Here is a 57,671-nt window from a genome sequence, read left to right on the forward strand (position 1 = left end):
CTTTGTCCGCTATATTTAACCCGTAGCCCAAAACCGCATTGTTCAGCGCAATGGTAGATGTATTTGAAACAGCTCCCGGCATATTTCCTACGCAGTAGTTCACCACTCCGTCCCTGATAAAGACCGGATCATCATGATAGGTCACATGACTGGCCTCACTGCAGCCACCCTGGTCAATGGCCACGTCCACAATAACGGCACCCTTTTTCATATACTTCAGGTATTCCGCTTTGATCAGCTTTGGTGTCACAGCTCCCGGAATCAGTACTGCGCCGATTACCATATCCGCATCCCTTAGACAGGCCAGGATGTTCTGAGGTGTTGAATACACTGTATTGATCTTCCCCTGATAGATGTCCTCCAAATACTCCATTTTGTCTATATTAATATCCAGAACCGTCACATCCGCGCCCATGCCCACAGCAATTTTTACGGCACTTGTCCCAACAACTCCGGCTCCCAGGACCACCACCCGGGCCCTCGGTACGCCGGGGACACCTGCCATTAGGACACCCCTGCCACCATACGGTTTTTCCAGATATTTGGCACCCTCCTGCACACTCAGCCTCCCCGCAATCTGGCTCATGGGCTTTAAGCAGGGAAGCGCTCCGTTTCTGTCCTTAATTGTCTCAAAGGCTACTCCTATACATTTGATCTTAACAAGGGCATCTGTCAGCTCTTTGTCCGCTGCCAGATGCAGATAGGTATATAGAATCTGGCCCTCATGGATCAGGGGATATTCCGGTTTTAGTGGCTCCTTCACTTTTACAATCATTTCGCAAGAATCAAAAACCTCCTTGGCTGTGTCTAAAATGATACACCCTGCCTCTCTGTACAGCTCGTCCGTAAAGCCGGAACCTTCCCCTGCCCCTCTTTGCACGTAAACTTGGTGACCATGTTCCGCAAATGCCTTTGCAGAATCAGGAGTAAGTCCGACTCTGTACTCATGTGCCTTGATTTCCGTTACGGTTCCTATCTTCATAATGATCCTCCTCTGACAATTGTTTACAAAGCATACTACTTAAATGGAATCCAAATTCACTCCTGCATACCTTGCCCACTCTTGTTTACTCTTTTCCAACGCCGCTTCACTGGGTTTCTCTCCAAAAACATACTCTATGATCTCTCCTGCCTGCCCCAGCAGCATATTAATTCCATAAATAATTTTTAATCCGCAGGCATCTGCCTTTTTAATAATTCTAGTTCTGGGAGGATTCGTGATCACATCCAGTACAACCGCATGCCCGGGCAGATTCTCGATAAAATCCACATAGTCATAGTCTCTCCCTGACCCCTTGAACCCCATTGACGTACACTGTAGCATCAGATCCTTATCCCTTGCCGCGGCATCCAGGTTCTCCCTGGTCATTTCCATTGTATATATTTCCATTCCTGATGTGTTCTTTCTCAGAATGTCTGCCACAAAATCCGCTTTTTCCAGAGTTCGGTTTACAATGGTCAGCTCACGTACTCCCGCCAGAGCCAGCTCTCTGCCTATGACACCAGTAATGGCACCCGCACCCAGCATCAAAACTTTGGCTCCTTTCATCTTCACCTTATTTTTTTGGAGGGCAGCTAAGCATCCTTTTCCATCCATACCTGTCCCAAAGGTCTTTCCGTTTTGGATCTTCACAGTGTTAACAGACCGAAAAATTCTGGATGTCTCATCCACTTCATCCAGCAGGGGAATGATTTCGGATTTGTAGGGCATGGTTACCACAAGCATTTTCAGGTCCATCTGTTTGGCTGCTTCGAGATACTCCTTAAGTGTTCCCCTGGGCACCTCCACAGGCCATAGTATGCAGTTTAGATCTAAGTCCTCAAACAGCGGATTGTAAATATAAGGCGTAGACGGTGCCTCAATGGGACACCCGATATTAGGCACCAACCTGGTCTCTTTGTTTAACTTTAGATATTCAAAATTCATCTCTACCTCCTGAATAGTTGGCTGTATAGCTGTTCTTTCTTCATGTTGCCGTATAAAATGGAATGCTGCCGCACCCTGACTAGGCTGCGGCAGTCTCCTTTTTACAGGGCTGCTATCTCAGCAGCTGCCTTTAAAAATTTATCTACATCCTCCGTGGAATGGCAGTGCAGCGGAGATACCCGGATGATTCCGTCCAGGCCAAAGGGATGCAGGGAACGGACAGAATAGTAGTTTCCGTCATTTCTGTCATATACAATAACCCCTCTCTTCTGAAACTCGGCGACTGCATCCGTATAATTTATATTATCAAAGGTGAGTGCCATAATAAAATCTCTATTCTCAAAATCCTCTCTGTCAAAATGAACCTTGGCGTTGGGGATATGTCTCAAACCGGGGACTTCTTTTGTTCCCTCCAGGGTGTGATACATCAAAGCCCGTTCCTGCAACTCAATATGCATCATTCCCTCCTCCCAAAGTTTGCGCCGGTCTGTCTCATCAGTGAACTGGGAGCCCAGCCAGCACACGTAGTCCACAATTGCGGTGGCAGTTGCAAGCATAGCTGGCGCAGGGCCTCCGATTTCCCAGGGGTCTCCCAGGTTTCCGAAGATTCCGGGATGGTCCAGCCTGGCCAAACGATCGGATAGATAGGCTGCACCGAAGCCACGGCATCCGAATATTTTATAGGCAGCAAAATTTACGGCATCCAGCTCTACTTCCTGAACATCCACCAAGCCGTGTGGCATATGCTGTACGGCATCGCTCACAATGTACACGTCCTGTTTTTTCGCCCTGCATAGCTCCACGATCTTTTTCATATCCATCACAGCTCCAGTATGATTCGATGCATACATACAGGTAACTAAGGCCGTATCTTCATCCACCATAGCTGCGATTTCCTCCGGAATAATACTTCCGGTCTGTTTATCCGGCGCACATACACGCACTTCCATCCCGCGCTTGTTGGCATAATATCTGACAGAATCGTACACAGAGGGGTGCTCCAGTTCGGTGGTAACCACATTTTTTCCCTCTACATTTTCCAGGATGGTACGCACGATAGTAAACATCGCTTTTGAGGAAGAGGTCTCATTTAAAATCTGTGCGTATTTGGGGGCATTGAACATAATGCGCAAATCTGCAAATCCCCCTAGCGTCTTTTTTCTCAGAGCTTTCGCTCTTTTATGCTTACGGGAATCACAGTCTGGAAAGCTATCCAGCTCTTGATAAATCTCGTTTACTGCTTTCAGTCTCAAAGATCCGCCTGCGTTTTCAAAGAAAACACGTTCCCCTGCTTCCGGGTCTGTATCAACATTTAAAAACCTTGATTTTACCTCTTTTTGAAGCTCTTCTGGGAATAGTAATCCCTGTGGGTAATCTTTTTCTTTAATCATTTTCTTACCTTGCCTTTCCGATGCTCAACCGCTTCTATCTCTATTTTCATTATTCTTTTTAATCAAAAACTACCTTGCCCTCGTCCAGAATTATCTTTCCATCCACTTTGATGGTTGGATTCTTGAACATCATATCAATATGCAGGTTAATATCATTCCCTGACTCATTATTTCCCAGCGCCACGTGCACAGTTCCCATACATCCCTCATCTTCCAGCATTCTCCCGTTTAAGCTCGCATCCGGATTTAATCCGACGCCGATCTCACCGATCTGGTAAATTCTGCGGTCCCCGATCTCTTCCAATACCTCTTCTAAGACCTTAGCCTGTGGGCCTCCGGAAATCTTTGTGACAAAACTGTCCTTAATTTCTACCCGGATGGGTTCGGCATCTGTAATCAGCCCGATCCTGGGATGGGTGATGGAGCCGTCCACATACACCACACCATTGGCAGTGTAAGGCATGGCACCTGTGGCACATTCGATGTCTGGGGGTGAAGAAGTTTTTCCCGGTTCGAGTGTCATTCCATACTGTGGAAAAACCTTATGCCCTTTTATGCTGGCCCGGTAATTAGTCCCGATTGCTGAGGTTATTTCACAGATGTCACCGCCTTCAAACCCCTCTGCAATCTGGTCCACATATTTCATATTTGCAGGGAAATCTGTATAGAGTCCGCCAGACTCCAGCATAGCAAAATCATAGTCACAGCAGTTCAGATCCCTCGCCCCCGCCTCACACGCTTTCATTCTTGCCGTGCTGTGGGAAAGTGATAAGGTGGTGCATCTAAAAATAACATCTGCTGCCAGCATTGCCGCTGCCACAGTTGCAGTGGGTTCTTCTCCGTGCATCTCCCTGTGGTTCATAAGAATAAGAGAGCGTTTTGGAAATCTCTCTGCAGCATCCCACATGGCCATACCGATATCCAATCTGGTATCATCTGTAACAATTAAAATTTCTTCTTCAGGCTGGCAATTGGAGCAAACGGTTAATAGTGTTTCACACGCTTTGTAAATCTTTTTTTCTGCCATTTTTGTTCCTTCTTTCTTTTCTAATTGCATTGTTATTTGGTCTCTCTATTGTGAATATTTTACAAAAGATGCGGGCCGCCACTCCCTAACTTCTCGTTAAAATAAATTCACCAATCTCATTAATCCCGTGGTCTGAGGTCAGAATATGTACCTGGTCTTCTTCTGTGAACACTGCAATCTGGGCAATGCCCAATCCCTCCCGGATAACTTTTGAATCAAAGGTAAATCCTCCCCCTGTCCTATTAAGCCGGTGTATAGAAATCTCTTTTTTCCCTCCCCGGCTGCATCCGATTACGTAAAATCCCCCTAAAAGCTCTCCCATCCACACCACATGACCAAATTCCATAGGGTAGCTAAATACCTTCTCATATCCCATCCCGTCCATGCGGTAAACAGCAAGCTCATTTCCATGGAATGGCTGTATGACCGCCATCTCCTGTTTTCCGTCTCCGTCTATATCAGAGAGCCACATATCACTTGTTGGTATCGCCATCACCTTACGGATCATCCACGTCCCGTCCTCAATCTCCCTTAACTCAAAAACTCCCTCTTCAGCACCTACCAATATGCGCTCTTCTCCATTTGAATGATCAAGATACATTCCATGGTTTTTGTGAAGTCCAAGTAAAATGGGGTTTGCTGATACCACGCCTCCAGGTACTCGGGGGATACGTATTTCGTATACAGCTCCGGGACTGGACCAATCCTCCACAAATGACTTTTCTCCGCAAAGAGTAGCGGCAATGATTTTTCTGTTTTCCGGCTTTCCAACCAGAGCAATCCTGTGCACAAAGGGGAGGCTGCATACCACCTGAACTTTGCAGGCAACAGTGGCGTTGGGTGTTGGTATCATCTGCACATATACAATCTCCGCCTCCTCTGATCGAAATACCGGATAAAATTTTCGGATAGCTAAGAAAGCACCCTCCTGTTCCGGAATGGGTATAAAGCTCATAATTCCTCCGTCAATACCGTCCAATGGAAAAACTGCTTTAGTCTTACTGCTGATTAACACATACCCACCGCATTCTGCCTCCGATCCTGCCAGGTAATACATAATTCCGCTCAGGCGAATGGCTGCCACCGCATATCCTGCTTCCATCTTTGCCAGAGAAATTCGGTTCACTCTTAACATTTTGTCCACCTTCCTTAATAATGGATTCCCGCAAGATCAAAGGTTGCCATCATAAATTCCCGGCACATCTTTTCTTTTTCCCAGAGATCATCTCCCGGATGGGAGCGCACTTCAAGGGCACAGTAGGTATTTCTGATCCCCGGAGTAGTCTCATAGCCTGCGGCGTGCCTCACTACCTCTGCACCCACTTCCGGAGTCAAGAATCCCCAGGTCTTGAATTCCGGTGCACGCCCTACATCCATGTGCAGATCCCCAAAGCAGGGATGGCTCTCATCCGCAATACAATTGCACAGATGGAACTGAGCCAGATAGGGCTGGGCCAAATCTAAAGACGCAATCAGGTCGATTTTACCCAGCACTTCATGTGCGCTGTCCCAGTGAATATAGATGTTGGGGTTTACCTTCTGCAATCCTTTAAACCATTCAGCCACCTCTGGCATAGGACCAATCAACTGCTTCTTGTAGGCATACCGGTCCAGAGGCTCCAGAACCATGTGCATCCCCTCATTCTTACTGATTTCCTCATGAATTGTGGTAAGGGACTCGAAAAGCGCTTTTTTCTGCTCCTCCTTCTGCTCCTCCCCTAAATAATCTCCGGAAGGAATCCCATAATTAGCAGTTCCCATCTCCGGAAGCATCTTGGCCATTTCCACTGCATAATCTACAGATTTTTTACGCAACTCCGGATCAAGGCTGGAAAGATTTAGCTTGTTCCTTAACAGATAGGGTGTTGCCCAGGTTGTCAACTGGTAATTATTCTCCTCCACTACCTTTCGGATTCTGTCCCGGTACTCCCTCTGAAAAAACATTCCAAGCTCAATCCCCCTGTAAAACTCCTTTTCCGGTATCTGCTCCACAACCTCTGTCATTCTCCGTTCATCGTCCGTTATGGGCATAAACATTTCAAAAAGATGGGCAGACGGCAATATTTTCTGCATATTTATTCCTTTCTCAGCGATATCTGTGCTGTATATATTCATTCTGCGCTTTAGAGGACAGACGCATTTCCATGCCCCCCGTCCACATAAAGATCATTTCCTGTGATAAATGAAGCGGCATCTGAAGCAAGAAATACAGCCGCCATTCCAATTTCTTTCTCCGTACCAAAGCGCTTCAGGGGAGTCGCCTCCTCCATGACTTTCAGCCTATCTGGTGTATTGACATTGATCTTTCGTATCATATCTGTCATTATGTAGCCCGGATTAATGCTGTTTACCCGGATTCCATAGGGTGCCAGTTCCGCCATCAGACTGCGGGTAAGGGCTGCAATCCCGCCCTTGCACATGGTATAAGCTTGATTAGATGGCATCCCGATTCTGGCGCTCAGGGATGTAATATTAATGATAGCTCCAGCTCTCCTTACTGCCATGTGGGAGGCAACCGCCTGGGTCATCAGAAAAACAGCCTTTTCCTGAATGGCCACCACTTGGTCAAAATCTTCTTCTCTGTATGTTAGAAATGGGCCTTTCAAATTTATTCCTGCATTATTTACCAGTATATCAATAGGCGTCTCCCTCTCTATCTTCTCTACCATTTCTTTTATAGTGTTTGAATCCGTCAAATCTGCCGTATAATAGGAAGCTGCCTTTCCCAATCTGCTGGCTGCCTTTTGCAGTATTTCCTCCCTGCGTCCTGTCAGAATCACCTTAGCTCCAGACTCCACAAACTGCTCTGCAATTCCAAATCCAATTCCAGTGCCTCCCCCGGTGATTAGTCCTGTTTTCCCATCTAAGGATATCTCCTGTAACATAAGCCCTCCTGTCCTTATTTCAGATAGGCCTCAAATACGGCCTCATGACCCACCAGGTTCTTTCCCTCATCTTCAATAACAATCTGTCCGGTGCGCAGTACGTATACGCGGTCGCTGATTCTCAGTGCCTTGCTGGCATTTTGTTCTATGAGGAGCATTGTAACCCCTGTCTCCTTAATTATTTCAATAATACGGAACACCTGGTTAATCAACATCGGTGCAAGGCCCATAGACGGTTCGTCCAATACCAGAATATCCGGCTGAGCCATGAGTGCACGTCCCACTGCCAGCATCTGCTGCTCTCCGCCCGACAGGGTTCCTCCTGCCTGCCTTCTTCTCTCCTTAAGCCTTGGAAAATACGAAAACACCTGTTCCATAACCTCCAGTTCCTTCTGTTTGTCCTTTTTCCTGCAGAAAGCCCCCAGCTTTAAGTTCTCCTCCACTGTCATATTTGCAAATATATTTCTACCCTCCGGAACAATGGCAATCCTCTTTTTAAAAATTTCGTAGTAGGGCATTCCCACAACGTTTTCTCCTTCCAGGATAATCTCTCCCTCTTTGATATTAACCAATCCCAAAATAGAGTTCAGCAGTGTGGATTTTCCTGCTCCATTTGCCCCTACCAGGGAGACCAGTTCACCCTTTTCCACGTGCATGGAAACATTGCGAAGTGCCACTATGGGACCATACGTTGCTACTAAATTGTTAATTTCAAGTACGCTCATATCAATCCTCACTTCCCAGGTAGGCTGCAATGACCTCCTCATTTTTCTGAATCTCTTCCGGTGTACCATAGGCCATCAGGGAGCCGTAGTTTAATACAGCTACCTCGTCTGATATGGTCATGATGACATCCATGTCATGCTCCACAAGCATCACAGTCATATCAAAATCTTTCCGAATTCTGGTTATCAGATCTATTAATTCCTTTTTTTCTACCTTATTCATACCTGCCGCAGGTTCATCCAGAAGAAGTAGCTTAGGTTGGGATGCCAGCGCTCTGGCAATTTCCAGAAGCCTCTGGTGTCCATAGGGAAGGCTGCCTGCCAGCTCATCCTTCTGATCCAGCATTCCTATGTAGTCCAAAAGTTCCTTTGCTTTTTGTGTAATTTCTGCTTTTTCCCTGGCGCACTTCTGCGGCTGAAAGATGATACTCAGAACATCCGCGTGGGTTCTGCAATGGAATCCTGTCATTACGTTTTCAATAGCGGACATTTTTTTAAAAAGGCGGATATTCTGAAATGTCCTGGCGATCCCCTCTTTTACAATTTTATTCGGCCTCATCTTGTTGAGCACTTTCCCGTTGAAGGTAACGGTACCCTTTGTGGGTACGTAAACACCCGTAATGAGGTTAAAGGCTGTGGTCTTCCCTGCCCCGTTGGGGCCAATCAGAGCACAGATCTGGTTTTTATCAATGTGGAAACTCACGTTATCCACAGCCGTCAGTCCCCCAAACTGCTTCGTCAATCCGGATATTTCAAGTAAACTCATAACCGTCCACCTCCTTTGTGCGGTTCTGCCCCGCCTTTCATTTTTCCGGTTTTCTTTTTCAAATATACTTTAAAGCGGTCCAGATACCCCGCAATTCCCCCCGGGAAAAATATGATAACAATTATCAGCATAATTCCGTACAGTACCATTCGGAAATTGTCCAATCCTCTCAGGATCTCGGGCAACATGGTAAGCAAAAACGCTCCGATCACCGGGCCCTTAAAGGTTGCCATACCGCCTACAATCACACAACACAGGATAATCTGGGATTCCTCCCCGCGAAAGCTGTCCGGGCTTACATACCGGATAACATGCGCATACAGGCATCCTGCAATGGCGCAGTAAACAGCGCTGATCACAAAAGCTTTGATCTTATACCGGGCAATGTCAATACCGCAGAGCTCTGCCGCATTGTCGTCATCGCGTATCGCCAGCATGGCCCGCCCTACTCTGGATTTCATCAGTATGATTTGATAAACCATCAAAATAACCACAAAGAATAATATAAGGTAATAGCAGAGGTACAGGGAATCCAGCTTAAAAATCCCAAAATCCGGATATTGGATTCCGATAATCCCTGACGGCCCCTTAGTAAAATCCACCCAGTTAATTAAAATCAGCCTTACCACTTCCCCAAAACCGATGGTTAAAAGCACCAGATAGCTGCCCTTTACACGTAAGGAAGGAATTGCCAGCAGCACGCCTGCCACCCCTGTGACCACAACAGCACAGATCAATGTGACTGGAAACGGCATACCAAATCGGGTGTTTAAAATCGCTGCCGTATAAGCCCCTAAACCGAAGAAAGCCGCATGCCCAAGGGATAGGATTCCTGTAAAACCTGTGAGCAGATTCAGCCCCATTGCCAAAATAATGTACAGAAGAATGTTTGCCACGATCTGCATAATATAAGAACTGGGAGCAATTGCGGGCACAAACAACAGTGCAGTAATTAAAATAATCCATTTTATATTCTTTTTAATGATCTTCATCCTTACTCCCCCTCTAGAATTTCTGTTCTACACGTTTTGCCAAAAGCCCTGCGGGTTTGAAGCAAAGAATAATCAACATGATCGCAAAAGAAATGATATCCCGGTAGGAGGATGCGATCATACCGGAACCGATGCTCTCTACGATACCCAGAAGCAGACCGCCCACCAAGGCTGCCGGAATGCTCCCGAAACCTCCAATGATGGCTGCTGCAAATCCTTTCAATCCAATACTCACCCCCAGGTCCGGGCTTACATAGTACATAGGTGCCAGTAGAACACCGCTGGCACAGGCCAGCAGGGTGCTGATCCCAAAGGTAAGCATTCTCGTTTTATTGATATTAATGCCCAACATTTTTGCCGCCTTAGCGTCGGATGCCGCTGCCATCATTCCCTGGCCTATTTTGGTGAATTTGTAGAAGCACTGAAGTGCTGCCACGATTCCAAGGGAGATCAGAATGATCCCGATACTCTGAGGCAGAATACGGATTCCCCCTATTTTTATTGGCGTCACGCTAAAAATATCCGGAAATTTGTAGGGGTCCACACCCCATATAGTTCTCGCCCCGTTTCTCAGTATAATCTGCATACCTATGGTTGCAATCATCAGATTAACAAAGGAGTTGTAATTGAGTTTATTGTAAATGAATTTCTCAAGGCAGAGGCCGAATATAGTCATTACTATCAGCCCCACCACAATGGAAAGCAGCAGATTTCCTGTGGCATGATACATGGATAAAACCACAAATGTGGAAAACATGATGGTATCTGCATGTGCCACATTCAGCATTCCCATGGATTTATAAGTCATCGTAACTCCGATTGCGAGCAAAGCATATATGGCTCCCATCGTCAATCCATTAAATAAATATGTAATAAACATGGACTACCGCCTTTCTAAAACTATTTATGTTTTTCTCATTCATCTTTGGGATTATATAAGACCTGTTCGCCGTCCGCATTGTAGGTGACCAGCGTGCAGTCCTTTACAATATCTCCATTCTCATCAAAGCTCTGATTTCCGGTGACTCCGGTGTAAGAGGTATTTTTCAATTCGTCCCTCAGTTCCTCACTTGTGAAATCTGTGTGCCCAAGCCTTTCTACCGCTTCTTTAATAAGGTATATGGTGTCGTAGGTCTGAGCCGCCACCTGGGTAGGCGGTTCGTTGTTAAAATACTGGCGGAAGGCTGTCCCAAAGGGAGCTACCTTATCATTAAATTCAGCAGTCAGCTCAGTGAATCCGCTGGCAACCACCGCTCCTTCCACCCATTGGGCACCCAGTTCGGTAAAGCTAGGATTATTGAATCCATATCCTAAAAACGGTATCTCCACTTCGTTCTGCTTCATCTGCTTACAAATCTGAGATGCCGCTGCATAATACCCCCAGCATACAATGGCATCCGGTTTTGTAGAGTTCACCTTTGTCAAAATGGAAGTAAAGTCCGCATCATCCGCATTAAACTGCTCCTCTGCCACGATCTCCAGTCCATATTCCCCCACCAGCCCTTCGATCATCTTTGCTGCATTTACTCCAAAGTCTGTGGAGTCGTGTACTACGGCGATCTTTTTGCCTCCCATCTCCTGGCTGATTTCCTTCAGAATCGTCTTTGCCGCTGTTGCGTCCGAAATGGAGGTACGAAAAATCCATTCATTTCCCTGTTGGGTAATCGCTGGTGCCGATGACCCCGGTGTAATTTGCGGCACTTGTTCTTCTTCAGTAATAATCATATCCGCCAGGGTGCAGGAACTCTGCTGTGCCCCTACCAATACATCCACTCCGATATGGCTCACCAGCTTTCTTGTAACCGTAACGGATTTCGCCGGAGCACCTTCATCGTCTTCTACGTAAAGCTTAACCTGCATACCGTTAATCCCTCCGGCTGCATTGATTTCACTGGTTGCCAGCTCCGCTGCCTTCTGAAGATAAACACCGTCTCCCGCTGTACCGGACAGCGGACAAACAACTCCTATTTTCAGCTCTGTCCTGGCTTTCGGAGTCTTATCTCTCCCGCACCCGGTCATACTCAGAGCCAAAACGGATAAAACCGCCGCTGCTGTCAAAATACCGGTAATTCCTTTTCCTGCCTTCACTTCTCTTTCACCCTTTCTTCTCACTTCTTCTCATCCGGTTTCTACTACAGTTTATTTTCAAAAATAGAACGCGGTCTATTTGTTGTTTTATATGATATCACAGTTAATCATTGTTGTATATTGACAATTGCTCTAAATTTATTTCTTCTGTTTTGTGCATTTTTTATTAAGGAATCACTTTAACTGTCTTGCAATCCGCCTGCTGATCGTTACCTCCACAAAAAAAGAAGCTACCTATCAGACAGCCTCTTTCGATAAAAACTTATTTAATTATATATGTTTTTAAATACTTATTTAGGATTTCCTCCACTCTATCAGAAATATTAAACAATCCATTACTCAGACACCATTCAAATACAACACCGAACATCACAATCTCCAACTCATAGAAAAGCTCTAGTGCTGTTATTTCTTTTGTAAGCAGCCCTTCCTTCTGGGCTTTTTTTACAAAAGCAAATGTGGAAATGGAGATCGCTGCCAAACTGTCCGGACTTTCCTCAACAACCTTTTGGGCCTCCATGGCCGGCGCGGTTCTGCGATTCTTCAGTACCTGGTTATGCAGGGAAAAGTAGTCGCTGACAAACTGTACACCGCTCTCCGCAAGGCACCCCACATACCATTTATAGATATCAAAAATCCGCTCCAGACTGTTCATCTTTGAAAGCCGGTCCCTGTTTTTCTTCTTATATTTGTCATACTCATCCACTGTATAATAATTTAGAAGCTCATCTTTATTTTTAAAATAATGGTAAAAAGTTCCCTTTGACACCTCGGCCACAACACATATGTTATTGATTGTTGTATGTTCGTAGTCATATTTACTGATCAGCATTTTCATGGCATCTTTAATTTTCTCTTTTGTTTCACGCGACTTTTGTTCTCTCCTTGATTCTATGATTAATTCATTCATATAGCGCCTCCCGATAATATTATACTCTTATTTGTACCGCGTTCTATTTTTAAGTTATCATATTTTCTATAATAATTCAATGTTTATTTTCATTTCCCCAACTATTTGTACCTTAGTATTTAGAAATTAGCTGCTGGGAACGAATCCCCTTCCATTCCCTATACATCTGATACATATCCGCCTGTGAACTACCGTAGTTTACTCCTGAAACAGCGGCATGATACTGTCAGCAAAAATGCTTCAAACATTTCCATCACTGTCTAATGAAGTTCGGGTGAGCAATTTTTTGTAAGAAGCCTCTATCCCGAATGCCCCAATGGGAGCAGTGATCAAAATCGAAACCACAGCTGCCGTAAGCACAATATTCCCGCAGGAAAGCCCCTTTGCCAGCGCAACACCGCCAATAGCCGCCTGCACCGTGGCTTTGGGTATCTGGGATATCATACAAAACATGCGCTCCTTACGGTTCAGCTTTGTCCCCAGCACACAGAGGTATGTGCCGGCCAGCCGAAAGAGCAGTCCGATGATCAGCATGACTACCATCATGATTCCCGCTGACAATGCATACCTGATATTCACCACAGATCCCACCAGGACGAACAGCAGAATCTCTGCAGGCACCCACATCTTTGTAAACTTACCGGTTATCCGCTTTGCAAGAACATCATATCTGTTGTAGATGGTAATTCCCATAGTCATGACCGCAAGCAGACCGGACACTGCAACGGTTCCCTCCAGCGCCTCCTCAAGTACAACAAGCAGAAAGGATACGGAGAGAAGAATGATTACCTTTATGGTATCTCTCATATGAAACTTTTTAAAGTAGAGCACCAGCGCAAAGCCCACGGCAACACCCAGTGCAATCCCCAAAAGAATGGATACCGGAACCTGCAGAAATTCAGCGGGGGATACCTTTCCTCCCTGCGCCAGGGAGATCAATGCAGTGAACACTACAATTACGTACACATCATCTGCGGAGGAGCCCGCAATAATCATCTGAGGGATTCCCTTTTCTGTGCCCCATCCCTGATCAATCAGCTTAGACATAGCTGGCACAATGACAGCCGGTGACACCGCCCCCATCACTGCCCCGATAATCCCGGCCTCCAGCAGGGAGATACCCATGAGCTTAGGCGCCAGCAGCAGATAGGCGATGATTTCCATTGTGGCCGGCAGAAAGCACAGCAGGACAGCCGGACGGCCCACACGCTTTAAATCACCGATATCCAAAGTCAGCCCCGCTTTCATCAATATGATAATAAGAGCAATCTGTCTCAAATCCCCGGAAATATTTAAGATACTATCATCTAACAGGTCCAGGACATACGGTCCTAAAAGAATCCCCACCACCAGCATCCCAATGATATACGGCAGACGGATCTTCTTAAAAATAGTCCCTGCAAACATCCCAAACAGCATAATCAACGCAATACTCAATAACATGACTCAATCCTCCATTTTCATATGTTTAAGTGTTTTTTGCACAAAAAAACTGATAACCCTGTTTTTACACAGAAGTCATCAGCTAAACGCAATTTTGGAATAATCCACGGGAGAACCTCATTCCCTTACACTTATTTCAAAATCATACCATGTACAGATCTGATTGTCAATGCCCACTGCATCCCCTAATTTTGTCCGGATCGTTCCCACAGCAACCGTTAGACCGGTCAGGTTCGTTACAGGCTGAGTGGGGGCAAAATACCACCCCAAAGCCAAGACTCAGCCCGGGGCGGTATCACTTACAAACCTACTTTTTCATTTCTGTTCTCTTATTACTCCTATTTCGTTACCCTTATTACGACTTTCGCCCTCTTTCCATTGTAACTCTTAGCAGTAATCGTCACTTTTCCTCTCTTCTTAGCCGTTACTTTTCCGTCTGCGCTCACGGTTGCAACACTCTTTTTGCTGGAACGAAAGGTCACCCCTCCGGCGCTGCCCTGGCTGTATTTTACTTTCAGCCTGAAGGACTTTCCAACCTTCAGTGTCTTCCTGGCTCCGCTCAGCTTGATTGACTTTGGCGCTTTCTTTACAGTGATTCTGCAGGTCGCCTTCACACCGTTTGCGGCTGTAACCGTAATCACTGCCTTTCCTGCCTTCTTCGCACTCAGCTGTCCTTTTGCGTTAACAGATACCACCCTTGAGTTGCTGCTCTTGTAGGTAAGCTTCTGGTTTACCGCATCTGTGGGGGAAACTTTTGCGCCAAGAACCGCCTTTTCCTTCACACCCATGGTTTTCCTGCTGAAATCCAAGGTGATTTTCTTTACTTCTGCGCCAGTAGCATCTCCTGTATCTTTCACTGTTACTTTGCATACAGCCTTTCTGCCGTTTGCTGATTCCACTATAATCTCTGCATTTCCGGCATCCATAGCTGTCACGTTTCCGGCTGCATCCACCTTTACAATACTTACATTGCTGCTGGTAAAAGTCAGTTTCTTGTCCGCTGCATCTGCCGGCTGAACCTCTGCCCTCAGTACCGCGGTACCACCCTTGGTCAGAGTCAGCTCCGTCTGGTTTAAGACTACCTTGGCGACCGCCTGGACGTCCGTGCGTATTGCCGCCGCTTCGCTAGCCTGTCCTGCCCTGTGAGTGCTGGTCGCCGCGATCCTCTGGCAGAACCGGTAAACAGTATTCTGCTTCAATCCCTCAAACCTCACCTGGCTGCCAAATACCGGTGCCTTCCCATCCTCCAGCATTGCATACTCATATCCCTCTCTCTGAATAAGCGTGATGCTGGTTGAGGATTTTGCTTCAAATCCCGGCATAGCTGGTGCAATCTCATTTACAGTTATCTCAAATGTGTCAGATACTTTTACGCCGTCCTTCTCTACTGAAACCGTAATATTTGTTGTTCCCGCATTTCCAGCCAGGATTGTGCCATCCTCTGTAACCGTTGCCGCATCCTCATTATCCGAATGATAGCTGATTACTGCCCCCTCCAGGCTCTGCTCCTGCCCGTTGATGCCCACTGCTATGATTTCTCTGAGTGTGGTTGCCTCATCCCAAACGATCTGCGTCTTTCTCGGAACTGCCTTTATGGACTCCAGTGTGATCAGCACCTTCCTGCCAATTACAAAGGTACCCATTTCTGCTGTTGAAAACTCTGCTTTTCCATCCGTTATGGTGCAATCCATCTTCTCTTTTTCACCTAGTGGTGTAACCATATAAACTTCTGTCTTCTCCTCATCGCATCCCTCTGGAACAGGAAGTGAGATCGCTGCCTCCCCGCCGTTTAATGCAAGTACGGAATTGCCTCGAACCAAGTTCACATTGTAAGCCTGGAAGTTTTCAATGTCAAACTTCAGGACTGCTGCAATCTGTTCCAGTCTCGCACCGGCGTCCACCGTCTCTGCTTTAAGCTGTGTGTCTTCGGGTAAGAAACCTGCTGCTGTGCTGACCGCGATTCCCAGTTCTTCTGCTTTCAGTTCCGCGGGGCCTTCCGGTGCTGCTCCCTGCTCCGGCGTGGCAAAGCTTACGCCGGCTGCCTCAGAGGCAGTTCCTGCCGCGTCCACTGCGTATACCTGAAGATCGTATTCCGTCTGTGCACTTAAGTTCATCAGGGTGACTGCCGTCTGTTCCCCGTCCACTGCTGCTAAGAGTGTGCCATCTGCATACACCTTAAAGAGCACTGCCTTTGTGCCGGCATAGGTGTTCGTCCAGGATACCACTGCATAGTTGGATGAAATATCCGTTACTTTCACATCCGCAGGTGCATCCGGCATAGCATCCAGTCCTGCCAGCGCTGCTTCCAGATCCGCAATCGCCTTCTCTACCGGTTCTTCCACATCGGTTTCTGTTCCCATTGCCACTTTCGCCGCTTCCAGAGCATCATCCAGGGTATTCCTGGCTGCCTTTGAGGACTCATAATACACATCAGTGCGGGCAATCGCCTGTGCTTTTTCAATGACTGCCTGCAATCCGCTTTTATCAACCGGTGCAAGTCCGTCAATGGCTTCTTTTAATGTCTGCACGGCTGCAGCCAGTTCTTCCTCTGTGGCCTCCAAAACATCTCTGATCTCCCGGGCCGCTGCCAGTGTCCCATCAAACACCGTTTTTGTCTTGCGTGATGCCTTCTTATAAGTGTCTGTCTCTTTGGTCTGCAGCGCTGTCTGAATTTCCCGGTCAATGGCCGTCCGGTCTGCTTCTGTAGCCTTCACTCCGGTATTGTCGCTCACTTCCACTTCTGCTATCTGGATTCTGTGGTAATTTGGATTGCCTTCATCCGTGGCCACATCCCCCAGCTTAGTGGTGGTAATCTTAATATACCTCGCTGTCTGTTCGCAGAAATTGAATACCTGCTGCTTAAATCTCGGGTTTGGCAGATCTACCACTTTCTTTACCGTCTTATAAGTTTTTCCATCCGTGCTCACTGAGATGGTAAAACTCTTGGGGAAGTGGGCGCTCATATTGTCCCCGCTTGCCTTTGCACTGGTTCTTGGGAACATGGACAGCTGGTTAAAGGTCTTTGCTGAACCCAGATCCAGGACAATGTTCTGTCCGTCAATGGTCTCTGTCTCATAGATGTTCGTGGTAAACCCGTCGCTGCCGTTCACGGAAGTACGGTTTCCATCCACCAAATTATCCTTTTTCCATGAATCTGATCCCGGCATAGCGTTATCTGCCTGTATCACTGTGACAGGAGTGATTTTTTCTGACAGTTCTTTCACATTCATCGTCAGTTTGATATCCTCTTCGCCAACGGTGACGGTATATTCAGGGTTCACATCCTCCTGTCCGGTCCATCCTGTAAACTCATAATTATACTTCAGTTCCTCCGGGATTTCCGCTTTCACGGTTACCACTTCCCCTGTGTAAAAGCTGCCCACATAAGGAGCGGATACCATTTCTCCGTTTACATATAAGTTTGCTGCATAGCTGTGATTTCCGCTGATGTCAATATTAACCGCATATTTCTCTTTTGGAAGCTGTTCAAATACTGCTGTGTAATTCATATCTCTGTCCACGGTATATTCTGAAATATAAGCTTCCGCTGCCTTGTTATCCGGAATGACTGCCGGATAGTTTCCTGTCACTTTTGCAATCTTCCAACCCTTTGCCGGGGTAGCCTTTACGGTAACTTTACTTCCTTTTGCTGCCACCATGCTATATGGGAGTTCTTCTGTTTTTCCGTTAATTTCAACGGTGCCTTCACCCTGGGGTGCATGAATGGTAATGGAGTACTCTTCCTTGATTTCCGCTGTATCTTCTGTTGCTGTAAACGTGTACTCTCCACTTGCCACACGGAAACCTACAAACTTGTCATCCTCGTCCTCGTATATCACGCCTTCCGGAAGTTTTTCTGTGGCAGCGCCGTCTTTATAAATCACGGTATCGCCAAGCTGTACTTTTGTCTGCTTTCCATCCAGGCGCGGTACATACACAACTGCATAATCTGCTCCTTCCGGTATGGATACCTGGAGTCTGATACTGTCTGCCTCTTCCTTTACGGCAGTGGAAATTTCACCGTTTGGCGAGGGGACAGACGCTTTGATATCCTTCAGACCTGCCGTCTGGGGCCTGATCTGGATTCCCTTGTAAGCAGCCTCCAGAGGGGTGATGCCTGCGTTAAACATATACATCATGGTCAGCGGTCCGCCTGTCCATGCATGGTTTCTGGTTCCCGCATTCTTATCCCAGAACTCCCACAGGGTGGGGAATTCATCGTCGATCATTGTGCGATAACGCTCTTTTGTCCTCTGCATCGCAAGATCGTCGTATCCCATCATATAGAGGGCTTCCAGTACATACTTCTCCATATACGGGCTGGATTCCTTGCGGGTTTTTAAGAGTTCTGCTATGTCACTGTACCTGTTTGTCTTTGCCAGTCCAGTGTAAACGGCAAGCGCGTTTGCGCGGTCATCTGCATTTCCATCGTCTACGTTGTTGTAGTAGGCCTTTCTCTCTTCGTTCCAGAACTTGGAATCAAATATCTTTGCGATTCCATACATTCTGTCTTCCAAAAATCTTTTATCTGCCTTTGGTTTGTCCAGCAGATTTGCCATATTTAAGACATACTCGCATGCAATATAGTACCAGCACTGCTCAATGATCGTTCCATCCGCATGATTTCCCCAGTCCATCCAGTCCCAGGTACCACCTCTGTGGCCTACTAATCCCTCGCTGTTTACGCTCCACAGCTTCAGGTAGTTTAGCAGTGTCTCATATCCATCCACCATAGGCTGTGTATCTCCGGAATACATATAGTACTGCCAGAAGGAGTGCACACCTGCCAGAGCCTGCATGGGAAGCTCTGAGATGGCGTCCACACCGTTGGGGGATGTTGTGGGCAGCTGTCCGGCTGCATTTTGCCATCCGATTACCTGATTTAAGGCCTTCTTGTAGAGATGCCCTGCGTTGCTGTCCATGGCATAAAAGGCCATCTGCATCTCATTTACCGCATCGCCCCACCACTGAGCACGCTCCCGGTCCGGGCAGTCCATGTAATTATCACGCATGGTTACCAGAAGAGTATCATAGGATTTCTGGTACAGCTTATTCATGTCCGCATCGTCGGAAGTAAAGGAACCCTCCGGCTTTGTATTGTAGGTGGACGGCCGAAAGCCCAGCTCAAGCACTTCCACAGACTCCGGTATCTCAAAATAAACGTCATACCCATTGATCCAGCCCAGAGGTTCAAACTCCTGCTCTCCATCCCTGGTGATGTATGCATGGCGGACAGAGTCACCGTTATTCGCCGGCTCCTTCCAGGTATCTGTGTACATATCAATGCGCTGTCCCTCTTTTGCCTTTACCTTCAGATATGGGGTTCCCTGAAGATTTGTGCGGTTCCGGATGGTATAGCGTTTCATAGCATCCCCGAATTTCACGGAACCGATCGCCAAAATGGAATTGGTAGATGAGAGGTAATGAGTCCCGTCCGCCTCTTTTTTAATAACAGGCTTTGCGCCTCCATTGATCGAAGCAAACTGTGACAATCTGGTTCCGGTGGAATCACTTTGAATGGTGTCTTGAAAAAGCACTTTGCCGTCTTTGTCCTGCACTTTTAAGCCATACAGCTTAATCTTTTCCATGGTATCATTCCGGAAACCTATTTTATTTCCCGCCGTAACCGGAACATAAACCTTGTTGAGCGCTGTGCCATCAAGGCTTGTTGTAAAACCATCCGGTTCTACTTTCACGGACATCACGTGTTTCACATTAAATCTCTGATCATTCTCTATAATATCCTTTAATTCCTGGCTCTGGGGAACACTCCAACTGCCGCCGTTACATATGTGAGGACGATATTCTGCAAAGTTTTTCCTATCCCCCAGGTTTGCCATACTGATCTGTGCCATGTAAAGGTTGTTGGCGTCTTTCATGTTTAAGGTCAGACCAAAAGAGCCTGTGTCTGTAATGTCTCCGTATTTACCGGTCACATCAATGGGATCTACTGCGAATTCAGCCGTAACTGTGTATTCATCAGGAAACTCCATTGCTGTAAATTCGTCCGTACTGCTATCGATATTTTCAACCTTCCACGTCCCGGTTCCGTTGGCTCCGTCCGCGGTAAACTTTACGATATCTTCCACATTCAGCTGAGGGATGGGTCTCTCCCACAGGTCATTGTAGGGTGCGTCCCCCTCCTGTGCCTTGACGACCGCAGAGCTCCACTCTGCGTCGTCAAAGTCCGGGGTCTGCCATCCTGTCATCTCTTTGTTTACATTGTACCGGATATTCGGCTCTGCCAAACGATAGTTGGAAGGAATGTCATGCGCCTCGTACGCCGGGTCTTTTTTTACCTTCCAGGTTGTATCAGATACAATCTTTGTTCCCTCCTTTAGCACCCCCTCTCCGAAGTCCGCGTCAAACAGGAATCCCGGCTGTCCGGAGTCTTTAAATCCGTAGCCATTTTTCCCGAAATAGACCGCCTGGACGGCAATTGTATTCTTCCCATTGTGAAGATATTTTGTCAGGTCAACGGTATCCACATACATATCCTCTCTGTTGGGGCCTGTCTTTACCTGCCCCTCAAAGATCACCATCTCTCCGTTGATCCACATCCAATACTTGGAGTCCACCGCAATCTTAGCCTCAACCTTTTCCGGAACCTTGACCAGATCAAAGGTCTTGCGAAGACACATCCATTGGCCTGCCTCTCTTGCGTCATTGCTCCAGATCCACTTACCTGTAAAGTCATAATCTGTCGGCCCCTGGGCAATGCTGCTCCCGTCAAACACGCCGTTGGACGCTGTCTCTGAAGCCTTTGCATTTACGGACATCGGTATCGCCGAGCTGCACACCATGCTGAATGCAAGCAGGCCCGCCATTAATTTTTTCCCGTATTTCATCTCATTCTCCTTTCAGACCTCTATCTGTTTTTAACGGTGATTTTTATGGTAGCTTTTTTACCGTTATAAGTCTTTGCGGTGATGGTTGCTCTTCCTTTTCTCAGAGCTCTGATCTTACCGGTGGAACTTACAGATGCAACTTTCTTATTGTTGCTTGTGAAAGTCACTTTGCCCGAACTGCCAGCACTTCTTTTTACTTTCAGGCTGAATGTCTTGCCTGCTCTGAGTGTCTTTTTCTTAGTATTCAGCTTAATAAACTTCGGTGCTTTTCTCACTTTTACTTTACAGTACGCGGTCTTTCCATTTGCAGTTGTGACCGTGATCTTTGCACTTCCTGTCTTTTTCGCTGTCAGCTTGCCTGCTGCGCTGACTTTTACAACCTTGCTGTTGCTGCTCTTGAAGGTCACCTTTTTATTCTGTGCGTTCTCAGGAGAGACGGAGACTTTTAAAGTAACGCTTTCCTTTAAGCCCAGTGTCAGACTCTTTTTGTCTAATTTTACAGAGGCTGCCTCCGCCGGTTTTTCCGGATCAGTGGGCTTAGGTCCTTCGGCTTTCTTGTCTGTGGTAACTGCAAGAGCCTGGCTGACACATCCTGCACTGTGTGTAGAGGTTGCCGCAATTCTCTGTACAAATTTGTAGGTAGTCTCCGGATTCAATCCCGTAAATACAGGGTTTCCAGTGAATTCTCTGAATCCATTTACATCTAAAGCATACTCATAGCCGGGAACTTCCTGCAGTGTAACACTGTCAGAAGTCTTGGTCTTTAGGGCCGGTGCATAGACAGGAAGTTCTTTTACCGTAATCACTGCCTCCCCGGTTCTTACTCTTCTGTTGAGCTCTACTGTTACGGTGATTACAGCGCTTCCGGCCTCCTTTGCCGTGAGGACTCCGTTTCCATCCACTTCCACGGAATCTGTATTATTGGATTTGTAGGAGACAATTGCTCCTTCCATGCTCATCACTTTGCCATCGGTTCCGATAGCTTCTACTGCTTTGATATCACTGATTTCATCCCATACAAGGACATTCTTCCTGGCTGTGACAACAATGCGGTCCATTCGGATGATTTCCGGTACTGCCACTGCGTAGATTCCCATTTCTGCTGTGGTAAATATTACGGTTCCATTTTCCGCATGATAATTTCCTGTTACCTCAGACAGTGTCCTGTCCTTTCCAATGTGATACAGCTTTACTGCCTCCGGGTGATACTCAGCCGGTACCGGAATCTCTACCTTCACCTCTGAACCGGACAGGTTCAGATCTGCACTTCCTGCTGTCAGCTTCATTGCATAAGCCTGATACTCATATCCACTTCCTGCAAATGCATTCTGTACCAACTCCAGGTCTTCTCCTTCTGTAACCAGAGGAGCGTTAAACTGCACCTCTGTGGGAAGGGTTCCCGAGATATTTACATTTGATGTTTCATCCGTAACTGTCTTTTCTTCCACATCTGCCTTTTGGTTTGTTGTTGAAAATACAACATTCACCGGTTTTGAGTACACGCCTCTCCTATCAATACCAAATACCTGAGCCGTATATTCTTTTTCCGCCTCCAGATTCATCAGCATGACAGAGTTTGCCTTAGTGATCATCTCTGTTCCGTTTACAACTACCGCATAGCTCACAGCCTGAATACCCTGTGTGGACTCCTGCCAGGAGATCTCAGCGGTAGACCCTGTCTGATTGGAAACCGTTATATTCTGAGGAATGCCTACCTGGGCATCCAGAGCTTTGACAGCCTCCTCCAAGGTGTTCATCGCATTGGCAATGTCAATCTTCTCGGCATCTTTGTCGGCCAGCACATCCAAAGCATGATTCAGGGCAGCGTCAAATGCATTTCTGCTCTCCTGCGAAGACTGTCCATATACTTCCGAATCCTTGATCTGCTCCGCATTTGTAATTGCTTTATCCAGTTGCGCCTTATCCATTGTCTCAGCTTCCACCAGTTTTATCGCATTTTTCAGGCCAGATACCGCGCCTGCTAAATCTGCTGTCACTGCATAATCATCTTCTGCTACCATCTCTGCAGATGCCAGAGCAGTATCCAATGCCTCTTTGATGCTCTGAGAAGCCAGCTTATAGAGATCCGATGCTTTTAAGTCCTTTGCCTCTTTGATCAATGCGTTCAGCTCTGTCTTGTCCAGCTCAGCCTTAGCCGCCTTAAATACAAAGGTGCCTGCCACGGTCTCAAAGACTGCCTTATTATCCTTTGTCTCCACATATTTGATTCCGTCATTCTCCAGAGTCAGATCCTGCACAGCCTTGCCGTTTACCGTCACCTCAAATCCTCTGCCAACCGGGATAGTTGCAGTTGCAGTTGTATTTGCCGGTACGGTTGCCGTATAGTTAAATTCCTCTGCTGACCAATCCCACTCTGCCTCAATCTTGCCGTATGCGGAATCATAAGATCCCTTCACAGAGGTCATCCGTTTCTGATTGGCCGGGATTTCCAGCTCATCCCTCGTATCTGGCTGGGGCTGAAGTATGATGTGCTTGAAACCAGGATTGTTCGCGTCTGCTTCAATGCCCAGCATGTCGCTGTACATCCATTCAACGACTGCTCCATAAGAATAGTGGTTAAAGGAGTTCATGCCCACAGGTCCAAATCCACTCTCCAGTGTATAGGAGTTCCATCTCTCCCAGATGGTAGTAGCCCCCTGATCCACACTGTACAGCCAGGATGGAAAGTCTCTCTGGAGCAGAAGTGTATAGGCCATATCTGATCTTCCAATATCGCTGAGAACAGGGTTTAGTACAAAAGTTCCCAGGAAACCGGTTGCCAATCTGTTTCCGTTGTTTTTAATTTTAGCCACCAGCTGGTCGGAGAGCAGCTGTTTCTGCTCCTCTGACGCTGCCATATCTGTCTTCAAAGCCCACAGGTAACAGGTCTGTGTAGAATACTCATTTTTCAGATCCCCGTCCTCTTTAAAGAACCGGCTTCTGAAGTTTTCTTTGATTTCTGCATTTCTCTGACGGTACGCCTTGGCGTCCTCCGTTTTGCCGATGGCATCTGCCATCTCAGCCATCATTTCCGTATCCAGCGCATAGTAAGCGGATGCCAGAACAGCTCTTACATTGTCGTTATTATCCTCATCCCTTGGTGTGAGCCAGTCTCCGTAACCTCCGTTTGGTCCCGCATATCCTCTGCCTTTGAGCCAGTTCATGTATTCCGTCATGGAAAAATACATCTGCTCAATAATCTGGGTATCCGCATAGGTCTTGTACATCGTGTAGGGAACCAGAATACCTGCGTCTCCCCAGCCTACGTTACCCTGACCAACCGCATTGGATCTGGGAATAACGTCCGTATACATTCCGCTCACCTGGCTGTCTCTCGCATCCTGTCCCCACTTATGGAAGAAGCCTGCCACATTGGCATTGTAAACGGCTGCCCCTACAAATGCCTGGGTATCGCCGGACCATCCCAGACGCTCATCACGCTGGGGGCAGTCTGTGGGAACACTTAAGTAATTGCCCCTCTGTCCCCAGAGCACGTTGCTGATCAGCTGGTTTACCGATTCATCTGAGGTTTCCAGTGATCCTGTCTCCGGAGTCGCGGAGCCTAATACCTCAGCCCTGAACTTGTGAATGGTGATGTCCTTTGTGGCTATGACAGATACATAGCGGAAACCATAAAAGCTAAAAGCAGGTTTGTAGGTTTCCTTCTCTGTCCCTTTTGTTATGTAAGTACCTGTGGAGAGTGCGGAGCGGTAATTGGCCATATAGAGGCTGCCCTCCGGTCCGTCATTTCCTCTGCTCTCCAAACCACTGTCATTGAGCATTTCAGCGAAATGCATGGTAATTTCTGTCCCTGCCTCCGCTGCGGATACTTCTATGTTCGGCCAGCCTACCATATTTTGTCCGAGATCGAAGATTGCAGTCTGTCCGGCCTCCAGAGTAATTTCCTCATCCGGTTTGTCTGTCTCTTTAAGAATATGTATCTTTCCGTACTCTGACTGATTGTCATCAATGCCCTTATACACAACTGTCTTTTCTGAGGAGCGTTCCATCTCTTTACGCACCTGGATAGTCTGTCCCACCTGTGCGGAGATGGTTCCGTTGAAATCTTTGCTGTAGGTTACGGTTCTCCAGCTCTCATCCTGTACATAGGTATCCTGGGAAATTTCCGCCGCACTGGGGAACCGGGCGTCATAGGTCTCGCCGTCCCAGATATCTGCTTCCCGGACAGTCCCTTCTTTCCCGGCTTTCCAAGACTTGTCTGTCACCAGTACCTCCTGAGTACCGTCTGCGTATGTGATAATTGTCTTTGCCATAAATGCCATATCTTTCGTTCCGTATGTATTATAGGAAACACGTCCGGTCCACCATCCGGTTCCCACGGTTGCCAGCATGACATTTGTTCCTTCCTGCTTCACCAAATCTGTAATATCGTGGGTATAGTAAAGTACGCGCTTATTGTAATCTGTCCACCCCGGCTTCATCTCATCGTACTGTATTTCGCCGCTCTGATCTCTATATCCTACTCTTTCCCCATTTACGTAGAGATCATACGTTCCAAGCGCAGAGGCATAGACCTTAGCGCTCACTACCTCTTTTTCTTTTGCGGTCTCAAAGGTCTTGCGGAACATAGGCATTCCATCATCCGGGTCCTTTGTCAGGAATACACCAGCGCTTTCCTGCACCACAAATTCTCCATTTACCACTTTACCGTTTCGCGGTGCTCCCGTTGCTCCAATAAATGGGTTTGCGCCGTCCTCAAAATCAAAGTGAAAAGTTTCTACCGTTGTTCCATTCTCCAAAGCGGAGGTGCTTTTCAGATTGTCAACAACAAAGGATTCCCCTTTCGCACCGGAACGCAGCCCGATTCTTCCATCTAATATCTTTCCTGGCTTGCCTTCAAGAAGGAATTCATTTACCTTGGTATCATTGATGTAGGTAGTGACGGATTCATTTGTAACGTCTAATTTTACATGAAGTCTTTTGTTTAAAATGTCCTTTTCAAAGTCAAAGAATTCACTGATGTCTATCTCACTGACGGAAGGACTTCCGTTTACCCAAATGTGGGGGCGAAGATGAAAGATTCCCTTTCCGTTCTCGTCTTTATGGTCCTCGCCGTTAAGCTGCCACATGAACATATTGCTGTCATTTGAAGCAGAGAATACAATACCGGCAGCATTTCCAGTAATGGTCATATCAGCCTCTACCGTATAATTAACCTTCTCATTTTTAGGCACATCCGGGAGCTGTCCAATGTCTCCCAAGGCTGTTTTGACCAGAGCTGTTGCGGCACCGGATACTTCCAAAGCGCCTTCTTTGACCGTTCCGCTTTCAAAGGGATTTTCACCTGTGCTGAAATCCTCATAGAATACCGGCTCTCCGCTCATTTTTACAACCGTGTTGTCGTAGAGTACCTTATCACCAGCGTCGCTGTTAAAGCCGAATTTACCGTCAAACAGAAAATCATTTAAGCTTTCATGATCTCTTGCCAGTTTACCATCAACATATACATTAACCTGCTTAGAAGCACTTGATGTAACCGTAAAATGATGCTTTTTATTCAAAAGCTGGTCCTTTTCCACATTGGAAACAAGACCCGAAGGGTCAAATTCATAAGCACCTCCACCCTGTGGTTTAAAATGCTGCCCCAGATAGTACCCCTTGCTGTCACTCCACTTTATCTGAGAGTAATAGAACTGACTTCCCTCTTTATTTCCGCCATAAACAATCCCCGGCTTTCCTTCCATTACGGTAAAGTCCGTATCAAATCGATAATATACCTTACTCTCCTTATCCCAAAAAACGGTATCCCCATCCGCATCGCCATGGGTTACATACAGCCTGCCGTCTTTTGTCTCCCCGCCGCTGAACTGTGAATCCTCGGCCAGTTCAAAATCCTGGAAAAAGATCAGCTTCCCATTTTTGTCTGTCACCTTTAGATCATCCACCCAAGCCTGCTCTTTAAAATTCGCCTTTGTATTGGTGGCCATACGGAAACCGATACTTCCAAAGCTTAAGTCAGCATCTTTGCAGTCCATTTTATTAATTTCTTTATTGTCCAGAACTGTAGCCACCGTTTTATTTTCCGTGTCAACAACTAGCTTTAAATTGTAGTCCCTGTCGTTCTTAAGATCTCCTCCGAGGATATCGTTTAACTGGTATCCTTTGTAGTTCGGAACGCTCTCCGGGTTGTACATTCCCCCGTTTCCGTTCCAAACGTGAGGACGCAGCCAGCTCCCTTCCACGCCATTCTCCATGTTGTTGTTCAGCTGCCACATGTAAAAATGGGTCTTGTCCTTCGCTGCAAACACGATGCCAACCGCATCCTGGAATTTCAGGTTTGCTTCAATGGTATAGACCGACTTGTCTATGGTATCCACAACCTCCTGGTCCGGGTCCGGATCATCGTCTTTGGTGAGGCGTATCCAATTTACATCGTCAAAGGCGTCCTCCTCCAGAAGCCCCATCTCAAAAGTGGAGTCATTTGATTCCACTTCATTCCCGTCTTTATCCCACACCGTCACGCTCCAGGCGTATTTGGCAGAGGATTTCAGATCATCGCCGCTATAGGGGATGTCTACGGATACATCACTCTCGGTCTTTTTGCTGTCCCATACCACTTCTCCGGGCTCCTGATTGATCACGTCCCACTCTTTGACCACGATCTGGTAGGCTGTCTGCTTCTGGCCTGTGATGTTAGAATCCATCTTCCATGAAAAACGCGGTGTCTCGTTGTCAATCCCTATGGGATTTGTGACACTGTCCACCATCATGTCATAGACCGATGCTGTCTCCACTGCCGCCTCCTCCGTGGCGCCGGCAGCCACTGATGGGACTGCCGGAGCCAGAGAAGTTACTATCATTGCCGCTGCGAGAACTGCAGAAAGCCATTTCTTTTTATTTGCCATAACTTTCTCCTTGTCAAATATTTTGATTTTTAGGGTTGCAAATATCCTTTGGTATAACCTACTTCCTCACTGTAATCCTGACTGCTGCCTTCTTGCCGTTATAGGTCTTGGCCGTTATGGTTGTCTTTCCTTTTCTCAAGGCAGTAATCTTTCCTCTGCTGTCTACCTTCGCAACCCTTGAATTACTGCTCCTATAGGTTACCTTACCGGCGCTGCCTTTGCTTAATTTGGCTTTCAGCTTGTAGGTTTTTTTAATCTTTAATGTCTTGCTCTTGGCATTCAGCTTCAGGGATTTAGGAGCTGCTTTTACGGTCACCTTGCAGGTAGCCTTCTTTCCATTGGCGGTTGTGACTGTAATGCTTGCCGTACCCTTTTTCTTAGCTGTCAGCTTACCGCTTGTGCTTACAGACACGACTTTACTGTTGCTGCTCTTGTAGATAACTTTTTTATCTGACGCATTGGATGGCTGCACTTGTGCTTTCAGAACAGCCGTCTCCCTGATCCCCATTGTCTGTTTGGATACATTCAGCCCTACGCTTTTGGGCTGGATCTGGGCAGGTTTCCCAGGCGTCTCCCCGGCTTTCACCGTCACTGTGCAGACTGCAGTCTTTCCGTCTGCTGCCTTTACCGTAATCACAGCGCTGCCGCTTCCGTTGGCCTTCACCACTCCATCCCGGTTGACAGACGCCACCTTAGGATCACTCGATTCAAAGGTGTAGGACGGATCTGTTGCATTGGCAGGAAGTATCTTTGCAGCCAATGTCTCCGTCTGCCCCTTTTCGAGGACTAAAACGGTCTTGTCAAGCTGAACGGATTCAACACTGACTCTCTGGTCTGTCTTGATGATCAGAGCCTCACTGGTCGTGCCGGCATCATGAGTTGCCGTAGCTTTGAATCTTTGATAGAACTTATAGGTTTTGCCAGGCTTCAGATTCTCAAAGAGAACACGGTCACTGAATTTCAGTGAGCCGTCCTCCCCCTCCACGGCATATTCATACCCGTTCACACGGTTTAGTACCACCATGGTGGTACTCTTGCCTGCTATCGCGGGGGACTCAGGCTGGAGTTCTGACACCGTAACCGGCACCTTGCAGTCTATACGGCTGCCGTCCGCCGTAGCTCTCACGATGATGTTGGCTTTTCCTGCATTCAGAGCAGTAACCACACCCTTAGTATCCACCACAGCGACCTTGGCGTTGTCCGTGGTATATGTGAGAACCACCCTGTCCATATTGACGGTTTCCCCGTCTCTGTCTGTGGCCGACACGTCTATGATTTCCGTTTTTTCATCCCACTTCAGGTCGCTGTTACCTGCTTGTGCAAAAAGCTGGTCAAATACAATCACCTTATGGGAAATCTTAAATGTCTTTGTAAGAGACCCTGCGTAATTGGAGTCAGACGGTGTAATCGTCACTGTGTACTCACCTGCATCCACCGGTGCTCTGCCATTTTCCGTGTTGTAAACAATGTCAAAGCCACCGCTGTACGCCTCCTGGGATTCCTTCACTACTGCGCTTGGGGTTCCCAGACCTCTGTACTCTCTTCCGGTATACAGCGCATCCAAAGCTTCACACGCTATCTCCACCGCAATTTTGTCGGTCAGCACCACTTTTACTTCCAAAGTAAAGTCCTTAAAGTTCTGTGCCTTTACCGTCACGGGAATTGTTGCCGTCAGATCTTTGCTATTGACAGCATTCACCTGAAAGGTCAAAATTCCATCCTCCAGTTTGACTTCCCCTGTAAGCACATGGTCTTTGTCCGCTGGCTGTCCCAATAACAAGCCATCTAAGGGTCCATATTTCTTCAGCACTTTGCCAAGATCTATCTGTCCCTGGCCGCCAACATCGAATACAAAGGTATCCTCATAGCTAACGTCTGCCTGGTCTGCCTTTACAATCTCCACCGGAAAGCGGTAGACCAGATCTCTGCCATTGTCCTCTACAGTCACATTGTCCCTCTGCAGAATCTTGTCAAAGGTAAATATGGTCGGTGCCGTAAACGTAAGCTTTGCAGTGTAGCTGCCCGCAGGCGCTTTATTAAACTCCATTTCATTGCCGTTTTGATCCTCCAAAGTCCATATACCAGCCACTCTCTGTCCCTCCACACGGATGGTTCCGGGAGTGAGGTCAAAGCTTCCGTAGGCTGTCTTTGACGCAGGGCCTGTGATTTCTTCCACCGTTACGTTCGCTGTGGTATTCAGAGAATGATAAATCTCAAATTCAGACAGCTGCAGGTAGTAGAAGTTATTGTCCGTAGCCTTCTGGTTCAGATGTCTCGCAAATAGCCTCACATAGCGTGCCTCTACCTTGTCAAAGGCAAAGGTAACCGGGCCGTAGCTTGGGATTGGATAATTGTCCTCTGAGTGTACAGTGGTCCAAGTCTTTCCATCCCTGGACACCTGAATATCAAAGCTCTTTGGAAATCCGTAGCAGGTTCCCGGACGGTCCGGGCTCTGTGTCGCTCCGTAGAAGGTGACTGCATTGACCTCCTGTCTCTTCCTCAGATCAATACTTACCCACTCCTCATGGTCCGTTTCTTTGTTTCCAAGGTTGCTGGAGTACCCTGCATACTCACTGTCTTTGTCTTTCTGATTCTTTCGGTCCCCGTCTGCTACAAAATCCTTACCCCAACCCCAGTAAGCATCTTCATGAGTGGAGGATGCGGACACTGCCTTTCCCTTTGCCAGATTCGTGAACCTACTGCCTTCCTCCAATATGCTCTCAGCCTTTTGCAGATCCTCTGCCGCCTTATCCAGTGCGTCGTTTTTGGCGTCTCTGTCCTCGGCAAGCTCTACTGCATCCTGATATGCCCTCTCATATGCCGCCACATTTTCATAGGCATATTCTACATAGTTGATTTTCTCTTGTTTTGCAATTACGTCTTTTAACGCTTGTCTGCTGACATTTATGTTTTCATCCAAAACCCTTTTTGCATCCTGCAGGCTTACAACTGCCTTGTCGATATTCTCCTGGCTTGTCTCAGGATTTGTGAGTGCTGCCTTTGCGCTGGAAACCTTCGTCTGATAAGCTTCCCATGCTGGCTTCAGGTAATCCAGCTCATTTAATCCCTCGGCCTGAAGGATCTCTTTTTGCAGTTCAACCTTTTCCAGCTCGTCCGGTACAACCGTTGTCTCAAATTTGTAGGTGCCCGAACCGGCCTCAATGGCGATTTTTCCATCTTCCCCGTAAATCTTGTGGATTCCCTGCATCTCTGTGGAAATCCTATTTCCGCCTGCTGTAATGTCTGCAGCATTTCCACCCGGAATCAGGATTTTAGCAGTGGTTCCCACAGGTACATTAATGTCAAACACAGCCCTATTGGTGGAAATATCCAATGACCACCTGCTTGTCACATCCCCCCGCACCGTCTTCACACTGCCGGCTGCAAACGCTTCATTGCTGTCTGCTGAGGCCATTCTGGTGCTGAGGGTAGGCTCAATCGTAACGGTCTTGTATCCGTCCTTCATGTCACGGATACCCGCAATGCCCTTATAGAGCCATTCATCATAGGTTCCCAGGAAATAATGTCCCAGTGACCGGCTCGTGGTTTCCCACATCTCCCAGAGGGAAGCTCCTGAGGAAACCTGTTCATTCTTCAGCATAAATCCCCAGCTCGGGTAGGACTCCTGTAAGAGAATTCGGTACGCCACATCCTCGTATCCATTGTCAGCCAGCACAGGCAAAATAAATTTCGTGCCTACACAGCCGGTATCCAGGTGATAGCCTTTATCCTTGATATCTTTTACCAGGTTGATCAGTACTGCCTGCTTATACTCCTCAGGCACCATATCAAATGCCAGAGGAATCAGCTGTGAAGTCTGGCGGTACTTGGTACGGTACTGTTTCTTGTCACCTCCATCCCAGGTGGTTGTCTCGTAAATCTGTTTCTCCCTGTTGTAAAATTTCTCGTTAAAGGCAGTGTATATTTTTTCCATGGCTGCCCTGTATTCTGCCGCATCCTCTGTCTTGCCCAGCTTATCTGCCAGACCTGCCATGGTCTCCAGCAGCCGGTATGTCATACCGGTTCCCACAATTCCGGAGCCCTCGCTTGTGCCCTCGTCATATGGGAGATTCTGCTGTGCCTCTCCGTATCCCATGGGGGAAACCCAGTCTGCCAGCTGTCCGTCGGACCAGGTCCAGCCGTACTTCTTACTTTCCTCTATATCCTTCAGGGCCAGCTTTCTCATGGCATCGTACTGCTCGGCGATATAGCTCTCATTTCCATATGTATCCCACATCTGATCCACACCGAACACAAAGATAGCGTTCCATGTCACCGTATTGTCATTGCCCCATCCCTGGGTGGGAACCATGTTGGGCACGTTGTTAAAGTCCTTCTGACAGTCCTCCATGATCTCTGTAAAATGTGTCAGCATATTTGCAAAACCATAGTTGTAGGTCATGGTCTCCAGACCTACATTAGCGTCGCCCAGCCAGCCGTTCTTTTCCCATACCGGAGTATCCGTCGGCTTGCCCTGCATGTTGTTGTTCATGGTATTAACCATCATGAAGTGCAGGTCATTGACCAGCTCACTGGAGCTGTCAAATTCACCCGTTGTCTCCATATCATTGCTGATGCGATAGCAGGTTACGTCATCCATGGTCAGTTCCCCGGGATAGTTGTCGATCTGTACGTAGTGATATCCCTTGTAGCTGAATTTCGGCTCAAAGGTCTCCACAGCCTGGCCTTTACAGATGTAGTTGTCCTGCTGGTTGTAAGCTTTGGGCCACCAGCCTGCATTGACTCCGTCCTTGCCTCCCAGCTTCTGAACCTGCCCGTCACTGCCCCGTTTCTCGCCGTAGGTGATGGTCACCTTATCTCCCGCATCTGCTCCTCTGATAACCAGCTTGATCCAGCCTGACATCATATGAGGGGCTGTGATGACGTAGGAACCATTGTCCAGCTTTTGGATGCTCTCCGGCTTCTTCTCCTCTGTCCGGCGCATGGGTTCCATGATCTGTGCCTTCAGCTTGCCGGCGGGTGCCTCCATGATCTCAGCCGTCCCCCATCCGGTCTCATCGTACTGTGCCTCAGCGTAAGGTACATTTTGCTCATCCACCAGCTCTTTTCTGGCATCGTAGGTTTCGCCATAGTAGATGCTGTTTGTGGTGATGGGACCCTCTTTCGTAGCCTTCCAGGTACCGTCAGTTGTGATGGATTCGCTGGTCCCGTCCGTGTAGTCCAGCTTTAGCTCCATTCTCAGCTTGGGGGCATCTCTCCAGGCCGCATCCTGCCAGTTCCAGACAGAGCAGGTCTCATTGTAAAAGTTGTTGCCCAGCTCTACGCCGATGGCATTTTTCCCCTGCTTTACCAGGTCTGTCACGTCAAAAGCCCGGTAAGAGGCCGTCTGGGTGTACTGTGTATTCGCCACATTCATGAGCGTGTCATCCGGCAGCCGGCCGTTGATCTTCATCTCGAAAAACCCAAGGCCGCTCACATAGGCATGAGCGCCGGCAATTTCTTTCTTTGCCTCAAACTCCTTGCGCACAACGGTTGCCGCAAAAGCATTCTCGGCATTTGGAGAAACACCTGACCCCCAAGGGCTGTTCCCATACTTCTCCATCTGATCCGGAATGGTCCATCCGCTGTCATTGTAATCAACAGCGTACCACCCCGCCTCTTCTGTCTTGCTCAGCTTCCAGCTTGCGTCAGACACAACCGTATCTTTGCTGCCATCGCTGTAGGTAACTTCTATCTTAGCCAGCAGTCCCGCATAGCCCCGCGAACTGTTATAGGCAGATACTGCCACTATATTCTCTTTATCCGTTGAGACAAGCTGTGTCACATCGAACAGTTTCCCATTTTTCCAGGAATCTACCCCACTGTTATTGCCCACCAGCTGTCCATTTACATAAAATTCATACTCATCATCCGCCGTCAGTCCCACATAAACACTGGTGATGTCCTTATCTGAATTGGTACGGAATCCCTTGCGGAAATACTGGGTTCCCTCCGGAGTCCCTGCAAAATCCGCGCCGTCCCGTCTCCAGATCCAATTGGCCCCTGAGAAATCCATGTCCGTATCATTGATACCGATCCATTCTCCCTTCCACTCCTCCTGGGACATGATACCGGTCTCAAAGAAAGAAACCTCACTCCAGCCTGTCTCCCTGCCGTCTTCATCCCATACCTGGACTGACCAGTAATATTTTGTACGGGATTTTAGTTCTGTCCCTTCATAGACAACATCGTAATTGTCCTCTCCTTCCACCTTTCCGGAATCCCACACATCCCCCTGGTGACGCTCTGCCTTTTCTCTTGCAGAGGACACTACAATGCGGTAGGCGGACTGCTGTTTGTCATAGCCGTCTGAAGTCAGCATCCAGCTGAATGTGGGCTGCTGGTCGTCTACCCCGATAGGCTCTCTCAGGTAATTCACCTCCAGACCATTCCGGGCAAAATCCAAGCTTCCCACACTGATTTCTGCCGCTGATGCGTTCATCGGTATGACTGAGGCGAACAACATCGACGCCGATAAGACACACGCCAAAATTTTGTTTCTTACTCTCATACACTTCCTCCTTATTTTAATTTCCCCAATTGCCTATAAGTCCAGACTGTTCCCTTTCCGTTTCTGCTAAACTATATTTTGCATTCGCAAATATTAGTTCAGTTTATTTACTAGTAATTTGCAATATGCTTCGGGTATTTCTCGCCTATATGTGCAATTGTAATTTTTATGAACAAATTATTTACAGCACATTTCACAATTTGTTCACAGTTATCATACCAACAAACGTACTATTTCACCAGGGTAATATTCTTTGATTGCTGGTAAAATATTTGGGTTTTGAGAAAATTTGTTATCTCTACACAATGTGCGTGTACCACGAACATTCGGATTTATTTTTCATTACACAGGACTGTCCACTGGACTTTATTATGTAATGAAAAAGAATCCCGCTCGCGGGATTCTCCGCCTGCGGCGGGTCGCTTTAGCGACATGATTCCTTTCCGCCGCAGTGCGATCCCGCCCGGAGGGCTTTTTATATCATAGGGAATTCCGAAGGACTTTCCTATGATATAAAAAAGCTATGAGTCGTTTGACTCATAGCTTCCATTTATGGAATTTATACTGTTTTTATCCTACATTATCAAGGTCTGCACCGCTTACACGGATCATAGCTAAGGCTGATCAGTTCTTCCCTGTCCCCCTTAAACGTATCTTTATTCTGAGGTTTTATCTCATCCGCGCTAGAACAGGAGGGCAAATGAAACTTGTGCGTCTTGGTATTTAAAATATACTCCTTGCCGCCGCTATCCTTACCAGCTATTTTACTTCCTTCTCTATCACTGCTGTCCTCCTGACCGGCGGGCCGGCTCTCGCCTGTTTTATAGTCAATCGAAATCCCCGGCTGGCTGTTAAAGGCGTAAATATTGAAGCAGATACCCTCCCCCTCATCCTCCACGGATTTGGCTTCCATCTGTACTCCGCTGGCTACCAGGTTGTCCCCCTCAAATATAGGAGTAACCCGGTAGAGCACATGATTTCCTGTCTCTTTCACATAATCCGCCACCATATTTTCAAACGGAAGCATTCCCTCAACATTCAGATAACGTGTACCTGTAATCAGATTCTGCTCATTTGCATTTTCTCCTGTAAGCTGAAAGCCGATCAGGTGGCAGCGATTGTACAGATATTTCCCATCTACTCCCTCGTACTTCACAGTGTGCCATCCCGTTGGTTTTACCTGTCCGATATCTCCTCTTTCCTCCACAGGCATCAGATCCGTCCCAATGTTGGCAATTGCCCCCGTACACCGGCCTAATTCGTCCAAATCTCCATAACTCTCATAGGATTGGTCTGCAAAATCCTCCTGCGTAAAATCCGGCTCATTGTTTTCAAGGACCAAATAGGGCGTGTCCCCAAACTCCGGAAGTTCTTCCAGGGACAGAGTTCTGCCGCTTGATGCCTCCTGCATCGCACTCCCGTCAATGTGCAGCGGCTGCACCCCTTCTTTTTGTCCGCAGCCCGGCAGCAGTAAGCTCAGAGTCACCAGAACGGCTGCCCAAATTAAGCGGATCTTTTTCATTTTACATATACCTCCCTTGTTACCTTTTCATGGGAAAAACCAACAAAGTCCTCTGTCTCTATCTTCTTCCAAAGTTTGAGATTCAGATCCAGGCAGAAATCCCCCGGATACCTTCGGTTCCACCAAAACACCACAATGCCTTCCAGGTGAGCCTGAAATTTTGCAAGTCCCTGGTTTTCCACTAAACAGTACTCGCCTTTTCCCGCCTTTTCGAGAAAGCTCTCTTCAATCCTTATATTTTCTGGTTCTCTCCCTTCAAAAAGGCATTTTGAATATGGATGTATCCACAGTGTCTTCTTCTCACACAGCTCCAAGATCCTCTCCACCACTCGGCGGTCTCTGGATTGTCTTCTACCGTTGAACATCATTCCTTTTCTGTCATCCAGACATAGAATCGCTATCATATGCTTTCCTCCAGATTTTCATTAGTCTTGCTAGCCCAGCTCCCCGCAGCTCCTGCACAGGAATTTTTCCTCAAATTTCTCCGCATTTACCGGCCTTCCAAAGTAAAATCCCTGGAAGCAGTCCAGCTTTATTCCCTCAAGTGCCGCGAGCTGCTCACCTGTCTCCACCCCTTCCAGACACACCTGGATTCCTGTAGTGTGACACAGCTCCACAATAAATCGGATAAAGGTGGCATCGAATTCACTCTCCAACACATCATCCACAAATGTCTTATCCACCTTGACCATATCCGCAGGGGAATTCTTTAAAAGTCCCAGGGAGGAATAACCGGTTCCGAAATCATCCATCGCTATCCGAAACCCTTTTTTGCGCAAGTCTTGAAACAGAGAAGACAGGTTTTCGTAGTTTGACGCAATATAGCTCTCTGTCAGCTCCAGCTCGATGTGCTCCGGCCTTCCGCCCAGCCTGTTCAGGATTTCTTCAACACTCTCCATAAAGCCGGCGTGTTCAAACTGCAGGCAAGATATATTCACATTCATAATAAAATCCGGGCACTTTGGCACCCATCGGCTGCAGGTCTTTACAGCCTCCTCTAAAATCCACTGTCCCACAGAATAAATCAGCCCGCTCTCCTCCAGCAGCGGAATGAATTCCAGCGGAGACACAGGTCCCAATACCCGGGATTTCCATCTGGCCAAAGCCTCTGCTCCCATCACCTTACCGCTCTTAACATCTATCAAGGGCTGATAGTAGAGCTCAAATCCGGAAAAACCGTTCTCCACGCTCTCCCGCAGCTGCTCTACCATATCCAGTTCCCTGGCCTTATGCTGCATAATCTCCCTTGAGAAAAATATAATCTGGTTTTTTCCGGACTTTTTCGCGAACTCCAGGGAATAGTCCGCATACTTTACCAGTTCCAGGTATGTTACACCATCGCAAGGAAACAGAACGGCTCCCCCTGAGACGGTACAAAAGTATTTCTTCCCCTCATAGATCTGCTGCCTCGCAAATTCAATCTGAATCTGGCGATAAAACTTCTCCATTTCCTCCTTTGTGCTGTTTCGAAACAGGACTGCAAACTCATCTCCGTCCATCCGGTAAACAGCTGCGTCAGAAGGGGAAAGGCTCTGCAGCTTCTGGCCTGTGATGCGGATCACCTCGTCGCCAAACACCCGGTCATATAGGTCATTAATATGGGCAAAGCCATCCAACCCCAGCAATAAAATCCCCAGGGGCTCTGTGCTTGTCTCCTCAATCAACCTGCACACTGCAGATTCAAACTCAAACTTATTAAACAATCCCGTGATATGATCTATCTTGTTTTTCTTCCCCAGGTTTGTAATCATTCCCGCAAACATACAGGGGTTTCCCTGTTCGTCGTACTCCACATGCCCCCGGCAGCGCACCCACATCCATTCGCCTCTTCTGTTTCTCACCCGGTATTCCACACAGTGCTTGTCTGTCAATCCCTCCGCGATCTCCCGGTTTGCCTCCAGAAATACTTCCCTGTCGTGGGGATGTACCAGCTTTCCCAGGACCTGTGCTGCATTCTCCACCACTTCTCCGGGCAGCTCAAACTCCTCCACCATGGATTTTGAATAGCGGAATGTACCTGATCTCATATCTGAGATATAAACATAATCATCCGTACTTTTGCTCATTGCGTCATATAGCTTCTCCACATACTCCAGATAGCCCGCTCTCCCAGCCCTTGGATTTTTTCCCTGCATAACCGGCCTCCTGTTCTATCTCCAGTATCCCCTCCGTTCTCCGGTAACGGAAATACCAGCACTCACTCACTTCTCTCTTTTATTATATTACACAAAACAGCCTCCCACAAGTAAATCCTGTGCTTTCCAACATGACGGACAAACTCATTTCCCTTAGAGCTCACATATGATAAAGAAAAAAGGATCTCTTTCCCATGCCGACACCAACTTTTACACCTGTTAACGGTGTTATTCTAAATATCTCACAGACTTCGGGGCAGTGCTGCAGTCAGACCATTATCCTTCAGACTTCTCAGGGTATGGTTCACTTTCTGGTCTCAAACAGCACCTACATTGTAGACAATATTCGGCTCCGAAAAGGAATGCGGATTACAGCCTTTTATGACAATACACTTCCAGTTCCCCTGATTTATCCGCCTCAGTACCAGGCAGCTTTTGTCTGTGTGACAGCTCCAGGCGAGAGTGTTGCGGTCAATTACTTCAACAAAAACCTGCTGGCAGCAGATAATTCACTAAAGCTGAATATCGGTAATTCCACAACGGTTGTCACTGCAAACGGGCAGCGCTTTACCTGCAGCCCCGGCGGAAACCTTCTGATTGTCTATTATATTAGTACCACCAGAAGTATCCCGCCAATAACTACACCGCGAAAAATCATAGTGATGTGTTAATCTAGGCACTTCCCCTAAAAGTACAGAAGCGACCAGGTCATTTTCCAAAAATGACCTGGTCGCTTCTGCACAAAATCACTTATTTTTTATTTGCCTTTGGAGGAGGCAGCTGGGCACAAGTACGGCGTACCAGCTCCCCAAGGAACTCCCTGTCGTCAAGCTCCTCCACTAAGTAGTAACGGGCGCCCTGGTGAGGGGAGGCAATCACAGGATCTTTCAAAAATGCACCCCCATCCTCTGTAATTTTAATATACAGCTGGTCATCCTCCACGGACCCAAAAAATACTCCGTCACAATATACACCATATTCTCCAAACATCTTACGGTAAGTAATACTTCCCGCCAGGCTCAACTGTTCTGCAATAAACTCCATATATTCTCTGCTGCTTGCCATATACTTCCTCCAGTCTGTCATTTATCCATGCTTTAAATCTATTATACAAAAAAAACGCGACACCTGTCTGTCACGTTTTATAAATTTTTTCATCAAAAAAGCGGGTGATGGGAATCGAACCCACGTATCCAGCTTGGAAGGCTGGTGTTCTACCATTGAACTACACCCGCGTCTTACGAACTCTGATATAATATCATATTTTTCCAGAAGACGCAAGTACTTTTTTATTTTTTAACTATCTTTTTTTGAATGCAAAAATCTGAGCGATTTCCTCCTCCTTTTTCCCCTGTGTTTCAAAGCGCAGAAGATATATTTTATCAGCATCCTTATGCAGAACCCATCTGCTTTCCTCCTCAGGGGCATCGGCTTCCATGAATTCTTTACAATCCTGGAAAGGAATCACAATCATGCTTTTCTGGCCGGAGTTTTTCGGTGCTTCAAGGCTCACTTCATACTTCCGCTTCAGGCCGGCATCCATGTCAGGCTTGATGGCGAGTTCATAATCCCCTCCGATTTCCCGGTAGTTCCCCTGCCACTCCTCCTCATAATACTGCCCAAGCAGATCATAATATTCTTTCGCATAGGCGCCCTCGTAATCTTTGAAAAAGTTTCTGCAGGCATCAATATCATAACGGTTATTCCGAAAAGCATTCACATAATCCGTATTAGGCCCATTAATTAAATCTTGTGAGGTCATGATGGTTTCACATGCGTGCAGCTCCACTTTGGCTCTGTCCCCCAGCTCGTCCATTCCACCTTCCTGGTCCTTCAATTTCTGCATGAGTATATTTGCCTGGATATACTTTTTTTCCTCCAATAATTCAACGATCCCCATATACCTGCAGTATGCCAGATTCTTGTTGTCCTCTTTGTATGCTGCGGCATCTTCAAATGCCTGAGCCGCCACCACATATTTCTTCTCTTTCATAGCGCTCTGTCCGCACTTATATGCACAAAGGGCTGCCTGCTCCCTGGCGTTCCGGAATCCCTGTGCTTTTTTGTAGTCAATGAATGCCTTCTCAAACCTTCCATGGACTAAATGTTCTTTTCCCCGTCTATAGTGTGCATCCGCATAGCTCTCCCACAGATCAGCACCTTCCTTTTCCGGCTTGGATGTCTCTGTCTGCATCTCTTCAGCCTTGCCATCCGTCTGGGCTACAATTGCTTCTTTTGCCACTCCATCTCCATCCTTGTCTTTATGTAAAGAAAAGGATGCGATACAGACTCCGATACAGCATAATGCAATCCCGCCGGCAATAGCGAGCATGACAATCCGCCATTTTTCCATATCATTTTTGGTTTCATCCTTGTGTTGGACATCCTCTGTATTTATATAAGCTAAATCCTTAGGCCCATCTTGGCTGATGGGACGATAGCCACAGTTAGGACATTTCTTCGCTCTATCTGAAATTTTTTTTCCACATTCCGGACAGTTTATCAATACCATATCTTAGCCTTCCTTCTAAACAACATAGTTTTATTTATGGTAACTGCTATCCTCTCATGGTCTGACTGCATACTTGATCACAGAGTCCAGCTTATTCTCAAACACATGGTAGGCCTCCATAATATTACCCAAGCCAGTACGGTGGGTAATCAGACAACTGGTATCTAGCTTTTTACATGCAATCAGACGCATGATCTCCTCACAGTTAGAAGCGTCCACTCCTCCGGTCTTAAAAGTCAGGTTCTTGCCGTACATCTCTGGCAGCGGCAGCATCTGAGGTTCCTCATATAGGGCAACTACACAGACAATGCCATTTGCTCTGGCAATCTTCCAGGCTGTCTGAAAGGTATCCTCACCACCCGCCACTTCCAGCACTGCATCCGCCCCCCGGTCCCCAGAGGCCTGATACACCGCAAGCTTCACATCTTCCATAAGAGGATTTACCGTGATATCTGCCAGTCCATTGCTTTTGGCCAGTTCCAGGCGATCCTCTGAAACATCTACAGCAATGATTCGTGCCGGACTGTACAATCTGGCGCACATCATGGAGCATAGCCCCGTGGGACCTGCGCCCAGTACTGCAATGGTGTCCGCCGGATGGATTTCCGCCATCTTTGCCGCCCAGAACCCTGTAGCCAGAATGTCTCCCACAAACAAGGCATCCTCATCCGAGACACCCTCCGGAATCTTGGTAAGGCCATTGTCCGCAAAGGGCACCCGCACATACTCCGCCTGTCCTCCATCGATTCTGCATCCCAACGCCCAGCCGCCATTGGGATCTGTACAGTTGTTCACATATCCTCGTTTGCAGAAAAAACACTCTCCGCAAAAGGTCTCCACATTCACAGCCACTCTGTCCCCGGGCACAAACTTCTTCACCCCCCTGCCCGTCTGCTCTACCACACCCACAAACTCATGTCCCAGGACCGTCCCGGGAACCGCTCTGGGCACTGACCCATGTTTGATATGAATATCACTGGAGCAGATGGTTGTCAGCGTCACACGCACAACGGCGTCTTTCTCATGGCGCAGTTTCGGCACCGGTCTTTCCTCCACGCTGATCTCTCCCTCTCCTCTGTAAACAACTGCTTTCATCTTTTCTTTCAGCATATTACATCCCTCTTTCACGGTCTTTAACTTCACACTTGTATTTCCATCATAATATAAAAAAGTAGTTCTCGCAATTGAAACTGGATGGAAATCGTCTGTATTAAATCGAATTTTGGATTTTTTTCAAAAAAATACTTGCTTTTATAAAGACGCGATGCTATAATAACATGGCTGAAATGATTATCGATGCGTGGCTCAGCTTGGTAGAGCGCTGCGTTCGGGACGCAGAGGTCGCAGGTTCAAATCCTGTCGCATCGACTCCTTGGCAGGGGCGCCGGAATCCTTATTTTATAGGGATTCCGGTCTTTTTTTGTTATTATGCTATGATGGAAATTAGCGACTTTTGAGCCTGTTCTAACATTTGTTCTAACGGATTCATCCTCCGTGGTAAAAATCCCTTCTAAACTCTTTACATTTTCCTCTTTATGGGACTTAGACAGATGGGTGTAAATATTAAGTGTGGTTTGGGCATCTGCATAGCCTAGCTATTCCTGTATGGCTTTCTCCTTCCATCCTTTATCATAAAAAATAGAAGCTGTTGAGTGACGGAGATTGTGACGACAAATTCGACAGAATATAATAAAATATGATTAAAATATTTTTAAATAGTTCATTTGAAACAAGATTTTTACCATATAATTTGGTAAAATATAGGGAAAGTTGTCGGAGGCTCAAAATGAACGATGACAAAGTCTTTAAAGCGAAAATTAATGCGAAGGGTATGTATTCCAAAACTGGATGAGGAACAGAAGCACCATTGAATTTTTGGGTCTTTGGGAACAACTTAATAATCCAGATTTTAATTACCTCGAATTCGAGGCAATTAAAAATGATTCAAGCAGTAATGCTTTTGTTATGACGCCAAAAAATGGGTAACAGACATATGCGCCGTTGGAGTGACCACAAAACAAGGTCGTTATGCGGCGACTTATTCTCACAAAGACATTGCTTTTGAATCTGCTTCGTGGATTTCGCCGGAATTTAAGCTGTATATTATCAAAGACTATCAACGGTTAAAGGCTGACGAAAACGGCAGGCTTTCTCTTAATTGGAATATGAACCGTGAGATTTCAAAAATTAATTACCGAATTCATATGGATGCTATCAAGGAGCACCTGATTGTTCCGGAGCTTCCAAAACAATATCAGAGCATTACATATGCCACGGAAGCCGATGCCTTGAATGTGGCAATGTTCGGAAAGACGGTAAAGCAATGGCGCGATGCAAATCCGAGCTTAGATGGAAATATCCGTGATCATGCTACTTTGCAGCAGTTAATCATATTTTCTAATATGGAGAGTTTAAACGCAGAGATGATTAAACACGGTATGGTCGGTGAGGAGCGATTGGTGGAGTTGAACCGGTTGGCAAAGGAACAAATGCAGTCATTGATTGATTCAGCAGGAGTCCGGCGGTTGACAGAAATGAAGAATGAAAATTGATTTTGATTGGCTATAATTAAAGATTGTGATACTAATATATGGATAGCTTGAACGCCGGGATGATTAAGTACGGAATAAACTGAATACAGTAATTAAGTGCAAAGAGGAGAATGGGTATGGATATAAAATCTTTATTTAACACAAAGCAAACAATACTGGAGAGTAAACTGAGTATTTTATTAGAACATCCGGTAACAAAGGGAGAACATTGTGAAAGTGCATGGATAGATTTTTTTAGAAGCTTTTTACCAAATAAGTATGCGGTGGACAAAGGTTTTATTTTCGATTCTAAGGGGAATATAAGTGACCAAATAGATATTATCATCTATGATGCGTTATATGCTCCTTTGATATTTGGAACGGATGCTGGCGAAAAGTTTATAACAGCAGAAAGCGTGTATGCTGTTTTTGAATCTAAGCCGACAATTAATAAAGAAACTTTAGAGTATGCAAATAATAAAATAGAGAGTGTAAATGTTCTCGAACGTTCAGCCAGGGGAGTGATTAATGCTGGTAAATATTGTCCGCCACGTAATTTGACCAAGATTATTGGAGGTATTTTATCAATTGATTCCATTAATATTGATAAAATCGAAGAGCATATGAATTTATTTATATATAGATCTTGGATGTGCAATTAAAAATCATTCATTTTTAGTTAATCGAGATACTAAAATATCTCTATTACATGCTTCTGGTGAAGAAACAGTTTTAGCGTTTTTCTATATTATTTTAGATGAATTGTATAAATTAGGGACGGTTGCCGGTATTGATATTCGAAACTATGCAAACGCAACCTTAGATAACTTTAAATTTAAGTTAGATAAAAATTAGTTGAAAATTTTTGTCGTAGGCTTGACATAAGGGTGACGGAGGTGGTGACGACAGGATTCCACAAAATATGTTTGAATATGATAAAAAGTAGTGTCATATAACGTCAAACATATTCCCAAATGATGGGTTAAAAGCAAGACATTTAGAATAATATCTGATATAATAGCGGAAAAGCTGCGGAGGTTAAGAATGAAGGAGGAAAAGGTCTTAAAAGCAAAAATAACTGCTAAAGGGATGTAAATTTCCGTAGTGTCGGATGGAAGTTTCAATGACTATATTTCTTTAACTGATATTGCGTAATATAAAAGTGAAGATCCGGCTGAAGCTACATCTGCAATCGGAATGTATTCTAAATCTGGAAGGAATGGCGGAACTTTCGCTCACCGTGATATCGCATTTGAATTTGCCTCCTGGATTTCTGCGGAGTTTAAGCTCTGCATCATCACAGATTACCAACGTTTAAAAACAGATGAAAACAGCAGACTTTCACTAAACTGGGACATGAACCGTGAAATCTCTAAGATTAATTATCGAATTCATACGGATGCTATAAAAAAGCGTCTCATTGTTCCTGAATTGCCAAAACAATATCAGAGTTTTACATATGCGACTGAAGCGGATGTTTTGAATGTGGCAATGTTTGGTATGACAGCAAAGCAATGGCGAGAAGCAAATCTAAATCTGGATGGAAATGTTCGTGACCATGCAACGCTTCAGCAGCATCAGGAATTAAATGTTTAGAGGACTACAATAATACAAATGCATTAAGAAGCTAAAGGAGCATAAATATTATGGAACGATTGACAAAACAGATTGCGTTTATCAAGCAGATCGAAGGTTTAAAATCTGTCACCCGCGAAGCGTGGACTTCCACCGGACGCAGGGAAAGCACTGCGGAGCACTCCTGGCGCCTGGCACTGCTGGCTGGCCTGCTTGCCCCCTCCTTTGGGGTGGATGTGGGCAAGGCCCTGATGATGTGCCTGGTTCACGACTTGGGGGAATTATACATAGGCGATATTTCAGCCGCCTCCAACCCAGACGAGGCAGAAAAGCACGCAGCGGAGGAGCGTGATGTGCGGCGTGTACTCTCACTTCTTCCGAAAGAGCAGGAAGAGGAATTTTTGGCTTTATGGCAGGAGTACAATGAAAACAACACAGATACGGCAAAACTGGTCAAAGCACTGGACAAATCGGAAACCATATTGCAGCACAATCAGGGAAAGAATCCCCCTGACTTTGATTACCAGTTTAACTTAGACTATGGGAAACCATACTTTGTGGATCATCCGCTGCTCATGCAGCTCCGGGAAATGTTAGATAAGGAGACCGCATACCATATACAAGAAACAGACGATTCATCGGAGAACGCCATGGAAAAGTAATCCATACAGAAATGCCCCGTCCCAGAATGGTATATAAACCACACCGGGACGGGGCATTTTTCCATACACAGGGTACTCAATTCTCCGTATCCCGCAGCCTCTCCACAATACTTTCCTTTGCCGCCTTCCCATAAACAAGGTATGGCACAACAACTGCGATAACCGTGAAGAGCGGGATCATAAACACAAACGCCCAGAAATTATACTGATAGTCAAAGAACAAGATCACCTGGTTCAGTGCATTTAAGATCAGATAGGAGAGCAGGCTTCCCAGAATGATACTCACACCCCCGGAAATCAAGACGTAGTAGAGCCCCTCCTCCAGCAGCATCTGCTTGAGCTGTTTCTTCGTCATCCCAATACTGCAAAGGATGGCAAATTCCCTCTTTCTGGCCACAATGCCTGTAAAGATAGCATTTACAAAATTCATGATTCCAATCAGAGCAATCACGGTGCTCAGAGCCACTCCCAGGGTCTGCACCACACCTGTCATTCCGCTAAATTCTTCCCTCAGCCCCTCTTTTGTCAAATATCCCATGTATCGGTTCACATTCTCCGTATAGTTGCGGGCTATCTGGGTAAAATTCTCCAAATGCTCCTCCTCCAGGGTATAGGATACGGCAAAGCAGTAACCTTTCTCCGGCTCCTCAGCCAGATCCTTCTTGGGAAGAATTATCTGAACCCCATTGACCTCATACCTGTGTTCATCCATGCTGGTAGGCGTCTCCACAATGGCCATAATCTCATACTCTTTTTCCTCCATATTTGTGTACTCAACGCCCACGGTCTCCCCGTTCTCTGTCTTTATTTCCTCCATCTCAGACTGATCCGTGACTGTGCTCACCTTCACTTTATCCCCTGGTTCATATAGGAAACAGTTATCCGTGCCATCCCCGATAATGGATGATATGAGCACATAGCCGCCCTTCTGGAATTTTTCTATATCTATCTCCCCTTTTACTGCCTTTATGTTTTTCAGCAGCTCGGAATCGTACGCATACGTATCTGTTCCCAGAAGGCCGGACCGTATTGCCGCATCCGTCGTAGGGATAGAGAACTCATCTTCCCTCAGCAATCCCTGCTTTCGAAAGTCCTGGTATCTCTGAAGCGCCGCCTCATCCATTCCCAGTTTACAGGTGTAGGCCGGTGCCCACATCTCTGATTTTGAAATAATCCCGGGCTGTCTGTCCAATTCCTCTGTCAGTCCCGTGTCCAAACGGTAATCACCGATCCCCTGGTATCCGCCTGTATAATTAGTGGTCCCCACCACAATATCCCCCACCATTCTGCCTTTTAAGTATTCATCCAATTGGAAGCTGCTCACACAGGTGAGAACCACACACAGCAGCACCACGCTGAGGGACAGAGACAGAATCACAAAGGTTGTCTTTTTCTTATTTCTCCCCAGATTGGACAGAGCCATCCGGTGCACTCTGGCCCCTTTCTCGGATTTCTTCTCCTTTTTGCGCTTCACACTGCCCTCACTGTAACCAAGCGCCTCCACAGGCGATACGCTTCCGGCGATCTTACCCGGCTTCCGGCAGCTGATCAGTACCGTAAGCAGTGCAAAGACTGCACCGAACAGAATCATAGCGGGTTCAAAGTGAAGGGAAATCTTCATATCCTTCAAGTCCAGCATGGACATGGCAAATGGGAATACTACCTTGCTCACCAAAAATCCCGCCGCCAGACCTATGGGAATTCCCAGCACGGAAAGAGTCAGCGCCTGCCGTCTCACCATCCGCTTTGTCTGGCGTTTCGTAGTTCCAATCGTCTTTAACAATCCGTAAAAGCGGATATCATTGATAATGGATATCTGGAAAATATTGTAGATAATCAGATACCCGGTCAGGAGCACCACCAGCAGCGCCGCTACCAGCAGTACCGCGGACTGTATGTCAATGCTCTCCATTCGATTCCCCATATAAGCCCAGTTGATCCCATAGCTTATATCCTTTTCCGGTTCATAGCCAGCGTCCTTAATAATGGAAACCATTTTCTCCTCAATGTTGTTCGCGCTCTTGAAGTACATCCCCACGCTGTACAGACCCTGACCCGAATCCTCCAGATGCTGATTTCCCCACTCCTGGAAATCCTGGTCCGATAAGTCTCCTTTTAGTTCCTTCCAATAGGCCTCTGACACATAGAGCTGAGTGGCATGGCTCACTTTATCCCCCTGATACCAGCCGCACACCTTGAAAGTCTTTTGGATCTCTTCCCCGTGGAAATGAAAGGTTAAAGTAATCTCCTGACCCAGCTCATGGGGAACCCTCAGCTCATCCATGATCAAAGTGTCCGCTATGATCTCATCCTCATTTTCCGGCATCCTGCCCTCTTCCAACTCTACAAAGGAATTTTTTAGCTCTTTCTCTCCGTCTGCGTACCGGATTTCAGCACTTCTCTTAATCAGATTGTCAGCTCTTGCTATAAAAATATTCCAGGAATAATCTACCACACGGCTGTCAGAGGTGATCTTCTCCATCTGTTCTGCGGTGGCCTTTTTCAACCCTGCATGAAATCTCCCCCCTACTTCGCGCATGGTCTGCTCCTGGGTCACCTGTGCCATTCCCAGTCCCATGGATGCTAAAACAGTAAAGAGCATACAGGTAAGGGCAATGGCCATAACTGCAAAAAGGTTGCGCATTTTATTGTTTTTCAGGCTTTTTACGGAAAGCGTTTGGATAATCTTTCTGTTATTGTTTTTCATCTCCTCCGCCTCCTAACCGCGCACGATTTTTCCGTCTTCAATACGGATGATCCGGTCACATAGCTGTGCCATAGATTCATTGTGGGTGATCATCACAATAGTCTGGTGGAACTGCTCCCCTGTCAGCTTCAGAAGCCCAAGCACCTCCTGGGACGTCTTGGAATCCAGGTTGCCCGTGGGCTCGTCTGCCAGGATGATCTTTGGCTTGCTGGCAAGTGCCCTGGCGATGGCAACCCTCTGCTGCTGCCCTCCGGAGAGCTGGCTGGGAAGATTATTCTTCTTCTCCAGGATTCCCAACACTTCCATGATCCTCTGTATAAATAGCTTATCAGGCTTTTCCCCGTCCAGTTCAATGGGCAGGACAATATTCTCATATACATTTAAAATGGGGACAAGATTATAGTTCTGAAAAATAAACCCAATATTTCTTCTCCGGAAAATAGTGAGCTCCGTCTCATTAAGCTTGAAGATCTCCTTCCCAGCCACAGTGACACTCCCGGAGGTGGCGTAATCCAGTCCCCCCAGCATATGCAGCAGAGTGCTTTTGCCGGAGCCGGATGTCCCCACCACTGCCGCAAACTCCCCCTCCTCCACTGACAGATCCACACCATCCAAAGCTTTCACCAGGCTTGGCCCGGAACCATAATATTTTTTTAAATTTTCTGTTTTCAGTATCTTCATCTCATTACCTCCATACGTTTCTTTTTTGTATTATACAAATACTATATCAGTGTATTCTGACAGCGCCATGACAGCAAAGAAAAAAGTCCTTACAAAATTGTCAGATGCTTTCCCATTTGTAAGAACTTTCGTAACTATTTAACAGATCTGCGTATTTACTTCGTTTAAGAGGTATATCTGAAAGCAGCTTCCGCTGCCAACCTGGGAAGAGACTGTGATATAGCCCTTTTCCCTGTTTAAAATCAGCTGGGCCAGGTACAGACCCAGGCCGTTCCCCTCCTCCTGTTCTACCTGACTGCCCCGGTAGAAGCGTTTAAAGATTTCATTGTACTGGCTGACCTCCATGCCTATTCCCTGGTCCTCAATCTCAATCCTTGTATAAATCTCTAAAGGCCGTACCCTCACTGTGACGCTGGAACCTGCCGGTGAATACTTCACTGCATTGTCCAGTATATTTCCCAAAGCCTGGGCTGTCCACTTTGGATTGTGGTATAGTTTAAGGTTCTGAAACTCCTCTGTGACAATTGCGATCCCCTTATCGCTAGCCTGTGCATATACACTCCCAACCGCTTTTCCAATGGTCTCCTTGATCCCCTGGTACTCCACCGGAAAGGAGAGTATCCCCTGCTCCAGTTGAGATGCCTTCAGCATATCTTTTATCAACCACTGCATTTTCCTGGCCTGTATGCGCGTCTCTCTGGCGAACTTCTCTCTCTCCTGGCTGCTTAACCCCTCGTCCACCAGCAGTTCCGTGTACATCAGCACATTGGCCAGGGGCAGTTTCAGCTGGTGGGAGAGATCAGACAGCAGCGCCGCTACCTTATCCCGCTCCTCAGATGCCCGTTCTCTCTCCCAGGAAACCTGCGCAAGGACGTACTGCAGCCTGCTTTCCAGTTTGGATTCCCTTGTCTCCTTAATGGCATCCAGGCTCTCCTTCCCTCCCTCCTGGTAGTTTGTCAGAATCTTTTCCATCTTTTGTATAGAATGAGCATAGTAGACCATGATTCCCAGCCCTGTCCCCAGACAGATCATCCCGATTCCGATCAGCGCCCCGCAGACAAGATATTCATTCATCTCTCTCCTCCCACATATACCCCATGCCATGAATCGTCTTGATGTGGAGGGGGCTGGAGGGGTCTTCCTCAATCTTGAGCCGGAGTCTGCGCACGTTGACCATCAGGGTGTTTTCCTCCACAAAGGTCCCGCTGCTGTCCCATATCCTCTCCAATATCTGCTCCTTCAAAAGCACCTGGTTTTTGTTTTCCAAAAAGAGCTTTAGAAGGCGAAACTCCGTAAGGCTCAAGTCCAAACTCTCCTCGCCCCTGTAAGCTTTCATCTCCTTTTCATCCAGCCGGATTGCACCTGAGCACAGCTGCCTGCTCATGCGGCGCGTCCGCTCCTGCCTTCGCAGAAGCGCCAGGATTCTGGCCTTTAGCACTGCCAGGGAAAAGGGCTTTGCGATGTAATCGTCTGCCCCGCACTCCAGACACATTACCTGATCAATCTCCATATCTCTGGCTGTAATCATCAATACCGGAATATTCCTCTGTTCCCGGATTTCTCTGCACAGCGCAAGCCCATCCCCATCCGGCAGATTCCAGTCCATCAGGATCAGATCCGGCGTTCCCTCCTTCAGCGCTTTGCGCGCCTCTGTACAGGAAAAAAAGCTTTCCACCTGGTATCCCTCTCTCTCCAGTGTGAAGGCCATTCCCCCTGCCAGGGCCCTGTCATCTTCCACAATGTAAATCTGCATGTGTTACTCCCCTCTCTTACGGTCTGAATCTTTACGTTTAATGGTACGTTACCCGGTCTGAAAAGTCAAGTGCATCATCAAGGCCCTAGTTAATCCATTATAAACTAACACAAATAGAAAAGTGTGTCAGATATCCCAGCAACCGGGTATCTGACACACCTGCCATATACGCAAAACATCTGCTACACTAATATCCTGTCCTGTTTATCCGGAAAAGTTCCCATTGCAATCCGGATGATATCTACAATCCATCCGATTCCAAACAATCCGGCAGTAAAAAAATACAGTAACCCCATACCGAATTTGCCAACATAAAAGTAGTGTCCGCCCAGATACCCTAAACACACACATAATATCAGGGCAATGGTCCTTGACTTATAGCTATATGACCGAACACGGGACTCTGACTGCTGCGGGGGCTGATACACATACTGATCCTGCGTCTGTTGTCCGCTGTATGCAGGCGGCGCCTGGTAATAATTATTAATAACTGTTTGGGAGCTGCTGTAATTTACATTTTCAGGAGCAGTTCTGGGCAATTCACATCCGCAGTATTCGCAAAACTTCCCTTTCGCTTCCGCTCCGCATCTTGGACATTGCATAACCATTTTCCTCTCTTTTTCTGTATAGCTTAGGTTAATTATTTAAAACTATTTTAGCATAAATCCGGATTTATTAAAATACTATATGTGGACAATATTGTATATACAGCCCTGGACAGCTTAATTGTCCATTCTAATTCCCTGTCCGGGATCACATTAATTACCTCTGACACATCCACTTGTCCAGAACTTCAAACAAATATGCGGAATCAATAGGCTTTGCGATATGGTCGTTCATCCCCGCGCTCCGTGCCTTTCCCACGTCACTGGCAAAGGCATTTGCCGTCAGTGCCAGGATGGGTATGACCCGTGCATCCTCACGGTCCAGTGCACGTATGGCCGCAGCTGCATCATACCCGTTCATCACTGGCATTTGAATGTCCATAAGGATCGCATCATAGTCTCCGGGAGCTGAGGCGGTAAACACCTCCACTGCCCTTTGCCCATTTTCCACTGCATCCACGCGGATATCTTTCATCCTAAGCAGCTCTATGGCAATTTCACGGTTGATATACTGATCCTCCACCAAGAGCACTCTCTTTCCGCTCAGTGTGGCCGCATTTTTTTTCTCCTCCTCTGAGGCTGCAGTTTCCAGATGCCCCTTAGAAATAAACATCTGGAGAACATGATACATTCTGGATTTAAAGAGAGGCTTGTTGATAAAGGCATCCGCCCCGGCTTCCAGAAAGTCCTGCTCGATTTCAGAGTAGTCATAGGCAGACACGATAATAATCGGTACGTCATCGCCCAGTGTTCTCCGGATCACTTTTACCGTCTCCAGCCCGTCCATTTCAGGCATTTTCCAATCCAGGATAACAGCAAAGTAGTCATCCGCTTTTGTGTGTGCCTCAGCGATACACCGCACGGCCTCTCTTCCGGAGAGAACCCACTCCCCCCGCATTCCCAGCTCATTCAAAACAGCAGCGGCGTTTTCACAGGTGATCTGGTCATCATCCACTACCAGGACGGACAAGCCTGTCAGCTCTTTGCTGCATACCGCCTCCTCACCGCTCCATTCAAGGGGAATTGCCACTGTGAATGTGGTGCCTCTCTCCAGCTCACTCTGCACATTGATGGTGCCGTTCATCATTCTGACAATATTTTCTGTAATGGCCAGGCCGAGTCCGGTTCCCTGTATGGTGCTGATGCGGGAATCCTCCGCCCTGGAAAACGGTTCAAAGATATGAGAAATAAATTCCTCTGAAATACCAATACCATTGTCAGCACAGACAAACTCATACTGGCTCTGTCCCGTGGTGGGCGAATATAGCTCATTGATTCTCAGGGAAACCCTTCCTCCCTGGGGTGTATACTTAATGGCATTGCTAAGGAGATTCATCAAAATCTGCTGCAGCCGGTCACAGTCCGCAATCACCCTCTCATGGAGTACCTTTCCAATGCTGATATGAAACTGCTGATGCTTCTCCTCTATTAGCGGTCTGCACATATCCATTACATTCTGTATCAGCTCCGATAATTCCACCCGACTGAGCGATAAGTCAATCTTTCCGCTCTCTATTTTCGACATATCTAAAACTTCATTTACCAGACTGAGCAGATGCCTGTTTGAAGTACTGATTTTATGCAGACAATCCCGTACTTTCTCAGGAGAATCTATATTGGCCTCAGCAATGGCCGTCATTCCCATAATGGCATTCATGGGTGTGCGGATGTCGTGGGACATGGAGGACAGAAAATTGGTCTTTGCCGCACTGGCAACCCGTGCAGACTGATATGCCTCCTCCAGCGCCTGTCGCTGTCTCTCCTGCTCTTCCCTCTGTCTGGTCACGTCCAGACCCACACTGTAAAAAGAAGGAATGCCGTCCCAGCTGTCTTTGCCGCTAACATAGCTGAAAGTCATGGTCAAATATTTGACTGCACCGCTGCGGGTTATGATACGTGCCTCTGCAACCGTATCCTCCCCGGTTTTAAGGGCATTCTCCATAACATCCACCGTGCGTTCCAGATCATCCGGATGCACATAGGTGCACTGAGAGTACAATTCTTTTTCAAACTGCTCCCCGGAATACCCAATCATCTCCAAAAATCCTCCGCCATACCAGAGTATTGTGCTCATATCCCTTGCATCCACCCGTGCAAATCCGCCCGGGATGGTCCTTATGATGGCATCCCGTTCCCGGTCCTTTTTCGCCAGCTTGTATTCTGGACTGACAGCATCGTGGGACAGCTCAATCCTCGCCTTATGCCCATTCCAGTTGATCTTCCGATTCTTTATCATAAATGTCTGCTTCAGGACAGGGTTGTCAAACTCCCATTCATAAAATTTATCTTCTGTCAGGAATTTGTTAGTACAAAAGGGACAAGGCGATGTCCTCCCCTGGATGACCTCGTAGCACTTGCGTCCAAGCACCTGTTCCGGATGCTGCCCCAGGGTCTCGCAGGAGTGTTTGTTGACATAGAGCAGTTCATAGGACTCCATATCTGATATATAGACATTGCCGGCATATTCTTCCATCATCCATGTAAAACACCGCAGTCTGTTCTCAGACATACGCTGGTGTTCCAGACATTCCGCCATTGACTCCGTGATATTGGTCAGGACTGCACGACAGACAGTTCCCCCATCGTGGGATATGGAACAGGCAAAGCGCATCCATGTGAAATCCCCATTTTTCCTGGGCAGGCGGGCCGTCAGTTCCACCCTGTCTCCGCCCTTCTCTACTGTATGGGTCAGCCTCTCTTTAAGGAGAACAAAGTCGTGGGGATAGGCTCCGTAAAGCTGCTTCAGTGTGGGAAAGCGTTCCCTGAATTCTTCCTCCGAATAGCCTGTACTGAAATAAAAAGGAGCATTTGCCTGGAGAATGAGTCCCTCCTCATCCAATAAAAAGCGAAGGAAGCCCAGATTACAGGCCTCCAGAATACTCTCTTCTCCACAGCCAGAGTTTTTCTCCTCAGAGCCATATCCCGGCTGCATGATATTAAAATTGCTCATATCTATTCTCCTTAATTCAATCACTCCACTTTGTTCGTATGGTTATCTATTATTAGAGTATAGCAAATGGATGTGTAAAAAGCAATGGGCCTTGAATACTTGTTTTCAAAACGCTATACGATTAATTCGAATTCAGTTCTTCATTCTCCAGCTGGCTAAGTACTTATTTTTCAGCAGACCGTTGGACAATTTCCCCCAGCCGAGAGGATAGCCATTGACACACACCAGCTGCCATCCCCTGGGGCGGGTCACAGGCACATCATCCACTGCGATGGTCTCTCCTTTTAAATATTTACTCACGCGGCTGTCCGTCCAGTTAAGGTTCACTGCGGAGGCATACTCACTCTTCCTGAGCGCCACTGCAAATGCCTGGCTGGGCTCAAATCGGTCCTTTTTAAGCTCTCCAAGATATAGGCCGTTTCGTAAGAAGGGAATCCCCTTTCGCTCACCCAAGAGGGGAGAAACGCTGTAAACCTGCCCTTTCCGCACCTCAAACTGACCCGCAAGCAGTCCCATGTCCACATCTTGAAAAAACTTCTCCAGGATCTCTCGCTCCTGTCTGGTCATCCCAGCCCTGCGCCCGTTTTCCCGGCTTCCTGTCTTTGCATTCCTCTTTCTGGAAACAGCTGTCTTGGCCACCTGTATCTGTTGCTGCTCCCCGCTTCCCTGCTTTTTCAGCAGAGCCATGAAATGTCCCTCCCCGGCCATTCTGTGAGGCCAGATGCGGATACATTTTTTCAGCTCCTCATTTCCATCGGCCAGATCTGGCCTTCCCTCGGCAAAACCCTCATATCCCTCCATCTCCAGCAGGGACATGCGTTCATCCTCCCGCAGAAGTCCGGCTATGATCTGTTCGTTCTCCTCCGGTGAGAAGGTGCAGGTGGAGTAGAGCATCATCCCCCCCGGTCTCAGCATTCTCACCGCCTGGCGCACAATATCCTGCTGGATTCTGGCGCATGCTGCAGGCTTTTCCTGATCCCAGGCCTTTGCCACGTCCGGGTCCTTCCGGAACATTCCCTCGCCGGAGCAGGGCGCATCCACCAGGATTTTGTCGAAAAACTCCTCAAACTGATCCGCAATTTTTGACGGAACCTCATTGATCAAAAAGGAATTGGGAATGCCGAACACCTCGATATTTTTTAGCAGAGCTCTTGCTCTGGACGCACTGATATCATTTGCTACCAGCAGGCCCTCACCTTTTAGCCTGGCTCCAAGCTCCGTGGCCTTCCCCCCGGGGGCTGCGCACAGATCCAGCACTCTCTCCCCGGGTGCTACCGGAAGACGGGATGCGGGCGTCATGGCGCTTGGCTCCTGAAGATAGTAAAGCCCTGCATAGTAAAATGGGTGCCTGGAGGGCAAATCTTCCTCCCGGTAATAAAATCCATTTGGTATCCATGGTATTTTTTTTAATCCAAAAGGCGCTATGTGTTCAAATTTATCCGGGCTGATCTTTGCCGTATTGACACGAAGTCCAAACTTTCTGGGCTCCTGGTAGCTGTTAAAAAAGTCCTCATATTCATTGCCAAGAATGGCTTTCATTTTTTCTGTAAACGCATCAGGTAAATTCATAGGCTCATCACTTTCTTTTATTCTACACTTTTTAGGGATTCGACCATATCAATTTTTTTCAGCTTAAAGTGCATCACTATATTTACGATCAGAGAAAATCCGAAGGTAAACAGAATTGCATAGAGAAAACTGGGAAGATAGATATTCCGGCCAAACATACACGCGTCTATCTCCACTGTCACAATGACAAATCGATGCAGAATGATTCCCAGCACCACACCCACAACTGCCCCGATCACAGTCAACAGGATATTCTCCCTGTACACATAAGCCGATACCTCACCATCATAGAATCCCAGTACCTTGATGGTGGCAAGCTCCCGTTTTCTTTCATTAATATTTATATTGTTCAGATTGTACAGTACCACAAAGGCCAGCATCCCCGCTGACACAATAAGCACCACGATGACCACATCCAGGCTTCCCAGCATGTCATCCACCTGCTCCTTAATGGTGCCAGTATAGCTGACGCTTAAGCCCGCATCGTAGGTAAGCGCCTTCTGCCCCACCTGCTCAGTCATTGCCTGGTCTTTCTCGGCGGTCCGGTACAGCATGCTGTTATACTCCGGCTTTTCCCCGGTTATCTTTTCATAGTATCCGGATGTCATATAGGCATAATGGCCCATATAGTTTTCACAGACCTGCGCTACCATCATCTCACAGACCTGGTCATCTGACAGCTCCACACGAACCGTGTCACCCTCCGAAACATCCAGCATAGAGGCCGTCTTCTCTGTCAGGATGATTCCATCCTCATTCAGCGCGTACTCCTCCCCAGTCAGCCGGTCCCGCAGATCCACAAACTTGGAAAACTTCTCAGTATCCCCCGGGATCATGAGATACGTATCGCGGCTTTTGCCCTTGTTTTCGATGGTGGACATTTTCATGTAAAGGGTATCAGACACCGATACATCCGGTTCCTCCTCCAGGTAGTCTGAGAGCTTCTGTCTCTCCTGGGTATCCGCGTCCTCGTCCAGCAGAATGATTCCGTCATAGAGCTGCAGTTCCTGATACTGCAGAACCGCCACATCCATAATGGAATCCCTCAGTCCAAATCCCACCAGGATCAGCGCCATACAGCCTCCGATTCCGAATATTGTCATCAAGAACCGCTTCTTATAGCGGAACAGATTGCGCAAAGTGGACTTCCAGGTAAAGCTCAGATGCCTCCACAGTATGGTAACCCTCTCAAGGAGGACCCGTTTCCCCTGCTTGGGTGCAGGGGGACGCATGAGAATTGCCGGGGTGGCTGCCAGCTCATGGTAGCATGCCACAACCGTTGCCCCCAGGGTGCAGACCAGCGCAGCGCCGGTGGCAAGCACGGCAAATTGCATGTTGTATGGAATCACAATATCCGGCATATGATGATACATGATCCCATATGCATTGATGATAATAAAGGGCAGGATCTTTTCGCCCGCAAACACGCCGAACACACTGCCCCCCAAAGTGGCGGCAAGGGCATAAAACATGTATTTAGACGCAATGGCAAATTTTCCGTATCCAAGTGCTTTCAGGGTTCCGATCTGGGTGCGCTGTTCCTCCACCATGCGCGTCATGGTGGTAAGACTGATCAGCGCTGCCACCAGGAAAAAGAGTACCGGAAACACCTCCCCGATATTTTTCATCCGGTCCGCATTCTCCCCGTATCCTGTATATTCCGGAAGGTCATCCCTGTCGCTGATTTTCCACTCCGGTACTTTCAGGTCATCGATATCGCTCTGGGCATCGTCAATCTTCTTCTGGGCATCCGCGATCTTCTCATCCGCCTCTCTCCTGGCATCCTCATACTCTTGGTTCCCATCCGCCAGCTCCTGTTCGTGATCTGCAATCTCCTGTTCCCCGTCTGCGATCTCCTTTTCATTATCCCGAATAGTCTGCCAAGCCTCTGCAATCTGCCTCTCCCCATCATCTGCCTGGGAAACGGCATTGTTTAAAGAAGCCTCCTGGCTTGCGATCTGGGCCCATCCATCCGCAATCTTCTTCTCGGCCTCCTCCAGCTCTCTGCGCCCGTCTGCAATCTTAACCTCCTGCTCCTTTATCTCCTGTTTGGCAGACTTTATCTGCTTTTCTCCCGAGGCAATCTGGGC

Annotated in this window: 37 protein-coding genes, 2 tRNA genes and 1 riboswitch (2 of these 40 running past the window's edge); of the genes, 6 read left to right on the top strand and 33 right to left on the bottom strand. The window is 47.2% G+C overall.

The window, feature by feature from the left end:
* The 21 genes from ald to AC0THY_RS01220 all read right to left on the bottom strand — a co-directional run.
* On the bottom strand, positions 1 to 982 hold the 5' portion of the coding sequence (gene ald / locus AC0THY_RS01120; RefSeq protein WP_489992641.1) for an alanine dehydrogenase. 143 nt of this gene lie to the left of the window's left edge; 982 of the gene's 1,125 nt are visible here — the first part of the coding sequence; the start codon lies at positions 980 to 982; its stop codon lies off the left edge, out of view.
* A gap of 39 nt (positions 983 to 1,021) precedes the next feature.
* Positions 1,022 to 1,927 carry a shikimate dehydrogenase family protein gene (locus tag AC0THY_RS01125; RefSeq protein WP_489992642.1) on the bottom strand — a complete coding sequence of 302 codons (906 nt, stop codon included), beginning with the start codon at positions 1,925 to 1,927 and terminating at the stop codon, positions 1,022 to 1,024.
* A 101-nt stretch (positions 1,928 to 2,028) separates the two neighbouring features.
* Positions 2,029 to 3,318 carry an aminotransferase class V-fold PLP-dependent enzyme gene (locus tag AC0THY_RS01130; protein ID WP_489992643.1) on the bottom strand — a complete coding sequence of 430 codons (1,290 nt, stop codon included), beginning with the start codon at positions 3,316 to 3,318 and terminating at the stop codon, positions 2,029 to 2,031.
* A gap of 58 nt (positions 3,319 to 3,376) precedes the next feature.
* Positions 3,377 to 4,345: an aminopeptidase gene (locus tag AC0THY_RS01135; protein WP_489992644.1), complete on the bottom strand. Its 969-nt coding sequence runs from the start codon at positions 4,343 to 4,345 to the stop codon at positions 3,377 to 3,379.
* Positions 4,346 to 4,430: 85 nt separating this feature from the next.
* The gene (locus AC0THY_RS01140; protein WP_489992645.1) at positions 4,431 to 5,480 is read right to left on the bottom strand and encodes a hypothetical protein; all 1,050 of its coding nucleotides are present in this window, start codon (positions 5,478 to 5,480) and stop codon (positions 4,431 to 4,433) included.
* 14 nt (positions 5,481 to 5,494) lie between these two features.
* A complete protein-coding gene (locus tag AC0THY_RS01145; protein ID WP_489992646.1) occupies positions 5,495 to 6,418 on the bottom strand; it encodes a sugar phosphate isomerase/epimerase family protein in 924 nt (307 codons plus the stop codon).
* A gap of 50 nt (positions 6,419 to 6,468) precedes the next feature.
* Complete coding sequence (locus tag AC0THY_RS01150) at positions 6,469 to 7,230, bottom strand: SDR family NAD(P)-dependent oxidoreductase (RefSeq protein WP_489992647.1); 762 nt, start codon at positions 7,228 to 7,230, stop codon at positions 6,469 to 6,471.
* Between the two features lie 14 nt (positions 7,231 to 7,244).
* Positions 7,245 to 7,955: an ABC transporter ATP-binding protein gene (locus AC0THY_RS01155; protein WP_489992648.1), complete on the bottom strand. Its 711-nt coding sequence runs from the start codon at positions 7,953 to 7,955 to the stop codon at positions 7,245 to 7,247.
* Position 7,956: 1 nt separating this feature from the next.
* Positions 7,957 to 8,721, bottom strand: coding sequence for an ABC transporter ATP-binding protein (locus AC0THY_RS01160; RefSeq protein ID WP_489992649.1), 765 nt, complete (start codon positions 8,719 to 8,721; stop codon positions 7,957 to 7,959).
* Complete coding sequence (locus AC0THY_RS01165) at positions 8,718 to 9,713, bottom strand: branched-chain amino acid ABC transporter permease (protein ID WP_489992650.1); 996 nt, start codon at positions 9,711 to 9,713, stop codon at positions 8,718 to 8,720. The genes AC0THY_RS01160 and AC0THY_RS01165 overlap by 4 nt, the downstream gene beginning before the upstream one ends.
* 13 nt (positions 9,714 to 9,726) lie before the next feature.
* The gene (locus tag AC0THY_RS01170; protein ID WP_489992651.1) at positions 9,727 to 10,593 is read right to left on the bottom strand and encodes a branched-chain amino acid ABC transporter permease; all 867 of its coding nucleotides are present in this window, start codon (positions 10,591 to 10,593) and stop codon (positions 9,727 to 9,729) included.
* 35 nt (positions 10,594 to 10,628) lie between these two features.
* Complete coding sequence (locus AC0THY_RS01175; protein ID WP_489992652.1) at positions 10,629 to 11,825, bottom strand: ABC transporter substrate-binding protein; 1,197 nt, start codon at positions 11,823 to 11,825, stop codon at positions 10,629 to 10,631.
* A gap of 238 nt (positions 11,826 to 12,063) precedes the next feature.
* Positions 12,064 to 12,711: a TetR/AcrR family transcriptional regulator gene (locus AC0THY_RS01180; RefSeq protein ID WP_489992653.1), complete on the bottom strand. Its 648-nt coding sequence runs from the start codon at positions 12,709 to 12,711 to the stop codon at positions 12,064 to 12,066.
* A 240-nt stretch (positions 12,712 to 12,951) separates the two neighbouring features.
* Positions 12,952 to 14,154: a cation:proton antiporter gene (locus AC0THY_RS01185; RefSeq protein ID WP_489992654.1), complete on the bottom strand. Its 1,203-nt coding sequence runs from the start codon at positions 14,152 to 14,154 to the stop codon at positions 12,952 to 12,954.
* Positions 14,155 to 14,216: 62 nt separating this feature from the next.
* Positions 14,217 to 14,288, bottom strand: a riboswitch (Fluoride riboswitch).
* The gene (locus AC0THY_RS01190) at positions 14,272 to 14,424 is read right to left on the bottom strand and encodes a hypothetical protein (protein WP_489992655.1); all 153 of its coding nucleotides are present in this window, start codon (positions 14,422 to 14,424) and stop codon (positions 14,272 to 14,274) included. (Overlaps the previous riboswitch by 17 nt.)
* Before the next feature lie 68 nt (positions 14,425 to 14,492).
* Complete coding sequence (locus AC0THY_RS01195; protein ID WP_489992656.1) at positions 14,493 to 21,002, bottom strand: Ig-like domain-containing protein; 6,510 nt, start codon at positions 21,000 to 21,002, stop codon at positions 14,493 to 14,495.
* Positions 21,003 to 21,022: 20 nt separating this feature from the next.
* Positions 21,023 to 27,868, bottom strand: a complete 6,846-nt coding sequence (locus tag AC0THY_RS01200; RefSeq protein WP_489992657.1) for a family 78 glycoside hydrolase catalytic domain — start codon at positions 27,866 to 27,868, stop codon at positions 21,023 to 21,025.
* Positions 27,869 to 27,926: 58 nt separating this feature from the next.
* Positions 27,927 to 34,379, bottom strand: coding sequence for a family 78 glycoside hydrolase catalytic domain (locus AC0THY_RS01205; RefSeq protein WP_489992658.1), 6,453 nt, complete (start codon positions 34,377 to 34,379; stop codon positions 27,927 to 27,929).
* Positions 34,380 to 34,962: 583 nt separating this feature from the next.
* Positions 34,963 to 35,901, bottom strand: a complete 939-nt coding sequence (locus AC0THY_RS01210) for a DNA/RNA non-specific endonuclease (protein ID WP_489992659.1) — start codon at positions 35,899 to 35,901, stop codon at positions 34,963 to 34,965.
* Complete coding sequence (locus AC0THY_RS01215; RefSeq protein ID WP_489992660.1) at positions 35,898 to 36,305, bottom strand: ribonuclease Z; 408 nt, start codon at positions 36,303 to 36,305, stop codon at positions 35,898 to 35,900. Before AC0THY_RS01215 ends, AC0THY_RS01210 begins: the two co-directional genes overlap by 4 nt.
* Before the next feature lie 30 nt (positions 36,306 to 36,335).
* Positions 36,336 to 38,036, bottom strand: a complete 1,701-nt coding sequence (locus AC0THY_RS01220; protein WP_489992661.1) for a bifunctional diguanylate cyclase/phosphodiesterase — start codon at positions 38,034 to 38,036, stop codon at positions 36,336 to 36,338.
* Between the two features lie 194 nt (positions 38,037 to 38,230).
* Between AC0THY_RS01220 and AC0THY_RS01225 the strand changes: the two genes are divergently transcribed.
* Positions 38,231 to 38,707, top strand: coding sequence for a hypothetical protein (locus tag AC0THY_RS01225; RefSeq protein ID WP_489992662.1), 477 nt, complete (start codon positions 38,231 to 38,233; stop codon positions 38,705 to 38,707).
* Between the two features lie 79 nt (positions 38,708 to 38,786).
* Here AC0THY_RS01225 and AC0THY_RS01230 read toward each other — a convergent pair whose 3' ends face one another.
* From AC0THY_RS01230 to AC0THY_RS01245, 4 genes are all read right to left on the bottom strand, one after another.
* Positions 38,787 to 39,101, bottom strand: a complete 315-nt coding sequence (locus AC0THY_RS01230; protein WP_489992663.1) for a TfoX/Sxy family protein — start codon at positions 39,099 to 39,101, stop codon at positions 38,787 to 38,789.
* A gap of 99 nt (positions 39,102 to 39,200) precedes the next feature.
* A tRNA-Gly gene (locus AC0THY_RS01235) sits at positions 39,201 to 39,271 on the bottom strand.
* Between the two features lie 65 nt (positions 39,272 to 39,336).
* Positions 39,337 to 40,548 carry a zinc ribbon domain-containing protein gene (locus AC0THY_RS01240; RefSeq protein ID WP_489992664.1) on the bottom strand — a complete coding sequence of 404 codons (1,212 nt, stop codon included), beginning with the start codon at positions 40,546 to 40,548 and terminating at the stop codon, positions 39,337 to 39,339.
* Between the two features lie 54 nt (positions 40,549 to 40,602).
* Positions 40,603 to 41,658: an alcohol dehydrogenase gene (locus tag AC0THY_RS01245; protein ID WP_489992665.1), complete on the bottom strand. Its 1,056-nt coding sequence runs from the start codon at positions 41,656 to 41,658 to the stop codon at positions 40,603 to 40,605.
* Positions 41,659 to 41,842: 184 nt separating this feature from the next.
* On the opposite strand from AC0THY_RS01245, the gene AC0THY_RS01250 reads away from it, so the two are divergent.
* The 5 genes from AC0THY_RS01250 (at position 41,843) to AC0THY_RS01270 (ending at position 45,316) form a co-directional block, all read left to right on the top strand.
* Positions 41,843 to 41,916: transfer RNA gene (locus AC0THY_RS01250), tRNA-Pro, on the top strand.
* A 638-nt stretch (positions 41,917 to 42,554) separates the two neighbouring features.
* Positions 42,555 to 43,100 (top strand): KilA-N domain-containing protein, encoded by a 546-nt coding sequence (locus tag AC0THY_RS01255; protein ID WP_489992666.1) that lies wholly within the window; start codon positions 42,555 to 42,557, stop codon positions 43,098 to 43,100.
* Positions 43,101 to 43,216: 116 nt separating this feature from the next.
* On the top strand, positions 43,217 to 43,741 hold the full coding sequence (locus AC0THY_RS01260; RefSeq protein WP_489992667.1) for a DUF6602 domain-containing protein: 525 nt from the start codon (positions 43,217 to 43,219) through the stop codon (positions 43,739 to 43,741).
* Positions 43,742 to 44,276: 535 nt separating this feature from the next.
* The gene (locus AC0THY_RS01265) at positions 44,277 to 44,675 is read left to right on the top strand and encodes a KilA-N domain-containing protein (protein ID WP_489992668.1); all 399 of its coding nucleotides are present in this window, start codon (positions 44,277 to 44,279) and stop codon (positions 44,673 to 44,675) included.
* A gap of 50 nt (positions 44,676 to 44,725) precedes the next feature.
* A complete protein-coding gene (locus AC0THY_RS01270) occupies positions 44,726 to 45,316 on the top strand; it encodes an HD domain-containing protein (protein ID WP_489992669.1) in 591 nt (196 codons plus the stop codon).
* Between the two features lie 76 nt (positions 45,317 to 45,392).
* On the opposite strand, the gene AC0THY_RS01275 is transcribed toward AC0THY_RS01270, so the two are convergent.
* The 8 genes from AC0THY_RS01275 to AC0THY_RS01310 all read right to left on the bottom strand — a co-directional run.
* Positions 45,393 to 48,023, bottom strand: a complete 2,631-nt coding sequence (locus tag AC0THY_RS01275; RefSeq protein ID WP_489992670.1) for an ABC transporter permease — start codon at positions 48,021 to 48,023, stop codon at positions 45,393 to 45,395.
* A 12-nt stretch (positions 48,024 to 48,035) separates the two neighbouring features.
* A complete protein-coding gene (locus AC0THY_RS01280; protein ID WP_489992671.1) occupies positions 48,036 to 48,704 on the bottom strand; it encodes an ABC transporter ATP-binding protein in 669 nt (222 codons plus the stop codon).
* 138 nt (positions 48,705 to 48,842) lie between these two features.
* Positions 48,843 to 49,778, bottom strand: coding sequence for a sensor histidine kinase (locus AC0THY_RS01285; RefSeq protein WP_489992672.1), 936 nt, complete (start codon positions 49,776 to 49,778; stop codon positions 48,843 to 48,845).
* Positions 49,771 to 50,457: a response regulator transcription factor gene (locus AC0THY_RS01290; RefSeq protein ID WP_489992673.1), complete on the bottom strand. Its 687-nt coding sequence runs from the start codon at positions 50,455 to 50,457 to the stop codon at positions 49,771 to 49,773. The genes AC0THY_RS01285 and AC0THY_RS01290 overlap by 8 nt, the downstream gene beginning before the upstream one ends.
* A gap of 182 nt (positions 50,458 to 50,639) precedes the next feature.
* Positions 50,640 to 51,059: a TM2 domain-containing protein gene (locus AC0THY_RS01295; protein WP_489992674.1), complete on the bottom strand. Its 420-nt coding sequence runs from the start codon at positions 51,057 to 51,059 to the stop codon at positions 50,640 to 50,642.
* Positions 51,060 to 51,219: 160 nt separating this feature from the next.
* Positions 51,220 to 54,012 (bottom strand): response regulator, encoded by a 2,793-nt coding sequence (locus AC0THY_RS01300; RefSeq protein ID WP_489992675.1) that lies wholly within the window; start codon positions 54,010 to 54,012, stop codon positions 51,220 to 51,222.
* Positions 54,013 to 54,144: 132 nt separating this feature from the next.
* Positions 54,145 to 55,581: an RsmF rRNA methyltransferase first C-terminal domain-containing protein gene (locus tag AC0THY_RS01305; protein ID WP_489992676.1), complete on the bottom strand. Its 1,437-nt coding sequence runs from the start codon at positions 55,579 to 55,581 to the stop codon at positions 54,145 to 54,147.
* A gap of 17 nt (positions 55,582 to 55,598) precedes the next feature.
* Positions 55,599 to 57,671, bottom strand: the 3' portion of a protein-coding gene (locus tag AC0THY_RS01310; protein WP_489992677.1) for an ABC transporter permease. It continues 1,380 nt past the right edge of the window; only the last 2,073 of its 3,453 coding nucleotides appear in the window; the start codon falls outside the window, past its right edge — the gene reads right to left on this strand; its stop codon occupies positions 55,599 to 55,601.

Source organism: Ruminococcus sp. 8Y-12, assembly GCF_058119865.1.

Coding starts and splice junctions, on each gene's coding strand:
- AC0THY_RS01260 (WP_489992667.1), top strand. CDS start 43,217: ATGGATATAAAATCTTTATTTAACACAAAGCAAACAATACTGGAGAGT.
- AC0THY_RS01215 (WP_489992660.1), bottom strand. CDS start 36,305: ATGATAGCGATTCTATGTCTGGATGACAGAAAAGGAATGATGTTCAAC.
- AC0THY_RS01245 (WP_489992665.1), bottom strand. CDS start 41,658: ATGCTGAAAGAAAAGATGAAAGCAGTTGTTTACAGAGGAGAGGGAGAG.
- AC0THY_RS01210 (WP_489992659.1), bottom strand. CDS start 35,901: ATGAAAAAGATCCGCTTAATTTGGGCAGCCGTTCTGGTGACTCTGAGC.
- AC0THY_RS01240 (WP_489992664.1), bottom strand. CDS start 40,548: ATGGTATTGATAAACTGTCCGGAATGTGGAAAAAAAATTTCAGATAGA.
- AC0THY_RS01265 (WP_489992668.1), top strand. CDS start 44,277: ATGTATTCTAAATCTGGAAGGAATGGCGGAACTTTCGCTCACCGTGAT.
- AC0THY_RS01160 (WP_489992649.1), bottom strand. CDS start 8,721: ATGAGTTTACTTGAAATATCCGGATTGACGAAGCAGTTTGGGGGACTG.
- AC0THY_RS01305 (WP_489992676.1), bottom strand. CDS start 55,581: ATGAATTTACCTGATGCGTTTACAGAAAAAATGAAAGCCATTCTTGGC.
- AC0THY_RS01280 (WP_489992671.1), bottom strand. CDS start 48,704: ATGAAGATACTGAAAACAGAAAATTTAAAAAAATATTATGGTTCCGGG.
- AC0THY_RS01185 (WP_489992654.1), bottom strand. CDS start 14,154: ATGTTATTGAGTATTGCGTTGATTATGCTGTTTGGGATGTTTGCAGGG.
- AC0THY_RS01145 (WP_489992646.1), bottom strand. CDS start 6,418: ATGCAGAAAATATTGCCGTCTGCCCATCTTTTTGAAATGTTTATGCCC.
- AC0THY_RS01170 (WP_489992651.1), bottom strand. CDS start 10,593: ATGTTTATTACATATTTATTTAATGGATTGACGATGGGAGCCATATAT.
- AC0THY_RS01300 (WP_489992675.1), bottom strand. CDS start 54,012: ATGAGCAATTTTAATATCATGCAGCCGGGATATGGCTCTGAGGAGAAA.
- AC0THY_RS01125 (WP_489992642.1), bottom strand. CDS start 1,927: ATGAATTTTGAATATCTAAAGTTAAACAAAGAGACCAGGTTGGTGCCT.
- AC0THY_RS01295 (WP_489992674.1), bottom strand. CDS start 51,059: ATGCAATGTCCAAGATGCGGAGCGGAAGCGAAAGGGAAGTTTTGCGAA.
- AC0THY_RS01290 (WP_489992673.1), bottom strand. CDS start 50,457: ATGCAGATTTACATTGTGGAAGATGACAGGGCCCTGGCAGGGGGAATG.
- AC0THY_RS01195 (WP_489992656.1), bottom strand. CDS start 21,002: ATGAAATACGGGAAAAAATTAATGGCGGGCCTGCTTGCATTCAGCATG.
- AC0THY_RS01150 (WP_489992647.1), bottom strand. CDS start 7,230: ATGTTACAGGAGATATCCTTAGATGGGAAAACAGGACTAATCACCGGG.
- AC0THY_RS01140 (WP_489992645.1), bottom strand. CDS start 5,480: ATGTTAAGAGTGAACCGAATTTCTCTGGCAAAGATGGAAGCAGGATAT.
- AC0THY_RS01200 (WP_489992657.1), bottom strand. CDS start 27,868: ATGGCAAATAAAAAGAAATGGCTTTCTGCAGTTCTCGCAGCGGCAATG.
- AC0THY_RS01130 (WP_489992643.1), bottom strand. CDS start 3,318: ATGATTAAAGAAAAAGATTACCCACAGGGATTACTATTCCCAGAAGAG.
- AC0THY_RS01155 (WP_489992648.1), bottom strand. CDS start 7,955: ATGAGCGTACTTGAAATTAACAATTTAGTAGCAACGTATGGTCCCATA.
- AC0THY_RS01205 (WP_489992658.1), bottom strand. CDS start 34,379: ATGAGAGTAAGAAACAAAATTTTGGCGTGTGTCTTATCGGCGTCGATG.
- AC0THY_RS01285 (WP_489992672.1), bottom strand. CDS start 49,778: ATGAATGAATATCTTGTCTGCGGGGCGCTGATCGGAATCGGGATGATC.
- AC0THY_RS01230 (WP_489992663.1), bottom strand. CDS start 39,101: ATGGCAAGCAGCAGAGAATATATGGAGTTTATTGCAGAACAGTTGAGC.
- AC0THY_RS01225 (WP_489992662.1), top strand. CDS start 38,231: ATGCCGACACCAACTTTTACACCTGTTAACGGTGTTATTCTAAATATC.
- AC0THY_RS01135 (WP_489992644.1), bottom strand. CDS start 4,345: ATGGCAGAAAAAAAGATTTACAAAGCGTGTGAAACACTATTAACCGTT.
- AC0THY_RS01180 (WP_489992653.1), bottom strand. CDS start 12,711: ATGAATGAATTAATCATAGAATCAAGGAGAGAACAAAAGTCGCGTGAA.
- AC0THY_RS01165 (WP_489992650.1), bottom strand. CDS start 9,713: ATGAAGATCATTAAAAAGAATATAAAATGGATTATTTTAATTACTGCA.
- AC0THY_RS01275 (WP_489992670.1), bottom strand. CDS start 48,023: ATGAAAAACAATAACAGAAAGATTATCCAAACGCTTTCCGTAAAAAGC.
- AC0THY_RS01270 (WP_489992669.1), top strand. CDS start 44,726: ATGGAACGATTGACAAAACAGATTGCGTTTATCAAGCAGATCGAAGGT.
- AC0THY_RS01220 (WP_489992661.1), bottom strand. CDS start 38,036: ATGCAGGGAAAAAATCCAAGGGCTGGGAGAGCGGGCTATCTGGAGTAT.